This is a genomic window from Pseudomonas putida (genome assembly GCF_001976065.1).
GTDB classification, from domain to species: Bacteria; Pseudomonadota; Gammaproteobacteria; order Pseudomonadales; family Pseudomonadaceae; genus Aquipseudomonas; species Aquipseudomonas serbica.
In genome coordinates this window covers 735,887-791,833 of sequence record NZ_MNAH01000003.1, presented here as the reverse complement: position 1 = coordinate 791,833, position 55,947 = coordinate 735,887, and the positions used below count along the sequence as shown (strand labels likewise).

At 59.7% G+C, this 55,947-nt stretch carries 55 protein-coding genes (2 of these 55 only partly in view); 41 read left to right on the top strand and 14 right to left on the bottom strand.

Going from position 1 to position 55,947, the window contains the following annotated elements:
• From pyrH to ispD, 21 genes are all read left to right on the top strand, one after another.
• Window positions 1–320: the final stretch of a UMP kinase gene (gene pyrH, locus BKX96_RS14885; protein ID WP_003222124.1), read on the top strand. It extends 424 nt beyond the left edge of the window; only the last 320 of its 744 coding nucleotides appear in the window; its start codon lies beyond the left edge, outside the window; the stop codon is at window positions 318–320.
• Entirely contained in the window at window positions 317–874 is a 558-nt protein-coding gene (frr, locus tag BKX96_RS14880; RefSeq protein WP_008057309.1) for a ribosome recycling factor, read from the top strand. Before pyrH ends, frr begins: the two co-directional genes overlap by 4 nt.
• A 13-nt stretch (window positions 875–887) precedes the next feature.
• Entirely contained in the window at window positions 888–1,643 is a 756-nt protein-coding gene (gene uppS, locus BKX96_RS14875) for a polyprenyl diphosphate synthase (protein WP_046816513.1), read from the top strand.
• Window positions 1,643–2,449 carry a phosphatidate cytidylyltransferase gene (locus BKX96_RS14870; RefSeq protein ID WP_077184458.1) on the top strand — a complete coding sequence of 269 codons (807 nt, stop codon included), beginning with the start codon at window positions 1,643–1,645 and terminating at the stop codon, window positions 2,447–2,449. The genes uppS and BKX96_RS14870 overlap by 1 nt, the downstream gene beginning before the upstream one ends.
• Window positions 2,446–3,636 carry a 1-deoxy-D-xylulose-5-phosphate reductoisomerase gene (gene ispC / locus BKX96_RS14865; RefSeq protein WP_046816515.1) on the top strand — a complete coding sequence of 397 codons (1,191 nt, stop codon included), beginning with the start codon at window positions 2,446–2,448 and terminating at the stop codon, window positions 3,634–3,636. Before BKX96_RS14870 ends, ispC begins: the two co-directional genes overlap by 4 nt.
• A 77-nt stretch (window positions 3,637–3,713) precedes the next feature.
• Window positions 3,714–5,066: an RIP metalloprotease RseP gene (gene rseP, locus BKX96_RS14860; RefSeq protein ID WP_046816516.1), complete on the top strand. Its 1,353-nt coding sequence runs from the start codon at window positions 3,714–3,716 to the stop codon at window positions 5,064–5,066.
• A 72-nt stretch (window positions 5,067–5,138) separates the two neighbouring features.
• Window positions 5,139–7,514, top strand: coding sequence for an outer membrane protein assembly factor BamA (bamA, locus tag BKX96_RS14855; protein ID WP_077184456.1), 2,376 nt, complete (start codon window positions 5,139–5,141; stop codon window positions 7,512–7,514).
• A 45-nt stretch (window positions 7,515–7,559) separates the two neighbouring features.
• Window positions 7,560–8,063 (top strand): OmpH/Skp family outer membrane protein, encoded by a 504-nt coding sequence (locus BKX96_RS14850; RefSeq protein WP_008057318.1) that lies wholly within the window; start codon window positions 7,560–7,562, stop codon window positions 8,061–8,063.
• Window positions 8,064–8,066: 3 nt separating this feature from the next.
• Window positions 8,067–9,122: a UDP-3-O-(3-hydroxymyristoyl)glucosamine N-acyltransferase gene (lpxD, locus tag BKX96_RS14845; protein ID WP_046816518.1), complete on the top strand. Its 1,056-nt coding sequence runs from the start codon at window positions 8,067–8,069 to the stop codon at window positions 9,120–9,122.
• 108 nt (window positions 9,123–9,230) lie between these two features.
• Window positions 9,231–9,671: a 3-hydroxyacyl-ACP dehydratase FabZ gene (fabZ, locus tag BKX96_RS14840; protein ID WP_007978374.1), complete on the top strand. Its 441-nt coding sequence runs from the start codon at window positions 9,231–9,233 to the stop codon at window positions 9,669–9,671.
• Entirely contained in the window at window positions 9,668–10,444 is a 777-nt protein-coding gene (lpxA, locus tag BKX96_RS14835) for an acyl-ACP--UDP-N-acetylglucosamine O-acyltransferase (protein ID WP_077184454.1), read from the top strand. Before fabZ ends, lpxA begins: the two co-directional genes overlap by 4 nt.
• A gap of 2 nt (window positions 10,445–10,446) precedes the next feature.
• Entirely contained in the window at window positions 10,447–11,577 is a 1,131-nt protein-coding gene (gene lpxB / locus BKX96_RS14830; protein ID WP_046816520.1) for a lipid-A-disaccharide synthase, read from the top strand.
• Between the two features lie 11 nt (window positions 11,578–11,588).
• Window positions 11,589–12,215, top strand: coding sequence for a ribonuclease HII (gene rnhB, locus BKX96_RS14825; protein ID WP_046816521.1), 627 nt, complete (start codon window positions 11,589–11,591; stop codon window positions 12,213–12,215).
• Between the two features lie 77 nt (window positions 12,216–12,292).
• Window positions 12,293–15,814, top strand: a complete 3,522-nt coding sequence (gene dnaE, locus BKX96_RS14820; RefSeq protein ID WP_077184451.1) for a DNA polymerase III subunit alpha — start codon at window positions 12,293–12,295, stop codon at window positions 15,812–15,814.
• Between the two features lie 150 nt (window positions 15,815–15,964).
• On the top strand, window positions 15,965–16,912 hold the full coding sequence (locus BKX96_RS14815) for an acetyl-CoA carboxylase carboxyltransferase subunit alpha (protein WP_046816523.1): 948 nt from the start codon (window positions 15,965–15,967) through the stop codon (window positions 16,910–16,912).
• 159 nt (window positions 16,913–17,071) lie between these two features.
• The gene (tilS, locus tag BKX96_RS14810; protein WP_410454531.1) at window positions 17,072–18,388 is read left to right on the top strand and encodes a tRNA lysidine(34) synthetase TilS; all 1,317 of its coding nucleotides are present in this window, start codon (window positions 17,072–17,074) and stop codon (window positions 18,386–18,388) included.
• A gap of 274 nt (window positions 18,389–18,662) precedes the next feature.
• Entirely contained in the window at window positions 18,663–20,294 is a 1,632-nt protein-coding gene (pyrG, locus tag BKX96_RS14805) for a CTP synthase (protein WP_046816525.1), read from the top strand.
• Between the two features lie 5 nt (window positions 20,295–20,299).
• Complete coding sequence (kdsA, locus tag BKX96_RS14800) at window positions 20,300–21,145, top strand: 3-deoxy-8-phosphooctulonate synthase (RefSeq protein WP_077184445.1); 846 nt, start codon at window positions 20,300–20,302, stop codon at window positions 21,143–21,145.
• A gap of 226 nt (window positions 21,146–21,371) precedes the next feature.
• The gene (eno, locus tag BKX96_RS14795; RefSeq protein ID WP_077184442.1) at window positions 21,372–22,661 is read left to right on the top strand and encodes a phosphopyruvate hydratase; all 1,290 of its coding nucleotides are present in this window, start codon (window positions 21,372–21,374) and stop codon (window positions 22,659–22,661) included.
• A gap of 170 nt (window positions 22,662–22,831) precedes the next feature.
• A complete protein-coding gene (gene ftsB, locus BKX96_RS14790) occupies window positions 22,832–23,110 on the top strand; it encodes a cell division protein FtsB (protein WP_008057335.1) in 279 nt (92 codons plus the stop codon).
• Window positions 23,107–23,814 carry a 2-C-methyl-D-erythritol 4-phosphate cytidylyltransferase gene (gene ispD, locus BKX96_RS14785; RefSeq protein WP_046816528.1) on the top strand — a complete coding sequence of 236 codons (708 nt, stop codon included), beginning with the start codon at window positions 23,107–23,109 and terminating at the stop codon, window positions 23,812–23,814. Before ftsB ends, ispD begins: the two co-directional genes overlap by 4 nt.
• Window positions 23,815–23,869: 55 nt before the next feature.
• Here the strand turns inward: ispD and BKX96_RS14780 are convergent, their stop codons facing one another.
• Window positions 23,870–24,766, bottom strand: a complete 897-nt coding sequence (locus tag BKX96_RS14780) for a LysR family transcriptional regulator (RefSeq protein WP_046816529.1) — start codon at window positions 24,764–24,766, stop codon at window positions 23,870–23,872.
• Window positions 24,767–24,874: 108 nt separating this feature from the next.
• Between BKX96_RS14780 and BKX96_RS14775 the strand changes: the two genes are divergently transcribed.
• The 8 genes from BKX96_RS14775 to rpoS all read left to right on the top strand — a co-directional run bounded on the left by BKX96_RS14775 (window position 24,875) and on the right by rpoS (window position 32,010).
• Window positions 24,875–25,987: an S-(hydroxymethyl)glutathione dehydrogenase/class III alcohol dehydrogenase gene (locus tag BKX96_RS14775; RefSeq protein WP_077184439.1), complete on the top strand. Its 1,113-nt coding sequence runs from the start codon at window positions 24,875–24,877 to the stop codon at window positions 25,985–25,987.
• A gap of 8 nt (window positions 25,988–25,995) precedes the next feature.
• Window positions 25,996–26,844: an S-formylglutathione hydrolase gene (gene fghA / locus BKX96_RS14770; RefSeq protein ID WP_077184437.1), complete on the top strand. Its 849-nt coding sequence runs from the start codon at window positions 25,996–25,998 to the stop codon at window positions 26,842–26,844.
• Window positions 26,845–26,885: 41 nt separating this feature from the next.
• Window positions 26,886–27,359, top strand: a complete 474-nt coding sequence (ispF, locus tag BKX96_RS14765) for a 2-C-methyl-D-erythritol 2,4-cyclodiphosphate synthase (RefSeq protein WP_077184434.1) — start codon at window positions 26,886–26,888, stop codon at window positions 27,357–27,359.
• Window positions 27,356–28,414 carry a tRNA pseudouridine(13) synthase TruD gene (truD, locus tag BKX96_RS14760; protein WP_077184431.1) on the top strand — a complete coding sequence of 353 codons (1,059 nt, stop codon included), beginning with the start codon at window positions 27,356–27,358 and terminating at the stop codon, window positions 28,412–28,414. Before ispF ends, truD begins: the two co-directional genes overlap by 4 nt.
• Window positions 28,402–29,154: a 5'/3'-nucleotidase SurE gene (gene surE, locus BKX96_RS14755; protein ID WP_046816534.1), complete on the top strand. Its 753-nt coding sequence runs from the start codon at window positions 28,402–28,404 to the stop codon at window positions 29,152–29,154. Before truD ends, surE begins: the two co-directional genes overlap by 13 nt.
• Window positions 29,155–29,192: 38 nt before the next feature.
• Window positions 29,193–29,828 carry a protein-L-isoaspartate(D-aspartate) O-methyltransferase gene (locus BKX96_RS14750; RefSeq protein WP_166618534.1) on the top strand — a complete coding sequence of 212 codons (636 nt, stop codon included), beginning with the start codon at window positions 29,193–29,195 and terminating at the stop codon, window positions 29,826–29,828.
• A gap of 212 nt (window positions 29,829–30,040) precedes the next feature.
• Window positions 30,041–30,898, top strand: coding sequence for a peptidoglycan DD-metalloendopeptidase family protein (locus BKX96_RS14745; RefSeq protein WP_077184425.1), 858 nt, complete (start codon window positions 30,041–30,043; stop codon window positions 30,896–30,898).
• 104 nt (window positions 30,899–31,002) lie between these two features.
• A complete protein-coding gene (gene rpoS, locus BKX96_RS14740; RefSeq protein ID WP_046816537.1) occupies window positions 31,003–32,010 on the top strand; it encodes an RNA polymerase sigma factor RpoS in 1,008 nt (335 codons plus the stop codon).
• Between the two features lie 461 nt (window positions 32,011–32,471).
• Here the strand turns inward: rpoS and fdxA are convergent, their stop codons facing one another.
• Both fdxA and mutS read right to left on the bottom strand, forming a co-directional pair.
• Window positions 32,472–32,795 carry a ferredoxin FdxA gene (fdxA, locus tag BKX96_RS14735; RefSeq protein ID WP_046816538.1) on the bottom strand — a complete coding sequence of 108 codons (324 nt, stop codon included), beginning with the start codon at window positions 32,793–32,795 and terminating at the stop codon, window positions 32,472–32,474.
• 142 nt (window positions 32,796–32,937) lie between these two features.
• Entirely contained in the window at window positions 32,938–35,517 is a 2,580-nt protein-coding gene (gene mutS / locus BKX96_RS14730; protein ID WP_046816539.1) for a DNA mismatch repair protein MutS, read from the bottom strand.
• 203 nt (window positions 35,518–35,720) lie between these two features.
• On the opposite strand from mutS, the gene BKX96_RS14725 reads away from it, so the two are divergent.
• The 6 genes from BKX96_RS14725 to recX all read left to right on the top strand — a co-directional run bounded on the left by BKX96_RS14725 (window position 35,721) and on the right by recX (window position 39,924).
• Window positions 35,721–36,455 (top strand): LexA family transcriptional regulator, encoded by a 735-nt coding sequence (locus BKX96_RS14725; RefSeq protein WP_046816844.1) that lies wholly within the window; start codon window positions 35,721–35,723, stop codon window positions 36,453–36,455.
• Window positions 36,456–36,599: 144 nt separating this feature from the next.
• Window positions 36,600–36,950, top strand: a complete 351-nt coding sequence (locus BKX96_RS14720) for a phage holin family protein (RefSeq protein WP_077184422.1) — start codon at window positions 36,600–36,602, stop codon at window positions 36,948–36,950.
• 189 nt (window positions 36,951–37,139) lie between these two features.
• Window positions 37,140–37,697, top strand: a complete 558-nt coding sequence (locus tag BKX96_RS14715; RefSeq protein ID WP_046816541.1) for a glycoside hydrolase family 19 protein — start codon at window positions 37,140–37,142, stop codon at window positions 37,695–37,697.
• A 108-nt stretch (window positions 37,698–37,805) separates the two neighbouring features.
• Complete coding sequence (locus BKX96_RS14710; RefSeq protein ID WP_077184530.1) at window positions 37,806–38,306, top strand: CinA family protein; 501 nt, start codon at window positions 37,806–37,808, stop codon at window positions 38,304–38,306.
• A gap of 83 nt (window positions 38,307–38,389) precedes the next feature.
• Window positions 38,390–39,448, top strand: a complete 1,059-nt coding sequence (gene recA / locus BKX96_RS14705; RefSeq protein WP_008060630.1) for a recombinase RecA — start codon at window positions 38,390–38,392, stop codon at window positions 39,446–39,448.
• 8 nt (window positions 39,449–39,456) lie between these two features.
• A complete protein-coding gene (gene recX / locus BKX96_RS14700) occupies window positions 39,457–39,924 on the top strand; it encodes a recombination regulator RecX (RefSeq protein ID WP_046816542.1) in 468 nt (155 codons plus the stop codon).
• 40 nt (window positions 39,925–39,964) lie between these two features.
• Here the strand turns inward: recX and BKX96_RS14695 are convergent, their stop codons facing one another.
• A complete protein-coding gene (locus tag BKX96_RS14695) occupies window positions 39,965–41,083 on the bottom strand; it encodes an LOG family protein (RefSeq protein WP_077184419.1) in 1,119 nt (372 codons plus the stop codon).
• Between the two features lie 480 nt (window positions 41,084–41,563).
• Here BKX96_RS14695 and BKX96_RS14690 point away from each other — a divergent pair, with 480 nt between their 5' ends.
• Entirely contained in the window at window positions 41,564–41,758 is a 195-nt protein-coding gene (locus BKX96_RS14690; RefSeq protein WP_046816544.1) for a hypothetical protein, read from the top strand.
• Window position 41,759: 1 nt separating this feature from the next.
• Here BKX96_RS14690 and BKX96_RS14685 read toward each other — a convergent pair whose 3' ends face one another.
• On the bottom strand, window positions 41,760–42,182 hold the full coding sequence (locus BKX96_RS14685) for a PA3611 family quorum-sensing-regulated virulence factor (RefSeq protein ID WP_046816545.1): 423 nt from the start codon (window positions 42,180–42,182) through the stop codon (window positions 41,760–41,762).
• Window positions 42,183–42,368: 186 nt separating this feature from the next.
• On the opposite strand from BKX96_RS14685, the gene BKX96_RS14680 reads away from it, so the two are divergent.
• From BKX96_RS14680 to BKX96_RS14670, 3 genes are all read left to right on the top strand, one after another.
• Complete coding sequence (locus tag BKX96_RS14680; RefSeq protein ID WP_046816546.1) at window positions 42,369–43,112, top strand: tRNA-uridine aminocarboxypropyltransferase; 744 nt, start codon at window positions 42,369–42,371, stop codon at window positions 43,110–43,112.
• A gap of 219 nt (window positions 43,113–43,331) precedes the next feature.
• Window positions 43,332–43,982, top strand: a complete 651-nt coding sequence (erdR, locus tag BKX96_RS14675) for a response regulator transcription factor ErdR (RefSeq protein ID WP_034149864.1) — start codon at window positions 43,332–43,334, stop codon at window positions 43,980–43,982.
• 75 nt (window positions 43,983–44,057) lie between these two features.
• The gene (locus BKX96_RS14670) at window positions 44,058–44,420 is read left to right on the top strand and encodes a diacylglycerol kinase (RefSeq protein ID WP_034149863.1); all 363 of its coding nucleotides are present in this window, start codon (window positions 44,058–44,060) and stop codon (window positions 44,418–44,420) included.
• Here BKX96_RS14670 and BKX96_RS14665 read toward each other — a convergent pair.
• Window positions 44,417–45,343, bottom strand: a complete 927-nt coding sequence (locus BKX96_RS14665; protein ID WP_046816547.1) for a LysR family transcriptional regulator — start codon at window positions 45,341–45,343, stop codon at window positions 44,417–44,419. The two genes, BKX96_RS14670 and BKX96_RS14665, sit on opposite strands and share 4 nt — an antisense overlap.
• A gap of 139 nt (window positions 45,344–45,482) precedes the next feature.
• Between BKX96_RS14665 and fpr the strand changes: the two genes are divergently transcribed.
• The gene (fpr, locus tag BKX96_RS14660) at window positions 45,483–46,262 is read left to right on the top strand and encodes a ferredoxin-NADP reductase (RefSeq protein WP_008054100.1); all 780 of its coding nucleotides are present in this window, start codon (window positions 45,483–45,485) and stop codon (window positions 46,260–46,262) included.
• A gap of 130 nt (window positions 46,263–46,392) precedes the next feature.
• Here the strand turns inward: fpr and tsaA are convergent, their stop codons facing one another.
• From tsaA to rimO, 6 genes are all read right to left on the bottom strand, one after another.
• On the bottom strand, window positions 46,393–47,091 hold the full coding sequence (gene tsaA, locus BKX96_RS14655) for a tRNA (N6-threonylcarbamoyladenosine(37)-N6)-methyltransferase TrmO (RefSeq protein WP_077184528.1): 699 nt from the start codon (window positions 47,089–47,091) through the stop codon (window positions 46,393–46,395).
• Between the two features lie 168 nt (window positions 47,092–47,259).
• Window positions 47,260–48,030, bottom strand: coding sequence for an SDR family oxidoreductase (locus BKX96_RS14650; RefSeq protein ID WP_046816548.1), 771 nt, complete (start codon window positions 48,028–48,030; stop codon window positions 47,260–47,262).
• 209 nt (window positions 48,031–48,239) lie between these two features.
• Window positions 48,240–48,710 (bottom strand): YehS family protein, encoded by a 471-nt coding sequence (locus BKX96_RS14645; RefSeq protein ID WP_046816549.1) that lies wholly within the window; start codon window positions 48,708–48,710, stop codon window positions 48,240–48,242.
• A 74-nt stretch (window positions 48,711–48,784) separates the two neighbouring features.
• Complete coding sequence (locus BKX96_RS14640) at window positions 48,785–49,495, bottom strand: rRNA pseudouridine synthase (RefSeq protein WP_046816550.1); 711 nt, start codon at window positions 49,493–49,495, stop codon at window positions 48,785–48,787.
• Window positions 49,496–49,575: 80 nt separating this feature from the next.
• The gene (locus BKX96_RS14635) at window positions 49,576–50,049 is read right to left on the bottom strand and encodes a GNAT family N-acetyltransferase (RefSeq protein ID WP_077184416.1); all 474 of its coding nucleotides are present in this window, start codon (window positions 50,047–50,049) and stop codon (window positions 49,576–49,578) included.
• A gap of 112 nt (window positions 50,050–50,161) precedes the next feature.
• The gene (gene rimO, locus BKX96_RS14630) at window positions 50,162–51,499 is read right to left on the bottom strand and encodes a 30S ribosomal protein S12 methylthiotransferase RimO (RefSeq protein WP_008052161.1); all 1,338 of its coding nucleotides are present in this window, start codon (window positions 51,497–51,499) and stop codon (window positions 50,162–50,164) included.
• A 289-nt stretch (window positions 51,500–51,788) separates the two neighbouring features.
• Here rimO and BKX96_RS14620 point away from each other — a divergent pair, with 289 nt between their 5' ends.
• Window positions 51,789–53,690, top strand: a complete 1,902-nt coding sequence (locus BKX96_RS14620; protein ID WP_046816552.1) for a potassium transporter Kup — start codon at window positions 51,789–51,791, stop codon at window positions 53,688–53,690.
• 248 nt (window positions 53,691–53,938) lie between these two features.
• Here the strand turns inward: BKX96_RS14620 and BKX96_RS14615 are convergent, their stop codons facing one another.
• Entirely contained in the window at window positions 53,939–55,234 is a 1,296-nt protein-coding gene (locus BKX96_RS14615; protein WP_077184411.1) for a virulence factor family protein, read from the bottom strand.
• On the bottom strand, window positions 55,234–55,947 hold the 3' end of the coding sequence (mprF, locus tag BKX96_RS14610) for a bifunctional lysylphosphatidylglycerol flippase/synthetase MprF (protein ID WP_077184408.1). Its footprint extends 1,929 nt past the window's final position; 714 of the gene's 2,643 nt are visible here — the last part of the coding sequence; its start codon lies off the right edge, out of view — the gene reads right to left on this strand; it ends in the stop codon at window positions 55,234–55,236. The genes BKX96_RS14615 and mprF overlap by 1 nt, the downstream gene beginning before the upstream one ends.

The window sequence follows — 55,947 nt, the reverse complement described above, 5'->3', positions numbered from 1 at the left end:
GCAACCCGTTCTTCACTACGGATTCGGCTGCTTGCCTGCGTGCAATTGAAATCGACGCCGATGTCGTGCTCAAGGCAACCAAGGTCGATGGCGTCTACACCGCTGACCCATTCAAAGACCCGCATGCCGAGAAGTTCGATCATCTGACCTACGATGAAGTACTGGATCGCAAGCTGGGCGTGATGGATCTGACGGCTATTTGCCTGTGCCGCGACCACAAGATGCCGTTGCGCGTATTTAACATGAACAAGCCCGGCGCCCTGCTGAACATCGTGCATGGTGGCGCTGAAGGGACCCTGATCGAGGAAGGCCAACAATGATCAACGAAATCAAGAAAGACGCTCAAGAGCGCATGCAGAAGTCCGTCGAATCGCTGGCGCACAACTTCGGTCGTATCCGTACCGGCCAGGCTCACCCGAGCATCCTGGAAGGTGTGATGGTGCCGTACTACGGTGCCGATACCCCGATCAAGCAAGTAGCCAACATCACCGTCAAAGATGCTCGCACCCTGCAAGTCGTTGCCTTTGAGCGCAACATGCTGGGCGCCGTCGACAAGGCGATCGGTAGCGCTGGCCTGAACCTGAACCCGACCAACCTGGGCGAGCTGCTGCTGATCTCCATGCCGGCCTTGACCGAAGAAACCCGCAAGGGCTTCACCAAGCAGGCGCGTGACGTGGCTGAAGACGCGCGTGTTGCTGTGCGCAACATCCGTCGCGATGCCAACAGCCAGCTCAAGGATCTGGTCAAGGAAAAGGAAATCAGCGAAGACGAAGAGCGTCGCGCAACCGGCGAAATCGATGATCTGACCAAGAAGTACGTGGCTCAAATCGACGCGAACCTGGCGCAGAAAGAAAAAGACCTGATGGCCGTATAAGGGTCGCGTTTTCATGGAAAAGACCAAGCAGGTTGCACCTTCCGCGGTGCCGCGCCATGTCGCGATCATCATGGATGGTAATAATCGCTGGGCGAAAAAACGCTTTATGCCAGGTGTCGCCGGGCATAAAGCGGGTGTGGATGCGGTTCGGGCGGTCATCGAGGTGTGTGCCGAAGCCAAGGTGGAAGTGCTGACCCTGTTCGCGTTCTCCAGCGAGAACTGGCAGCGTCCTGCCGATGAAGTCAGTGCCTTGATGGATCTGTTCTTCAAGGCATTGCGTCGAGAGGCCAAGCGCCTCAACGACAACAACATCAGCTTGCGCATCATTGGCGACCGTTCGCGCTTTCATCCGGAGCTTCAGGCTGCCATGCGTGAAGCCGAGGCCATGACAGCCGGCGCCAATCGCTTCGTCCTGCAGATCGCCGCCAACTACGGCGGTCAGTGGGATATCGCACAAGCCGCACAGCGTCTGGCGCGTGAAGTTCAGGCAGGGCACCTGCGGCCGGAAGACATTACCCCGGAACTGCTGCAAACCTGTCTGGCCACCGGCGACCTGCCGTTGCCGGACTTGTGCATCCGTACCGGCGGCGAACATCGCATCAGTAACTTCCTGCTGTGGCAACTGGCCTACGCCGAGTTGTACTTCTCCGACCTGTTCTGGCCGGACTTCAAACACGATGCCATGCGCAATGCGCTGGCCGATTTCGCATCTCGCCAGCGCCGCTTCGGTAAAACGAGCGAGCAGGTCGAGGCTGGAGCCCGGGTTTAATGCTTAAACAACGAATCATCACCGCGCTGATCCTGCTGCCGATTGCCCTGTGTGGGTTTTTTCTGCTGGAGGGTTCCGCTTTTGCGCTGTTCATCGGCCTGGTCGTGACCCTGGGCGCCTGGGAATGGGCGCGCCTGGCCGGTTTCACTGCGCAAGCGTTTCGTGTCGGCTATGCCGCCGTCGTCGCAGTGATGCTGTTCGTCATGTGCATCCTGCCTGGCCTGGCGCCCTGGGTGCTGGGGGCTTCGGTGCTCTGGTGGGCGCTGGCGACCTATCTGGTGCTGACCTACCCGCGCTCCAGTGCGCATTGGGCGAGCGCCGCCTGCAAGCTGTTGATCGGCCTGCTGATCCTGTTGCCGGCCTGGCAAGGCCTGGTGCAGATCAAGCAGTATCCGCTGGGCAACTGGTTGATCATGGCGGTGATGGTGTTGGTCTGGGGGGCGGACATTGGCGCTTATTTCTCCGGGCGTGCTTTCGGCAAGCGCAAGTTGGCGCCTCAGGTCAGCCCAGGCAAAAGCTGGGAAGGCGTATATGGCGGCCTGGCCCTGAGCCTTGTGATCACCACCCTGGTTGCCCTGGTGCGCGACTGGACGGTGGCTGAATTGTTCAAGGGGCTGATCGGCGCTGCGCTGATCGTGTTCATCTCGGTGGTGGGTGATCTCACCGAAAGCATGTTCAAGCGCCAGTCCGGGATCAAGGACAGCAGCAACCTGCTACCTGGGCATGGTGGCGTGCTGGACCGCATCGACAGCCTGACCGCGGCGATCCCGCTGTTTGCCGTGCTGTTGTGGATGGCCGCACCGTGAGCCGCCCTCAGCAGATTACCGTCCTGGGGGCGACCGGTTCGATCGGTCTGAGCACCCTGGATGTCATCGCTCGTCACCCCGAGCGCTATCAAGTCTTCGCCTTGAGCGGTTTCAGTCGTCTGAGTGAACTGCTGGCGCTGTGCGTGCGTCACGCGCCACGGTACGCCGTGGTGCCTGAAGCCAGTGCTGCCCGCCGATTGCAGGATGATCTGCACGCCGCCGGCCTATCGACTCGCGTACTGGTAGGGGAAGAGGGGTTGTGCCAGGTGGCTGCCGACCCTGAGGTCGATGCGGTGATGGCGGCCATCGTCGGTGCGGCGGGCTTGCGCCCGACCTTGGCGGCCGTCGAGGCCGGCAAGAAGATCCTCCTGGCCAACAAGGAAGCGCTGGTCATGTCTGGCGCATTGTTCATGCAGGCCGTGCGCAAGAGCGGGTCGGTGTTGCTGCCGATCGACAGTGAGCACAACGCGATTTTCCAGTGCATGCCCCGGGATTTTGCCCGTGGCCTGGAGTCGGTCGGCGTGCGCCGGATCCTGCTGACCGCCTCTGGCGGTCCGTTCCGGCAGACGCCCATGGCTGAACTGGCGCATGTTTCGCCCGAGCAGGCCTGTGCCCACCCTAACTGGTCCATGGGGCGCAAGATCTCGGTCGATTCGGCCAGCATGATGAATAAAGGGCTTGAGTTGATCGAGGCCTGTTGGCTGTTCGATGCCAAGCCTTCCCAGGTTGAGGTGGTGATCCACCCGCAAAGCGTGATTCATTCGCTGGTCGACTACATCGACGGTTCGGTCTTGGCCCAGTTGGGTAACCCCGACATGCGCACGCCGATTGCCAACGCCCTGGCCTGGCCGGAGCGAATCGACTCCGGCGTGCCGCCGCTGGATCTGTTTGCCGTCGCGCGCCTGGACTTCCAGGCTCCGGATGAAGATCGGTTCCCGTGCCTGCGCCTGGCGCGTCAGGCAGCCGAGGCGGGCAACAGCGCTCCGGCGATGTTGAATGCGGCAAATGAAGTCGCTGTGGCAGCCTTTCTCGACGGACGGGTTCGTTACCTGGAAATCGCGAGTATCATCGAGGAAGTACTCAATCTCGAACCTGTGGTTGCAGTGAGTGATCTTGAGGCGGTGTTCACGGCGGACGCCAAGGCGCGTGTGCTGGCCGGGCAATGGTTAAGTCGCCACGGGCGTTAAGTATTGCAATGCGCTGGCCCATGCAGCACTGGATGCAGTACTGGATGCAGGGCTCGATAGAAATGCGGAGAAAATAGATGAGCGCGCTCTATATGATTGTCGGCACCCTGGTCGCTTTGGGCGTGCTGGTTACCTTCCACGAGTTCGGCCATTTCTGGGTCGCGCGTCGCTGTGGGGTCAAGGTGCTGCGTTTCTCCGTGGGCTTCGGCATGCCGCTGCTGCGCTGGCACGACAGGAAGGGTACTGAGTTCGTGGTAGCTGCCATTCCGTTGGGTGGCTACGTGAAAATGCTCGATGAGCGTGAGGGTGAAGTACCGGCCGATCAGCTCGATCAATCCTTCAACCGTAAAACCGTGCGCCAGCGTATTGCGATCGTGGCGGCGGGGCCGATTGCCAACTTCTTGTTGGCGATGGTGTTTTTCTGGGCATTGGCGATGCTCGGCACCGAACAGGTCCGTCCGGTCATTGGTGCTGTAGAGTCTGGAAGCCTGGCTGCCAAGGCGGGCCTGAATGCAGGCCAGGAAATCGTGGCCATCGACGGCGAGCCCACTTCGGGTTGGGCGGCGGTCAATCTGCAATTGGTCCGTCGCCTGGGTGAAAGCGGCTCACTGCAGCTGGTGGTTCGTGAGCAGGGCACCACAGTGGATTCGCCTCGTGAGCTGGTGCTGGACAAATGGCTCAAGGGCGCTGATGAGCCGGATCCAATTCGCTCCCTGGGCATTCGCCCCTGGCGCCCGGCATTGCCGCCCGTCCTCGCTGAACTGGACTCCAAAGGCCCGGCCCAGGCTGCCGGCCTGAAGACCGGTGACCGGCTGTTGGCGCTCGACGGCAAGGCGGTGGATGACTGGCAACAGGTCGTCGATACAGTCCGCATGCATCCTGATACCAAAATCATGCTGCGGGTCGAGCGTGATGGTGCTCAAATCGATGTCCCGGTGATGTTGGCTGCCCGTGGCGAAAAAAAGGCACCCAGTGGTTACCTGGGGGCAGGGGTAAAAGCTGTCGATTGGCCACCAGAGATGATTCGCGAAGTCAGTTACGGGCCGTTGGCAGCCGTGGGGGAGGGGGCTCGCCGCACTTGGACGATGAGCCTGCTGACCCTCGATTCGCTGAAGAAAATGTTGTTCGGTGAGCTCTCGGTAAAAAACTTGAGTGGACCGATAACCATTGCTAAAGTGGCGGGCGCTTCGGCCCAGTCGGGTGTCGCTGATTTCCTGAATTTCCTTGCTTATCTGAGTATTAGCCTGGGGGTTCTGAATTTGCTGCCCATTCCTGTGCTGGATGGGGGGCATTTGTTGTTTTATCTGATTGAGTGGGCGCGTGGTCGTCCCTTGTCGGATCGGGTGCAAGGTTGGGGGATACAGATCGGTATCAGTTTGGTGATCGGGGTGATGTTGCTTGCTCTGGTTAATGATCTGGGTCGACTGTAACGCTTCGCTGAATTGCGAATCTGCCGCATTTTGCGGCAGTTTTTATTGCCAGTTGGAATAAGAAAGGACTTCATGAAACGTCTGCTGCTAACTGCGGTTCTCACCGTATTGATGATCGCCGAAGTTCACGCCGAGTCCTTCACTATCTCTGATATTCGCGTCAATGGCCTCCAGCGGGTCTCCGCGGGTAGCGTCTTTGGTGCTTTGCCGTTGAACGTCGGTGAACAGGCGGATGATCGTCGCCTGGTGGAATCCACTCGTGCGCTGTTCAAAACCGGGTTCTTTCAAGATATCCAGCTGGGCCGCGATGGCAACGTCCTGGTCATCACGGTAGTCGAGCGTCCGTCGGTTGCCAGTATCGAGATCGAAGGCAACAAGGCGATCTCCACCGAAGACCTGATGAAGGGCCTCAAGCAATCCGGCCTGGCCGAAGGCGAGATCTTCCAGCGCGCCACCCTCGAAGGTGTACGTAACGAGCTGCAGCGCCAGTACGTGGCCCAGGGTCGCTACTCGGCTACCGTCGACACCGAAGTGATCCCGCAGCCACGCAACCGCGTCGGCTTGAAGGTCAACATCAACGAGGGCACCGTTGCGGCTATCCAGCACATCAACGTGGTGGGCAACACGGTGTTCGCGGACGAAGACCTGATCGACCTGTTCGAACTCAAGACCACCAACTGGCTGTCGTTCTTCAAGAACGATGACAAGTACGCCCGTGAAAAACTCTCCGGTGACCTGGAGCGCCTGCGTTCCTACTACCTGGACCGCGGCTACATCAACATGGATATCGCTTCGACCCAGGTGTCCATTACCCCGGACAAGAAGCACGTCTACATCACCGTCAACATCAACGAAGGTGACAAGTACACCGTTCGTGACGTGAAGCTGAGCGGCGACCTGAAAGTCCCTGAAGACCAGGTCAAGTCCCTGCTGCTGGTGCAGAAAGGCCAGGTGTTCTCGCGCAAGCTGATGACCACCACGTCCGAACTGATCACCCGTCGCCTGGGTAACGAGGGCTATACCTTCGCCAACGTCAACGGCGTGCCTCAGCCCCACGATGACGATCACACGGTAGACATCACTTTCGCCGTCGATCCAGGCAAGCGCGCCTACGTGAACCGCATCAACTTCCGTGGCAACACCAAGTCCGAAGACGAAGTGCTGCGTCGTGAAATGCGTCAGATGGAAGGTGGTTGGGCGTCGACCTACCTGATCGACCAGTCCAAGACCCGTCTGGAGCGTCTGGGCTTCTTCAAGGAAGTCAACGTTGAAACCCCGGCCGTACCGGGTGTCGATGACCAGGTTGACGTCAACTACAGCGTTGAAGAGCAGGCCTCCGGTTCGATTACCGCCAGTGTCGGTTTCGCCCAGAGCGCGGGCTTGATCCTCGGTGGTTCGATCACCCAGAACAACTTCCTCGGTACCGGTAACAAGGTCAGCATCGGCTTGACCCGCAGTGAATACCAGAGCCGCTATAACTTCGGTTACGTCGACCCCTACTGGACTGCCGATGGCGTGAGCCTGGGCTACAACGCCTTCTATCGTACAACTGACTACGACGACCTCGACGTCGACGTTGCCAGCTATGCCGTGGACAGCCTGGGTGCGGGCGTGAGCGTCGGCTACCCGATCAGTGAGACTTCGCGTCTGACCTTCGGCCTGACGGCCCAGCAGGACGAGATCAAGACGGGTGTGTATACCGTTGACGAGATCTTCGACTTCGTTAACAAGGAAGGCGACAAGTACCTGAACTTCAAGGCTTCGGCCGGTTGGTCCGAGTCCACCTTGAACAAAGGCGTACTGGCAACGCGTGGTCATTCCCAGAGCCTCGTGCTGGAAACCACGACGCCGGGCAGCGATCTGTCGTTCTTCAAGCTCGATTACCGTGGCCAGTTGTTCCAGCCTTTGAGCGACAACTACACCATGCGCCTGCATACCGAATTGGGTTATGGCGATGGCTACGGTTCGACCGATGGCTTGCCATTCTATGAAAACTACTATGCTGGTGGTTTCAACTCGGTTCGTGGCTTCAAGGACAGCACTCTGGGTCCTCGCAGTACGCCAAGTACCGGCAAGAACCCTGGCACTGCTTTCGACCCGGACCAGGATCCGCTGCCGTTCGGTGGTAACGTGCTGATCCAGGGTGGTGTGGAAGTACTGTTCCCGCTGCCGTTCGTCAAGGACCAGCGTTCCCTGCGCACTTCGGTATTCTGGGATGTGGGTAACGTATTCGACTCATCGTGCTCGGATACTGTGAACGCCGATGGTACGAAGTCCAATACCAAGTGTAACGATATCAGTCTGAGCAATATGGCCAGTTCCGTCGGTGTGGGTGTGACCTGGGTCACCGCACTGGGTCCTCTGAGTTTCGCGCTGGCCCTGCCAGTCAAGAAGCCGGATGACGCTGAAACTCAAGTGTTCCAATTCTCCCTCGGCCAGACGTTCTAAGCGTCTGACCCAAGATAACGACAATGGATTTTGTAGGAGTGCATCGTGCGTAAGTTGACTCAATTGGTTCTCCTGGCTTCCGTACTGGTCGCAGGTCCGGCATTTGCCGACATGAAAATCGCTGTCCTGAACTATCAGATGGCCCTGCTGGAGTCCGATGCGGCCAAGAAATACGCCGTGGATGCCGAGAAGAAATTCGGTCCTCAGCTGAGCAAGCTCAAGACCCTGGAAAGCAGCGCCAAGGGGATCCAGGATCGTCTGATGGCCGGTGGCGACAAAATGCAGCAAGGCGAGCGTGAGCGTCTGGAGCTTGAATTCAAGCAAAAGGCCCGCGACTTCCAGTTCCAGTCCAAGGAGCTGAACGAAGCCAAGGCCGTTGCCGACCGTGAAATGCTGAAGCAGCTCAAGCCGAAACTGGACAGCGCTGTGGAAGAAGTCATCAAGAAAGGTGCTTTTGACCTGGTCTTCGAGCGTGGTGCAGTGATTGATGTCAAACCTCAGTACGACATCACGCGCCAGGTTATCGAGCGCATGAATCAGCTGAAGTAATCCATGACAGTGACCATTAAGCTCGGCCAACTGGCCGAGTTCCTGGGCGCCACGCTACGTGGCGACCCGGAGAAAGCAATTACTGGGCTAGCCACCTTGCAGGAGGCTGGCCCAGCTCAGTTGAGCTTTCTCGCAAACCCCCAATACCGGAAATACCTGGCAGGCAGTCAGGCGGCAGCGTTGTTGCTCAAAGCCGCTGACGCCGAAGGTTTTGTCGGGGATTGCCTGGTGGTGCCCGATCCTTACGCTGCCTACGCGCGTGTTTCCCATTTGTTCGATCCCAAGCCCAAGGCGGCCGCCGGCGTTCACCCGACGGCAGTGATTGCCGCGGACGCGGTGGTCGATCCGGCTGCGAGTATCGGTGCATTTGCGGTCATCGAAAGCGGGGCGCATATTGCCGCCGGTACCACTATTGGCGCGCATTGCTTCATCGGCGCCCGTAGCGTTGTCGGCGAAGGTGGCTGGCTGGCACCGCGCGTCACGCTGTATCACGACGTGCGCGTGGGCAAGCGGGTGGTGATTCAGTCCGGTGCAGTGCTCGGTGGTGAAGGCTTCGGCTTTGCCAACGAGAAAGGCATCTGGCAGAAAATCGCCCAGATCGGCGGTGTCTTGGTCGGCGACGACGTGGAAATCGGCGTGAATACCGCCATTGACCGTGGCGCGCTGGCCGATACCGTCATTGGTAACGGCGTGAAGCTCGACAACCAGATTCAGATCGCCCACAACGTCCAGATTGGTGATCACACCGCCATGGCGGCGTGCGTGGGCATCTCCGGCAGCACCAAAATCGGCAAGCATTGCATGCTCGCCGGTGGCGTAGGGCTGGTGGGGCATATCGATATTTGCGACAACGTGTTCATCACCGGGATGACCATGGTGACCCACTCGATCACCGAGCCGGGTGCCTATTCGTCCGGTACGGCGATGCAGCCAGCCGCCGAGTGGCGCAAAAGCGCGGCACGTATCCGCCAGCTCGATGACATCGCGCGGCGTCTGCGACAGCTGGAAAAGCAAACAGGGGAAGTGACCCCTGGCGGTAATGCTTCATCAGATGGCTGATACCATTTCCATATCAAGCGTGCACAGCCGCTAGACTGCGACCTTGATTTGCTAGAGGAGTGTGCGTCAGTCGCGCACTCCCAATCTTTACATAGGCTTCCCCCCGAAATGATGGACATCAACGAGATTCGCGAATACCTGCCTCACCGTTACCCGTTCCTGCTGGTGGACCGGGTAGTGGAGCTGGATGTTGAAGGCAAGCGCATTCGCGCCTACAAGAATGTCAGCATCAACGAACCGTTCTTCAATGGTCACTTTCCTGCGCATCCAATCATGCCAGGCGTACTGATCATCGAAGCGATGGCTCAGGCTGCAGGGATCCTTGGTTTCAAGATGCTCGACGTGAAACCCGCCGACGGCACCCTTTATTACTTCGTCGGCTCCGACAAGCTGCGCTTCCGCCAGCCTGTACTGCCGGGCGATCAGCTGATCCTTGAAGCCAAGTTCATCAGCTGCAAGCGTCAGATCTGGAAGTTCGAGTGCCAGGCTTCGGTCGATGGCAAGCCGGTCTGCTCTGCTGAAATCATCTGCGCGGAACGCAAACTATGAGTTTGATCGACCCTCGCGCAATCATCGATCCGACGGCCATTCTGGCTGACGGCGTCGAGGTCGGCCCGTGGTCGATCATCGGCGCAGGTGTGGAAATCGGCGAGGGGACCGTGATCGGGCCGCATGTGATTCTCAAGGGCCCGACCCGAATCGGTAAGTACAACCGTATCTACCAGTTTTCCTCGGTAGGTGAGGACACGCCCGATCTGAAATACAAAGGCGAGGAAACCCGCCTGGTGATGGGCGACCACAACGTCATCCGCGAAGGCGTGACGATCCATCGTGGGACCATTCAGGACCGTTCGGAAACCACCCTGGGCGATCACAACCTGATCATGGCGTACGCCCACATCGGTCACGACAGTGTCATCGGCAACCACTGCATCCTGGTCAACAACACGGCGCTGGCCGGCCACGTGCACGTGGAAGACTGGGCGATCCTGTCCGGTTTTACCCTGGTTCATCAGTATTGCCACATCGGTGCCCACAGCTTTTCCGGCATGGGTACGGCGATCGGCAAGGACGTCCCGGCGTATGTCACGGTGTTCGGCAACCCGGCCGAAGCCCGCAGCATGAACTTTGAAGGCATGCGCCGTCGCGGTTTCAGCGAAGACGCGATCCACGCCCTGCGTCGTGCCTACAAGGTGGTCTATCGCCAGGGCCTGACGGTTGAGCAGGCGCTCGCCGAACTGGCCGAATCCTCTGCCCAGTTCCCGGAAGTGGCGGTGTTCCGCGACTCCATACAGTCCTCGACCCGCGGCATCACACGCTAACCATGGCCAATTTGCGTATTGCGCTGGTGGCAGGTGAGGCTTCCGGCGACATTCTGGGCGCGGGTCTGATGCGCGCGCTGAAGGCTCGCCATCCGGCGGTTGAGTTCATCGGTGTCGGCGGCCCGTTGATGCAGGCCGAAGGCCTGGCGTCCTACTTTCCCATGGAACGTCTGTCTGTGATGGGCCTGGTGGAAGTGTTGGGTCGGTTGCGTGAATTGCTGGCGCGCCGTAAGAAGCTGGTGGCCGACCTGATCGCCGCGAAACCAGACGTGTTCATCGGCATCGATGCCCCGGACTTCAATCTCAATATCGAACTCAAGCTGCGTCAGGCCGGGATCAAGACCGTGCATTACGTCAGCCCGTCGGTCTGGGCCTGGCGGCAGAAGCGGGTGCTGAAGATTCGCGAAGGTTGCGACCTGATGCTTACGCTGTTCCCGTTCGAAGCGAAATTCTACGAAGAGAAGGGTGTGCCGGTGCGGTTTGTCGGGCATACCCTGGCCGATGCCATTCCGCTCGAAGCCGACCGCGCTGCGGCGCGGGCCGAGTTGGGATTGCCTGAAGGGCCGTTGGTTGCACTGATGCCGGGCAGTCGTGGCGGCGAAGTGGGCCGGCTCGGTGCCTTGTTTCTCGATACGGCCCAACGCCTGCGGGCAATGCGACCCGGAGTGCGGTTTGTAGTGCCATGTGCCAACCCACAGCGCCGGGCCCAGCTTGAAGAGCTGCTGGTCGGTCGCGATTTGCCGCTGACCTTGCTCGACGGCAAGTCCCATCTGGCCTTGGCGGCATGCAATGCCGTGCTGATTGCCTCCGGTACAGCAACGCTTGAAGCCTTGTTGTACAAGCGGCCAATGGTCGTTGCCTATCGCCTGGCACCGCTGACATTCTGGATTCTCAAGCGTATGGTGAAAAGCCCCTACGTTTCCTTGCCGAACCTGCTGGCCCAACGCCTGTTGGTGCCCGAGTTGCTGCAGGATGACGCCACCGTCGAAGCCTTGGCCCAGACCTTGTCGCCGCTGATCGAAGGTGGCCAGGAGCAAACCCGCGGTTTTGATGAAATTCACCGGACCCTTCGTCTGGACGCTTCCAACCAGGCTGCGGATGCAGTGCTGAACCTGATCGGCCAAGTACAATGAGTAAAACAAGCATGCAGATGGGGCTGGATTTCACCTTGGTCGCTGAAGTGGAAGAATTGGTTGCCGGTGTCGACGAGGTCGGCCGCGGCCCACTCTGTGGCGCCGTGGTGACGGCGGCTGTGATTCTTGATCCGAACCGTCCGATCCTCGGCCTGAACGACTCGAAGAAGCTCACCGAGGCCCGGCGCGAAAAACTCTACGACGAAATCTGCGAAAAAGCCCTGAGCTGGTGCATTGCCCGCGCCGAAGTCGAAGAAATCGATGAGCTGAACATCCTCCACGCCACCATGCTGGCCATGCAGCGCGCCATCGCCGGGCTGCACATCCAGCCGAAACTGGCGATGATCGACGGCAACCGTTGCCCGAAACTGTCGATGCGTGCCGAAGCGGTGGTGCAGGGCGATGGCAAGGTTCCGGCGATCGCCGCGGCATCGATCCTGGCCAAGGTCAGTCGCGACCGTGAAATGGCTGCTTTCGAATTGATCTACCCGGGTTACGGGATCGGCGGGCACAAAGGCTACCCGACGCCCGTTCATCTGGAAGCGCTTGCACGCCTGGGGCCGACCCCGATTCACCGGCGCTCGTTTGCCCCGGTGCGTCTGGCGTACGAGGCCCGGGAGAGTCTCATCGAGACTTAGTTGCAAGGCTGATTTTTTTTACCAAGGCCCGGTACAATCCGGGCCTTGTTGTTTTCATGACTTAACGCAGGATCACTATGCCGGCTTCATTCGTTCACCTACGCCTGCACACTGAATACTCCCTGGTCGACGGTCTGGTGCGGATCAAGCCGCTGGTCAAGACGCTGGTCGGCATGAACATGCCTGCCGTAGCGGTCACTGACCAGAGCAACATGTGTTCCCTGGTCAAATTCTACAAGAACTCCATGGGTGCCGGGATCAAGCCGATCTGCGGCGCCGACCTGTGGCTGTCGAACAAGGATCCGGACAACCCCCTGAGCCGGATCAGCCTGCTGGTGATGAATGCCGCGGGTTATCGCAACCTCACCGAGTTGATTTCTCGCGGTTTCATCGAAGGGCAGCGCAATGGCTCGATCATCATCGAGCGTGAGTGGGTAGCCGAAGCCAGCGACGGCCTGATCATGCTGTCGGCGGCCAAGGAGGGCGAGATCGGCCAGGCCATGCTCAGCGGAAACCCCGACGAAGCGGAAAACCTGGCGCGTGAATGGATGGCGGTTTTCCCGGATCGCTTCTACCTGGAAATCCAGCGCACCAACCGCCCCAACGATGAAGAGCAATTGCACGGTGCCGTGGCGCTGGCAGAGAAGATCGGCGCACCGCTGGTCGCGACCAACGACGTGCGCTTCATCAAGCAGGAAGATTTCGCCGCCCACGAAACCCGTGTGTGCATCGGCGAGGGTCGGGCCCTCGACGACCCGCGACGTTCGAAGAATTACAGCGATCAGCAGTACCTCAAAAGTGCCGAGGAAATGGCCGAGCTGTTCAGCGACATTCCCGAGGCGCTGGAAAACACCGTCGAGATCGCCAAGCGCTGCAACATCGAAGTCAAGCTGGGCACGCACTTCCTGCCCAACTTCCCGATTCCCGATGGCATGACCATCGATGAGTACTTCCGCAAGGTGTCCTTCGATGGCCTGGAGGAGCGGCTGTCCGTCCTGTTGCCCAAGGACACCACCGAAGACTACGAAGCCAAGCGCCAGGTCTATGTCGACCGGCTGAATTTCGAACTGGATATCATCATCCAGATGGGGTTCCCCGGTTACTTCCTGATCGTGATGGACTTTATCCAGTGGGCCAAGAACAACGGCGTGCCGGTAGGTCCAGGCCGTGGATCGGGTGCCGGGTCGCTGGTGGCCTACGTGCAGAAAATCACCGACCTCGACCCGCTGGAATATGACCTGCTGTTCGAACGTTTCCTCAACCCGGAACGGGTTTCCATGCCCGACTTCGACGTCGACTTCTGCATGGACGGTCGCGACCGGGTGATCGACTACGTTGCCGAGAAATACGGCCGCAACGCGGTAAGCCAGATCATCACGTTTGGTTCCATGGCCGCCAAGGCTGTGGTCCGCGACGTGGCGCGGGTGCAGGGCAAGTCTTACGGCCTGGCGGATCGCCTGTCGAAGATGATCCCGTTCGAAGTCGGCATGACCCTGGAAAAGGCCTACGAACAGGAAGAAATCCTGCGCGACTTCATCAAGGTCGATGAGGAAGCCGCGGAAATCTGGGAGATGGCGCGCAAGCTTGAAGGCGTTGTACGTAACGTCGGCAAGCACGCCGGTGGCGTGGTGATCGCGCCGACCAAGCTGACTGACTTCTCGCCTATTTATTGCGACGAAGCAGGCGATGGCCTGGTAACCCAGTTCGACAAGGACGACGTTGAAGCCGCCGGCCTGGTGAAGTTCGACTTCCTGGGCCTGCGGACCCTGACGATCATCGACTGGGCGCTGAAGACCATCAACCGTGACCGCGCCAAGGTCAACGAGCCGCCGCTGGACATCGCGTTCATCCCGCTGGACGACAAACCGACCTACAGCCTGCTGCAAAAAGCCGAAACCACGGCGGTGTTCCAGCTTGAATCGCGCGGCATGAAGGAGCTGATCAAGAAGCTCAAGCCCGACTGCCTGGAAGACTTGATCGCACTGGTGGCACTGTTCCGCCCCGGCCCGCTGCAATCGGGCATGGTGGACGACTTCATCAACCGTAAGCACGGTCGCGCCGAACTGGCGTATCCGCACTCGGACTACCAGTACGAAGGCCTCAAGCCAGTATTGGCCCCGACCTACGGCATCATCCTGTACCAGGAACAGGTGATGCAGATTGCCCAGGTGATGGCGGGCTACACCCTCGGTGGTGCGGACATGCTGCGTCGGGCGATGGGTAAGAAAAAACCCGAGGAAATGGCCAAGCAGCGAGGCGGTTTCATCGAAGGTTGTGCGACCAACAACATCGATGCGGACCTCGCCGGTAACATTTTCGACCTGGTGGAAAAATTCGCCGGTTACGGCTTCAACAAGTCCCACTCCGCAGCCTATGGCCTGGTGTCGTACCAGACCGCGTGGCTGAAAGCGCACTACCCGGCGCCGTTCATGGCCGCGGTGCTTTCGGCGGACATGCACAACACCGACAAGGTCGTGACCTTGATCGAAGAAGTGCGCACGATGAAGCTGCGTCTCGACGCGCCGGACGTGAACACGTCCGAGTTCAAGTTCACGGTGAACGACGAAGGCCGGATCATTTATGGCCTTGGCGCGATCAAGGGCGTGGGTGAGGGCCCGGTGGAGGCGATCACCGAAGCGCGGCAGGACGGTCCGTTCAAGGACCTGTTCGACTTCTGTGCCCGGGTCGACCTCAAGCGCATCAACAAGCGCACCCTCGACGGCTTGATCCGTAGCGGTGCGCTGGATCGCCTGGGCCCGTATTTCCATGACGAAGCCAAAGCCTATCAGGCCAATATCGACCGCAACCGAGCGGTATTGCTGACCGCGATGGAAGAGGCGATCAAGGCCGCCGAACAAACCGCCCGTACCCACGACAGCGGGCATGCCGACCTGTTTGGCGGGCTGTTTGTCGAAGAGGATGCCGACGTCTACGCCAATCACCGCAAGGCCAAGGAACTGACCCTCAAGGAACGGCTCAAGGGTGAGAAAGACACCCTGGGCCTGTACCTGACCGGTCACCCGATCGACGAATATGAAGGCGAAATCCGCCGGTTCGCCCGTCAGCGCATCATCGACCTCAAGCCTGCGCGCGATACCCAGACCGTTGCCGGCATGATCATCGCCCTGCGGGTGATGAAGAACAAGAAAGGCGACAAGATGGGCTTCATCACCCTCGACGACCGTTCGGGGAGGATCGAAGCGTCGCTGTTCGCCGATGCGTTCCATTCCGCGCAATCGCTGTTGCAGACCGATGCGATGGTGGTGGTCGAAGGTGAAGTCAGCAACGACGACTTCTCCGGCGGCCTGCGCTTGCGGGTCAAGCGCGTGATGAGCATGGAAGATGCGCGCACCAACCTGGCCGAAAGCCTGCGCCTGAAGTTGCATGCCAAGGATCTCAAGGGCGATCAGCTACGCTGGCTGGGTGAGCTGTTGAAGCGTCACCGCGGTGCATGCCCGATCACCATGGACTACACCAGTCCCGATGCGAAAGCCTTGCTGCAGTTCGGCGAAGGCTGGCGAATTGACCCGGCGGATGCGTTGATTCAAGCCCTGCGTGACCAGTTCGGGCGAGACAACGTCTTCCTCCAATACCGTTAACGGTCAGGGTGTCGCTTTTGACTTTGAGCGGGACCCTGAGCTTGACCAGAATTTAATCTCGACCTGAACGCGCCTGTCCCTTATGGTAGGGCGCGAATAGACAACCGGCCGGCCCAAGCTCTCTTGGACGTCGACCCAAGACGGACGCCTATGAACCCGAATTTTCTAGATTTCGAACAGCCGATCGCCGACCTGCAAGCCAAGATCGAAGAGTTGCGCTTGGTCGGTAATGACAATTCGCTGAATATCGGCGATGAGATTTCCCGCCTGCAGGACAAGAGCAGTACGCTGACCGAGGACATCTTCGGCAAGCTGACCAGCTGGCAGATCGCGCGTCTGGCGCGTCACCCGAAGCGTCCATATACCCTGGACTACATCGAACACATCTTCACCGAGTTCGATGAGCTGCACGGCGACCGCCACTTCTCCGACGACGCTGCCATCGTGGGCGGCATTGCCCGCCTGGACGACCAGCCAGTCATGGTCATCGGTCACCAGAAGGGCCGCGAAGTGCGCGAAAAGGTTCGCCGCAACTTCGGTATGCCGCGTCCGGAAGGCTACCGCAAGGCCTGTCGCCTGATGGAAATGGCCGAGCGTTTCAAAATGCCGATCCTGACCTTCATCGACACCCCGGGTGCTTACCCTGGCATCGACGCTGAAGAGCGCAACCAGAGCGAAGCGATTGCCTGGAACCTGCGCGTGATGGCTCGCCTGAAAACCCCAATCATCGCCACTGTGATCGGTGAGGGTGGTTCCGGTGGTGCGTTGGCCATCGGCGTTTGCGATCAGCTGAACATGCTGCAGTACTCGACCTACGCGGTGATCTCGCCGGAAGGTTGCGCCTCGATCCTGTGGAAAACCGCCGAGAAAGCACCGGACGCCGCAGAGGCCATGGGCATCACTGCCGAGCGTCTCAAGGGCTTGGGCATCGTCGACAAGGTAATTGGCGAGCCATTGGGCGGCGCGCACCGTGATCCGGCAGCTGCGGCTGCCTCGATCCGTGCCGAGCTGAGCACGCAACTGGCGATGCTGAAGAAGCTCGACCACAAGGCGCTGCTGGACCGTCGTTACGAGCGTCTGATGAGCTACGGTCTCTGATCTGACCGCGCTTTACTCATGTGGGAGCGGGCTTGCTCGCGAACGCGGTATAACAATCGACAATTTTGTTGGATGTTAAGCCCCTTCGCGAGCAAGTCGAATCGTCGCACCGGCGCTCCCACATTTGATTTGCGCTAGGTGATCGATATGAGTCATCCCATGATGAATCTGCCTGGCAGGCTGTTGCTGAATCTTCAGCCCTGGCGCCACGCTACAACCTGGCATATCGCTTTCTCCGGTGGTCTCGATTCCACCGTGCTGCTTCATCTCCTCGCCGATCTGGCAAAAAACCAATCTCTGCCAGCGTTGAACGCCATCCATGTCCATCATGGCCTTCAGGCTGCGGCTGAGGCGTGGCCAGAGCATTGCCGTTCTATGTGCGAGTCGCTGGGAGTGCCGCTGCAAGTCATTCGCGTCCAGGTGCAACCCGGCGCCAGCCTTGAGCGTGCCGCCCGTGATGCGCGGTATGCGGCGTTCATCGAGGCCACTCAAGCCAATGAAGTGCTGCTGACGGCCCAGCACCGAGACGATCAGGCGGAAACCTTGCTGTTTCGCCTGCTACGTGGGGCTGGCGTAAGAGGATTGTCAGGGATGCCGCGCCAGCGCCCGCTGGGCAAGGGGCAACTGCTGAGGCCCTTGCTCGATGCAACCCGTGCCGAGCTTGAGGCCTATGCATCGCAACACAAGCTGCGCTGGATCGAGGATCCTTCAAACCAGGATCGGCAGTTCTCACGCAATTACCTGCGTCATCAGGTGTTCCCGGCCTTGACCCAACGCTGGCCGCAGGCCATGGCGAGCATGGCGCGCAGTGCTGCGCATTTGAGCGAGGCGCAGGAATTGCTAAATGAGCTGGCACGGATCGATTTGAGCGAAGCCAGCGCCGCCAGCGAATTCGATTGGTTGAAGTTGCCGTCGATCAAGTTGACGCCTCTGGAAAAACTCTCCGACGCCCGCCAGCGAAATGCGCTCAGCCACTGGCTCGAACCCCTGACTCGGCTGCCAGACAGTGACCATTGGTCGGGTTGGCTCGATTTGCGCGATGCCACCGGCGACGCCCGGCCGATCTGGCGCCTGGCCGAGGGTGAGCTGCATCGGGCGGGCGGGCGTATCTGGTGGTTATCCGGTCGCTGGTTGCGCGCAGCGCCAGTGCCTGGAGCATGGCTTGAGCCCGCGCAGCCGCTGGCGTTGCCCGACAATGGTGTGCTCACGCTGAATGGGCAAATCCCTGATGGCCCCTTGCAGATCCGCTATCGTGAAGGGGGCGAGGTGATGGAGTTAGCTGGCCGCGGCCATCGCGACCTGAAGCGATTGCTCAATGAGCGCGGGGTGCCGCCGTTCGTGCGCGGCAGATTGCCGCTGCTGTTCAAAGACGCGCAATTGCTGGCGGTGGCCAATCTGTCGGGGCTGGATGGCGAGGCGGCCGGAGGCTGGAATCTACATTGGCAACCACCAGGCGAAGATCAAGGTTTGAGCTGAAAGGGGCTTTCCGGTAGACTACGCTCCCTTCTTGATACAACTTCTGTGGATTCGCCTGAATTGCAGGAGTTGCCGATTACCAAGCAGTCTTTGCTGGGCGATTCCAAAAAATGTGTAGCGAGCAACGAACCGGTGTTTCATCTCCCGGTCTGTCCCAACGCGGCGGTTTTTTTGAAAGGTGCACTGTGATTAATGCAGGTGATCGGGGGCTTCGGCCTTCCTTCGCTTTCCCCGGCGGCTCGGACCGCTTTAACGCAGACTTCTAGGGTTTTTCATGACGCGCTACATATTCGTCACGGGCGGTGTTGTTTCTTCATTGGGGAAAGGCATTGCATCGGCATCATTGGCGGCCATCCTGGAGGCGCGGGGACTTAAGGTCACCATGCTGAAGCTGGACCCGTACATCAACGTCGACCCGGGCACCATGAGCCCGTTCCAGCACGGTGAGGTGTTCGTCACCCACGACGGCGCCGAGACCGACCTGGACCTGGGCCACTACGAGCGGTTCATCCGCACGACCATGACCCAGAACAACAACTTCACCACCGGCCGTGTCTACGAACACGTCCTGCGCAAAGAGCGCCGTGGTGACTACCTGGGTGCAACCATCCAGGTGATTCCGCACATCACCGACGAAATCAAGCGCCGCATCATCAAGGGCGCGGGCGATGCCGACGTGGCGATGGTCGAGATTGGTGGCACCGTGGGTGACATCGAGTCGCAACCGTTCCTCGAGGCCATCCGCCAGCTGCGTTTCGAAGTCGGCGCCAAGCGCGCGATGCTGATGCACCTGACACTGGTGCCGTACATCGCCACTGCCGGCGAAACCAAGACCAAGCCAACCCAGCACTCGGTGAAGGAACTGCGTTCCATCGGCCTGCAGCCGGACGTGCTGGTCTGCCGCTCCGACCACCCGATCGATGTGTCTTCGCGTCGCAAGATCGCGCAGTTCACCAACGTTGAAGAACGTGCGGTGATCGCGCTGGAAGACGCCGATACCATCTACAAGATCCCGGGCATCCTGCACTCCCAGGGCCTGGACGATTTCGTCGTCGAGCGTTTCGGCCTGCAATGCGGCGGTGCCGATCTGTCCGAATGGGAAGCCGTGGTCGACGCCAAGCTCAACCCTGAGCACGAAGTGACCATCGCCATGGTCGGCAAGTACATGGAGCTGCTGGACGCCTACAAGTCGCTGATCGAAGCGATGAGTCACGCCGGCATCAGCAACCGTACCAAGGTCAACCTGCGCTACATCGATTCCGAAGACATCGAGAACCAGGGCACCGCGCTGCTGGAAGGCGTCGACGCGATCCTGGTGCCTGGCGGCTTCGGTCTGCGTGGCGTGGAAGGCAAGATCACTGCCGTTCAGTACGCTCGCGAAAACAAGGTGCCATACCTGGGTATCTGCCTGGGCATGCAAGTGGCCGTGATCGAGTTCGCACGTAACGTGCTGGGCTGGAAAGACGCCAACTCCACCGAGTTCGATCGCGCCAGCGGTCACCCGGTCGTGGGCCTGATCACCGAGTGGGAAGATGCCACCGGCGCTGTCGAAATCCGTACCGAAGCGTCCGACCTGGGTGGCACCATGCGCCTCGGCGCGCAGGATTGCCTGCTGGAGCCGGGCTCCCTGGTTCACGATTGCTACGGCAAGGACGTGATCGTCGAGCGTCACCGTCATCGCTACGAAGTGAACAACAACCTGCTGCCGCAAATCATCGAAGCCGGCCTGAAAATCTCCGGTCGCTCCGGTGATGGCGCGCTGGTCGAAGTGGTTGAAGCCCCGGATCATCCATGGTTCGTCGCTTGCCAGTTCCACCCTGAGTTCACCTCGACGCCTCGCGACGGTCACCCGTTGTTCAGCGGTTTCGTCAAGGCAGCTTTGGCTCAACACCAGAAGAAGGCTTGAACCTCATGGCGCAGAAGATCATCCGCGTAGGCGATATCGAGATTGCCAACGACAAGCCCATGGTGCTGTTCGGTGGCATGAACGTGCTGGAAAGCCGCGACATGGCGATGCAGGTCTGCGAAGAGTACGTGAAGGTTACCCAGAAACTGGGTATCCCTTACGTGTTCAAGGCCAGCTTCGACAAGGCCAACCGTTCCTCCGTGACCTCTTACCGTGGCCCAGGCCTGGAAGAGGGCATGCGGATTTTCCAGGACATCAAGCAAGCCTTCGGCGTGCCGATCATCACCGACGTCCACGAGCCCGAGCAGGCCGCGGTCGTCGCTGAAGTCTGCGAGATCATCCAGCTGCCGGCCTTTTTGTCGCGCCAGACCGACCTCGTGGTCGCGATGGCCAAGACCGGCGCGGTGATCAACATCAAGAAAGCCCAGTTCCTCGCACCTCATGAAATGAAACACATCCTGAGCAAGTGCGTGGAAGCGGGTAATGATCAGTTGATCCTCTGCGAACGCGGTTCGAGCTTCGGCTACAACAACCTGGTGGTCGACATGCTCGGCTTCGGCATCATGAAGCAGTTCGAGTACCCGGTGTTCTTCGACGTCACCCACGCGCTGCAAATGCCCGGCGGTCGCTCCGATTCCGCCGGTGGTCGTCGTGCCCAGGTCACCGACCTGGCGAAGGCCGGCATGAGCCAGTCCCTGGCGGGCCTGTTCCTGGAAGCCCACCCGGATCCGGACAACGCCAAATGCGACGGTCCTTGCGCCTTGCGCCTGGACAAACTGGAGCCATTCCTGGCCCAGCTCAAGGCTTTGGACGAACTGGTGAAGAGTTTTCCTGCCATAGAAACCGCGTAATATCGGCAACCCCGATCCTGTGTAGGAGCTGGCTTGCCAGCGATGAGGCCCGAAAGGACGCCATCGCCAGCAAGCCGGCTCCCACAAATGTGACCTGTAGGAGCTGGCTTGCCAGCGAAGGGGCCCGAAAGGACGCCATCGCCAGCAAGCCGGCTCCCACAAAGTAATGCGAAAGTTATAAATCGAGCGGTACAGCGTTTTCGTCAACTTTGGAGTGTTTACAACAATGGCTAAAATCGTCGACATCAAAGGTCGTGAAGTTCTCGACTCCCGTGGCAATCCCACCGTGGAAGCGGATGTGCTTCTCGACAACGGCATCATCGGCAGTGCTTGCGCGCCGTCCGGTGCTTCCACTGGCTCGCGTGAAGCGCTCGAGCTGCGTGATGGCGACAAGAGCCGTTACTTGGGCAAGGGCGTCCTGAAGGCCGTCGCCAACATCAACGGTCCGATCCGCGACCTGTTGAAAGGCATGGACCCAAGCGACCAGAAAGCGCTGGATCACGCGATGATCAAGCTCGACGGTACCGAAAACAAGGCAACCCTGGGCGCCAACGCGATCCTCGCCGTTTCCCTGGCCGCGGCCAAGGCAGCAGCACAGGACCAGGACCTGCCGCTGTACGCTCACATCGCCAACCTGAACGGTACCCCGGGTGTCTACTCGATGCCGGTTCCGATGATGAACATCATCAACGGTGGCGAGCACGCCGATAACAACGTCGACATCCAGGAATTCATGGTGCAGCCGGTTGGCGCCAAGTCTTTCTCGGAAGGCCTGCGCATGGGCACCGAGATTTTCCATCACCTCAAGGCTGTCCTGAAGGCCCGTGGCCTGAGCACTGCCGTGGGTGACGAAGGTGGTTTCGCCCCTAACCTGGCTTCCAACGAAGACGCTTTGAAAGTGATCTCCGAGGCCGTGGCCAACGCCGGTTACAAGCTGGGCACCGACGTGACCCTGGCCCTGGACTGCGCAGCCAGCGAATTCTACGAAGACGGCAAGTACAACCTGTCCGGCGAAGGCCAGGTGTTCACCGCTGAAGGTTTCGCTGATTACCTGAAAGGCCTGACCGAGCGTTACCCGATCATCTCCATCGAAGATGGCCTGGACGAGTCCGACTGGGCTGGCTGGAAAATCCTCACCGACAAGATCGGCGAGAAGACCCAGCTGGTAGGCGACGACTTGTTCGTGACCAACACCAAGATCCTGAAAGAAGGCATCGACAAGAAGATCGCCAACTCGATCCTGATCAAGTTCAACCAGATCGGCACCCTGACCGAAACCCTGGAAGCCATCCAGATGGCCAAGGCCGCTGGTTACACCGCCGTGATCTCGCACCGTTCGGGCGAAACCGAAGATTCGACCATTGCCGACCTGGCCGTGGGCACTTCGGCTGGCCAGATCAAGACCGGCTCCCTGTGCCGTTCCGACCGCGTTTCCAAGTACAACCAACTGCTGCGTATCGAAGAGCAGTTGAATGGCAAGGCCAAGTACAACGGTCGCAGCGAATTTCGCGGTTGATCGATTGCTGATAAAAAGACAGCGGATTGTGTCGGAAAAATCGCTATAGCGACGTTTTTGCCACTAATCTGATGCCTTATAAGCACAAGCCTGGTTCTTCCAGGCTTCGTGCTATCAGTAGCTTCATGTTTTGATGTGGCTGTCTTTTTTCACTGGATACCTGATATTCGATGCGCAGTCCCAATTGGTTGTTCCTCGTCTTGCTCCTGCTGCTGGCTGGCCTGCAGTACCGCCTGTGGGTGGGAAACGGAAGTCTGGCGCAAGTGGCCGAGCTGACTCAGCAGATTGCCGATCAGCAAGCTGAGAACCAGACGCTGCTGGAGCGCAATCGGGTGATGGACGCGGAAGTCAGTGAGTTGAAAAAGGGCATGGAGACCGTTGAAGAGCGGGCTCGCCATGAATTGGGCATGGTCAAGGACGGTGAAACCCTTTACCAGTTGGCACAATGAACCTGTCTCTGCCGGCCTTCTGGGCCGTGATTCCTGCCGCGGGCGTCGGTGCCCGTATGGCCGCGGACCGTCCCAAGCAATATCTGCAACTGGGCGGGCGCACTATTCTCGAACACAGCCTCGGCTGTTTCCTCGATCATCCTGGCCTGAAGGGCCTGGTGGTCAGTCTTGCTGTTGATGATCCTTATTGGCCGAACCTGGCCTGTGCTGGCGACAAACGCATCCAACGCGTTGACGGCGGCGCCGAGCGTTCCGGGTCGGTGCTCAATGCCTTGCTGCACTTGCATGCGTTGGGTGCTGAGGATGAGGATTGGGTGCTGGTGCACGATGCGGCACGGCCCAACCTGAGTCGCGATGATCTGGACAAGTTGTTGGGCGAACTGGCGGATGACCCGGTGGGCGGACTGTTGGCGGTGCCTGCGCGGGATACGCTTAAGCGGGTCGATAAACAGGGTCGTGTGGTTGAGACCGTGGATCGCAGTGTGATCTGGCAGGCCTACACACCGCAGATGTTTCGCCTGGGTGCACTGCATCGCGCATTGGCGGACAGCCTGGTGGCGGATGCTGTCATCACCGATGAAGCGTCGGCCATGGAGTGGTCCGGGATGGCGCCTCGGCTGATCGAAGGGCGATCCGATAACCTTAAGGTCACTCGCCCTGAGGACCTTGAATGGTTGAGACAGCGTTGGACGAACCGCCGCTAAAAGATCGCGTACAACGTGCCCCTGCAGGGACTGCCGAAGGCGGAATCTTTTGCTCTTAACCCCGATACTCCGGCCGCTCGGCCAACCCTTCCTTCAAATAATCCACCAGCTTGCGCACCTTGGGCGACAAATGCCGTTGCTGCGGATACAGCGCCCACACCGCCGTATTGGGCGGTTGATGCGCTTCCAGCAGCGAAATCAATGCGCCGCTTTTCAGATGCTCCAGCACGTAATAATCCGGTAGCTGACACAACCCCACGCCCTGTAGCGCCGCATCCAGCACCGCTTGCCCACTGTTGCAGCGCCAGTTTCCCTGCACCCGTTGCGAAAATTCCCGCCCGTTTTGTTCCAGTTGCCAGAGGTCCGAACTGCCGATGAGACAATTGTGCCGGCTCAGTTCCGACAAGCTGTGTGGCCGACCATAACGTTCCACGTAGGAAGGCGACGCGCATAGATACATGCGCCGTGGCGCCAGGCGCGTGGCCACCAGTCTCGAGTCCTGCAGGCGCCCCAGGCGGATCGCCAGGTCCAGGCCCTCATGCACCAGGTCGAGTTGGCGGTTGCTCAATTCGATGTCGATCCGCAGTTGTGGATAAAGCCCCATGAAACGGGTCACCAGCGGCACGATGAACCGTTCGCCGTACGCCACGGCACAGGTCATGCGCAGCATGCCCTTGGGTTCGCTGGTCAAGTCGCCGACCGCCCGCAGCGCTTCTTCGCGACCATCCTGCAAACGCTGGCAATGTTGCAGGAACGTTTGCCCGGCCTCGGTCAGTGTGACCCGGCGCGTGCTGCGATAGAGCAGACGGGTTTGCAGGCGCTCTTCGAGGCGTACGATTTGTCGACTGATATGCGAGGACGAAACGCCCAGGCGTTCCGCGGCAGCGGTGAACTGGCTGCATTCGGCGACGGCAACGAATTCGTCGATACCTTCCCAGCGACTGTCAGGCATTCAATGATTATCCCTGTATGGCAATAATGTTTTGCTTTTGTCCTGATTATTCACCGTAAGGCGCTGTATTACACTCCTTGTCTCGTTTTTATTCACTGGAGAACCACTATGATCAAGTCGCGCGCTGCCGTTGCCTTTGAGGCCAAGAAACCCCTCGAGATCGTTGAAGTCGATGTCGCCATGCCCAAGGCCGGTGAAGTGTTGCTGCGGGTGGTGGCTTCCGGTGTTTGCCATACCGATGCCTACACCCTCTCGGGGGCTGACCCGGAAGGCATCTTTCCGTCGATCCTCGGTCACGAAGGTGGGGCGATCGTCGAGGCGATCGGCGAAGGCGTTACCTCGGTGGCGGTGGGCGACCATGTGATCCCGCTGTACACCCCGGAATGCCGTCAGTGCAAATTCTGCCTGTCGGGCAAAACCAACCTCTGCCAGGCCATTCGAGCGACCCAGGGCAAAGGCCTGATGCCAGATGGCACTTCGCGTTTTTCCTACAACGGTGAAACGATTTTCCATTACATGGGCACTTCGACGTTCTCCGAGTACACCGTGTTGCCGGAAATTTCCGTGGCCAAGATCGCTAAAGAAGCGCCACTGGAAAAAGTCTGCCTGCTCGGTTGCGGTGTCACCACCGGCATCGGCGCAGTCCTCAACACCGCCAAGGTGAAACCCGGTGATACCGTGGCCATTTTCGGCCTCGGCGGCATCGGTCTGTCGGCCGTCATCGGCGCGGTCAAAGCCAAGGCCGGTCGTATCATTGCCATCGATGTCAACCCGGCCAAATTCGAGATCGCCAAGCAGCTGGGTGCAACCGATTGCGTGAACCCGAAAGATTTCGACCGTCCGATCCAGGAAGTCATCGTCGACATGACCGATGGCGGCGTCGATTTCTCCTTCGAGTGCATCGGCAACGTGCAATTGATGCGTGCCGCCCTTGAGTGCTGCCACAAAGGTTGGGGCGAATCGGTGATCATCGGCGTCGCCGGTGCCGGCCAGGAAATATCCACCCGTCCGTTCCAGCTGGTCACCGGTCGCGTCTGGCGCGGTTCGGCGTTCGGCGGAGTGCGTGGCCGTACCGAATTGCCAAGCTACGTGGAAATGGCCGAAACCGGTGAGATCCCGCTGGATACCTTCATCACCCACACCATGGGTCTGGAAGATATCAACAAGGCTTTCGACCTGATGCATGAAGGAAAAAGCATCCGCTCCGTCATCCATTTCTGAGGTCCGCCATGAGCCTGGAAAATATCTCCTGCCAGAAAAGCTTCGGCGGCTGGCACAAGCGTTATCGCCATCGCTCGGAAGCGCTCGGCTGCGACATGGTTTTCGCGGTGTACCTGCCACCGCAAGCGGAGCAGGGCGGCAAATTGCCGGTGCTGTACTGGCTGTCCGGCCTGACCTGCACCGACGAGAACTTCATGCAGAAGGCCGGCGCCATGCGCATGGCCGCCGAGCTCGGGCTGATCATCGTCGCGCCGGACACCAGTCCCCGTGGCCCCGACGTACCGGGCGATCCGGACGGCGCCTGGGACTTTGGTCTCGGGGCCGGGTTCTACCTGAACGCCACCCAGGAACCCTGGTCGCGGCACTATCGGATGCATGACTATGTCGTGCAGGAATTGCCTGCATTGGTCGAGGCGCATTTCCCGGCGTCGGACAAGCGCGGCATCAGCGGCCACTCCATGGGTGGCCACGGTGCGCTGGTCTGTGCCTTGCGCAATCCGGGGCGTTATCGGTCGGTGTCGGCGTTCTCGCCAATCAACAATCCGATGGACTGCCCTTGGGGTCAAAAGGCTTTCTCCCGTTACCTGGGTGAAGACCGTTCGAAATGGCGCGAGTGGGATGCCTGCGCATTGATTGCCGAGGCCGATGAAAAGCTGCCGCTGCTGGTCGACCAAGGTGATCGCGACGATTTCCTGGCCACCCAGCTCAAGCCTGAAGCCTTGCAACAGGCGGCCAGACTGGCCGGCCATCCGCTGACGTTGCGTCTGCAACCGGGCTACGACCACAGCTATTTCTTCATCGCCAGTTTCATCGAAGATCACTTGCGGCATCACGCGCATGCTCTAGCAGGCCAATAGCAGGTAGAATCACGCCCTGACAAAATTCGGGGCGTTTTTTTATGCGTATTGGCCACGGCTATGATGTGCACCGTTTCGCTGAAGGCGATTTCATCACTCTGGGCGGCGTGCGCATTGCACACGGCTTCGGGCTGCTCGCTCACTCCGATGGTGACGTCCTGCTGCATGCTTTGAGCGATGCATTGCTTGGCGCTGCTGCGCTGGGTGACATCGGCAAGCATTTCCCGGACACCGATCCGCAATTCAAGGGCGCCGACAGCCGCGTGCTGTTGCGTCATGTCGTCGAATTGATCCACGCCAAAGGCTGGAAAGTCGGTAACGTCGACAACACCATCGTTGCCCAGGCGCCGAAAATGGCCCCCCATATCGAATCGATGCGCGCGCTGATTGCCGCGGATCTTCAAGTTGAATTGGATCAAGTGAACGTGAAAGCCACCACCACCGAAAAGCTCGGCTTTGTCGGTCGCGAAGAAGGCATTGCCGTGCATTCCGTTGCCTTGTTGCTGCGCGCATGAACGAACTGCAATTACTCGGCCCGCGGGCCTACGGTGAAGCACTCGGTACCGCCGTACTGAAAGCCATCGCGGAAGATTTCCAAGTCGACGAAGTCCTTGATATTCCCTTGAGCGGCGACGGCGAACACCTGTGGATCTGGGTGGAAAAGCGCGGTCTGAATACCGAAGAGGCGGCACGCCGAATCGCCAAGGCGGCGGGCGTGTCATTGCGTACTGTCAGCTATGCCGGGCTCAAGGATCGCCAGGCGCTGACGCGCCAGTGGTTCAGCGTGCAATTGCCGGGCAAGGCTGATCCGGATCTGTCGGCGGCAGAAAACGATACGCTGAAAATCCTCAAGACCAGCCGCCACAAGCGCAAGCTGCAACGCGGTGCCCATTCGGCCAACGGCTTCACATTGCGCCTGACGCAATTCGCTGGCGACAATGCGGCGATCGAAGAACGCCTGCAACTGATCGCCAGGCAAGGCATCCCCAATTATTTCGGCGCCCAGCGTTTCGGGCACGACGGTGGCAACGTCGTCGACGCCCGCACCTGGGCCGCGCGCAAGGCCTTGCCGGAGCAACGCAACGTGCGTTCGCGCCTGCTGTCGACCGCCCGCAGTTTCCTGTTCAACCAGGTGTTGGCCGCGCGTGTCGCTGACGGCACCTGGCAGCGTGCTCAGATAGGCGATCTGCTGGCGTTCACCGACAGCCGCAGCTTTTTCCCGGCCGGCGAAGCCGAGTGCAGCGACCCGCGACTGGCGATTCTCGATCTGCACCCGACGGGTCCGCAGTGGGGCGAAGGTGACTCGCCGGCCACGGGCGCTGTCCATGAACTGGAGCAGGCGATCGCCGCTCGCGAAGCAGACCTTCGCGATTGGTTGATCAACGCCGGAATGAGCCACGAACGTCGCATCCTGCGGCTGCCCATTGCCGGGTTGACGTGGCATTATCCCGAGCCTGACATTCTGCAACTGGAATTCGTCCTGCCGGCCGGATGCTTCGCCACCGTATTGGTGCGCGAGCTTGTTGATCTGGTGCCGGTGGGGCAGACGGACAGCCCATGCGTATTCTGATTTCTAATGACGACGGGGTAACCGCACCCGGACTCGCCGCGCTTTATGCTGCGCTGGCGGATTACACCGAGTGCGTGGTCATTGCCCCGGACCAGGACAAAAGCGGCGCGAGCAGTTCGCTTACGCTCGACCGTCCGTTACACCCTCATACGCTGGCCAACGGCTTTATCAGCGTGAATGGCACGCCAACCGACTGCGTGCACCTGGGCCTCAATGGCCTGCTGGAGCGTGAAGCGGACATGGTCGTGTCCGGCATCAACCTGGGCGCCAACCTGGGGGACGACGTGCTGTATTCGGGTACCGTGGCGGCGGCGCTCGAAGGTCGGTTCCTGGCGCGTCCTGCGTTTGCCTTTTCGCTGGTCTCGCGACAAGTCGACAACCTGGCCACGGCGGCCTACTTTGCGCGCAAACTGGTCGAGGCCCATGCGGATCTCGAGCTGCCACCGCGTACGGTACTGAACGTGAACATTCCCAATTTGCCGCTGGAGCACATCCGCGGCATCCAGTTGACCCGCCTCGGCCATCGCGCCCGCGCGGCGGCCCCTGTGCAGGTGGTCGACCCGCGTGGCAAGTCCGGGTACTGGATTGCGGCGGCGGGCGATGCTGAGGATGGCGGGCCCGGCACGGATTTCCATGCCGTGATGCAGGGCTATGTTTCCATCACTCCGTTGCAACTGGATCGCACCTTCAATGATGCCTTCAGGAGCCTCGACGGTTGGTTGGAGGGATTGCATCCATGACCCGTGGACAAGACGACATGTTGCACCGCGGCATCGGCATGACCTCGCAGCGTACCCGCGAGCGCCTGATTCAGCGCCTCTACGAGGAGGGGATTTCCAACGCCAAGGTGCTGGAAGTCATCCGTCGTACACCGCGTCACCTGTTCGTAGACGAGGCACTGGCGCACCGGGCCTACGAAGACACCGCGCTCCCCATCGGCAACAACCAGACCATCTCCCAGCCTTACATGGTGGCTCGCATGAGTGAGTTGCTGCTCGAAGCCGGGCCGCTGGACAAGGTCATGGAAATCGGCACCGGGTCGGGTTATCAGACCGCAGTGCTGTCGCAACTGGTCGAGCGGGTTTTTTCCGTGGAGCGTATCAAGGTGCTGCAGGACCGGGCCAAGGAACGCCTGGTCGAGCTGAATCTGCGTAACGTGGTATTTCGCTGGGGCGATGGTTGGGAGGGCTGGCCTGCACTGGCGCCCTACAACGGTATTATCGTGACGGCGGTGGCAACCGATGTACCGCAAGCGCTGCTGGATCAACTCGCGCCAGGGGGGCGCCTGGTGATCCCGGTCGGCGCCGGCGAGGTGCAACAATTAATGCTGATCATTCGGGAAGAACATGGATTCTCCAGGCGCGTCCTGGGGTCGGTGCGCTTCGTCCCGTTACTCAATGGTCCACTGGCCTGAGCATTTATTTAAACGTGCTGAATTCTCTTCGATTGCCTCTGTCTTACAGCGGCGGCGATTGATTAAACGGGTTGTTTTGTCTGGCAGCAAACGTGTGCGCCAAGCCATTTCGCTTCATTAAGGGTAAAACCGGTACGGCCCGTTATACTTGCGACACTTCGTGCTGTAACACGGCAAAATCACATTTTCAGCCACCACAAAGGGAGCGGCGGGTGAGTCTCACAGTCATAGCGCAGCGTATGGGTACAACGAGCTTTCAGCGCCTGGTGACTGGCCTTGTCATGAGCACCTTGCTGGTTGGTTGCTCCAGTAACAAATCCAGCGACGTCCGCGTTGTCGATCGCAATAATGCTGCCGCCCAGCGGCCGGCCGTGACCACGGGGCAGTACGTCGTTCGACCCAAGGACACCCTGTTTTCCATCGCCTTTCGTTATGGCTGGGACTACAAGGCGTTGGCGGCACGCAACAACATTGCGCCGCCGTACACCATCCATCCAGGTCAGACGATTCGCTTCGATGGGCGCAGCGGTTCAACGCCGACCACAGTGGTCAGCTCGTCCAGTTCCTCGCCTTCATCCTCGAGTAAAACCACGGTCATTCGCCGCTCTGCAGACGGTACGACCACGACCACACCGGTGGTTGTACCGTCCGTCGCCAACAAGCCGGCACCCGCTCCACTCCCTCCAGCGGGCCCAGCCCCGACCGGCTGGGGATGGCCTTCTAATGGCATTTTAATTGGTAAATTCTCTTCAAACGGTAGTTTGAATAAAGGAATTGATATCGCAGGGGATTTGGGACAGCCTGTTTTAGCTGCGTCTGATGGGACGGTGGTATACGCCGGGAGTGGCTTAAGGGGCTACGGCGAATTAGTCATCATCAAACACAGTGAAACCTACGTCAGTGCCTACGGACATAACCGCAGGCTGTTGGTTCGGGAGGGGCAGCAGGTCAAGGTCGGACAGACAATTGCCGAAATGGGGTCAACGGGTACAGACCGGGTGAAGCTGCATTTTGAGATTCGCCGCCAAGGTAAACCTGTAGATCCGCTGCAATTCCTGCCACGTCGTTGATCGCTTCCAGCCTGTTCCGTCACGTAGAGGGGACAGGCTCCAGCGTTGCCAAGGATAAAGGCGCCGCTTGAGCTTGAGGTCGAACTCACCAAAGGACTATAACAATGGCTCTCAGTAAAGAAGTGCCGGAGTTTGACATCGACGATGAGGTTCTCCTAATGGAGACCGGCATCGGCACGGATTCGATGTCGAATGATGAAGGGGCGGCTCCACCTTCCGTTCGTGCCAAATCCAAACACTCCGCGACATTGAAGCAACATAAGTACATCGATTACACGCGTGCACTTGATGCCACGCAGCTGTACCTCAATGAAATCGGCTTTTCCCCTCTACTGTCCCCCGAAGAAGAAGTTCATTTTGCGCGCCTGTCGCAAAGTGGTGATCCGGCCGGGCGCAAACGCATGATCGAAAGTAACCTGCGGCTGGTGGTGAAAATCGCCCGACGTTACGTCAATCGGGGGCTGTCGCTACTCGACCTGATCGAAGAGGGCAACCTCGGCTTGATTCGGGCGGTGGAGAAGTTCGACCCTGAACGCGGCTTCCGCTTCTCGACCTACGCAACCTGGTGGATTCGTCAGACCATCGAGCGCGCGATCATGAATCAGACCCGGACCATCCGGTTGCCGATCCATGTGGTCAAGGAGCTCAACGTGTACCTGCGGGCTGCACGGGAACTGACGCAAAAACTCGATCATGAACCCTCACCCGAAGAGATCGCCAACCTGCTGGAAAAACCGGTAGCAGAGGTCAAGCGCATGCTCGGCCTCAACGAGCGGGTTTCTTCGGTCGACGTCTCGCTGGGTCCGGATTCGGATAAAACCCTGCTGGACACCCTGACCGACGATCGCCCAACCGATCCATGCGAGCTGCTGCAGGATGACGACCTGTCTCAAAGCATCGATCAGTGGCTCTCGGAGTTGACCGACAAGCAACGCGAGGTGGTTGTACGCCGCTTCGGCCTGCGCGGTCACGAGAGCAGCACCCTTGAAGATGTAGGCCTGGAGATTGGCCTGACCCGGGAACGGGTCAGACAGATTCAGGTAGAAGGTCTGAAGCGCCTGCGTGAGATCCTGGAGAAAAACGGGCTGTCGAGCGAGTCGCTGTTTCAATAAGCCATTCGTTAGTGCTCAGTGAAAAGCCCCGACTGGTTCGGGGCTTTTTGTTGTTGGGCGATAGCGCAGCTTTGTAGCTTCACGGTGTAAGTCATCGCTTACTCTTTTCGTAAGTGTTCACTATTTTTACAGGTTGGCAGTCGACCATATTGTTTAGAGGTCAGTCCTATCTATTTGAAAAGCCAGTAAGTTTTTTAATATGAAGGGGATGTGACAAGCCATCCTGGCCGAGGCGGGCGATTGCTCCTGACGCTAAACACTCTAGTATCGGTGATGTGTCTACGGACAGACACACTCCTCATGGACGAGGGGGAAAGGACATCGCAGGAAGCGATTCATCAGGATGATGAAAAAGGAATACAGGGAATAGGGAAAAAGTGGGCGGGTCGAACCGCCCCTTTTTTTGCCTGCAGAAAAGCAAAAAGGCCCTTGTGAGGCCTTTTTCGGGAACGCGGGGATAATCAGCGTTCGAGGTGTTCGATCTTGCCTGGCTTGCCATCCCACTCGGCAGAGTCGGGCAATGGCTCTTTGCGTTCGGTAATGTTCGGCCAGATTTCAGCCAGCTCAACGTTCAGCTGGATGAAGTTTTCCATGCCTGCAGGTATTTCATCTTCGGAGAAGATGGCCACAGCCGGGCATTCAGGTTCGCACAGTGCGCAGTCGATGCACTCATCCGGGTGAATCACCAGGAAATTCGGGCCTTCGTAAAAGCAGTCCACCGGACAGACTTCTACGCAGTCGGTGTACTTGCACTTGATGCAGTTGTCGGTGACGACGAAGGTCATTTCTAATTTTCTCCTCAGGCGCGGCTTGCTGCGCCCCTTCACATAGGGGTCGCAAGGTTTGGGAGCGATAGTCTGCAAGCCAGGCTAATAGCCAGCAGCATCCCAAACCGCGCGAGATTCTAACAGCTTGCAAGCCAGTGCGTTAGACCCGTGTCTTTAGTGTATAGAGCATTTCGAGTGCGCGCCGTGGCGTCATGTTATCCAGATCGAGTCTGGCCAGTTCATCCAGCACCGGGTGTGGCAGGCTGGCGAACAGGTCGCTTTGCTGCGGCGCGGCTGGTTTGCCTTTGGTCGGCGCAGGCGCTTCGTGGGGCAGGGCAGTGTCTTCCAGCCGGCTCAAATGCTCACGGGCACGCGTGATCACTTCGTTCGGCACGCCGGCCAACTGCGCAACCGCCAGGCCATAACTCTGGCTGGCTGGCCCTGGCAGTACATGGTGCAGGAACACGATGCGTTCGTTGTGCTCGGTGGCATTGAGATGCACGTTGGCCACCAACGGCTGGGCTTCCGGTAGCACCGTCAGCTCAAAATAGTGGGTGGCGAACAGCGTGTACGCCCGCAGGTGCGCCAGGCGCTCCGCCGCTGCCCAGGCCAGGGACAAGCCGTCGAAGGTGCTGGTGCCGCGCCCGACCTCGTCCATCAGCACCAGGCTGCGTTCGGTGGCGTTGTGCAGGATGTTGGCGGTTTCGCTCATCTCGACCATGAAGGTCGAGCGCCCACCGGCCAAGTCGTCGCTGGAGCCGATCCGGGTGAAAATCCGGTCGACCAGGGACAGCTCGCAGCTGGCGGCCGGGACGAAGCTGCCGATGTGCGCCAGCAGCACGATCAACGCCGTCTGCCGCATGTAGGTGGATTTACCGCCCATGTTCGGACCGGTGATCACCAGCATGCGGGTATTGTCGTCGAGGCTCAGGTCGTTGGCCACGAACGGGGTGGTCAATACCTGTTCAACCACCGGGTGGCGACCCTGGCTGATGCGCATGCACGGCTCGCTGACAAAGCGCGGGCAGTTCAGGTCGAGGTTCAGCGCCCGTTCGGCCAGGTTGCTCAGCACATCAAGCTCGGCCAGCGCGGCCGCCGTGTCCTGCAGCGGTGGCAACTGGGCGATCAGGTCTTCGAGAAGTGCTTCGTACAGCATCTTCTCGCGCGCCAGGGCACGGCTTTTGGCGGACAGTGCCTTGTCTTCAAAGGCCTTCAGTTCCGGCGTAATGAAGCGCTCGGCACCTTTGAGGGTCTGGCGACGAATGTAATCGGCGGGTGCGGATTCGGCCTGCTTGCTCGGCAGTTCGATGAAGTAGCCGTGGATGCGGTTATAGCCGACTTTCAGGTGAGACAGGCCAGTGCGGGCTTTTTCCCGGGCTTCGAGGTCGATCAGGAATTGCCCCGCGTTCTCGCTTAGCGATTGCAGCTCATCGAGCTCGCTGTCGTAACCGGTTTTCAACACGCCGCCGTCACGGATCACCGCAGGCGGGTTGTCGATGATGGCTTTTTCCAGCAATGCCGCCAGCTCCGGATAGGTGCTGGTGGTGGTTGCCAGTTGGTTGAGGTGTGGCGCTTCCAGCTCGGTCATTGCCGCTTGCAGTTGCGGCAGCGCGCCGAGGGCATCCCGCAGGCGAGCGAGGTCTCGTGGGCGGGCGTTACGCAGGCCGATCCGGGCGAGAATGCGCTCGATGTCGCCGATTTCCTTGAGCTGCGGTTGCAGCTTTTCGAAACGGTAGCCGTCCAGCAGGCAAGTGATTGAGGTCTGGCGCGCCAGCAACACGCTCAAGTCACGCAGCGGACGGTTCAGCCAACGGGTCAGCAGGCGGCTGCCCATGGCGGTCTGGCAGCGATCGACCACCGATTGCAAGGTGTTGTCGCGGCCACCGGCCAGGTTGGTGTCCAGTTCCAGGTTGCGGCGGCTCGCACCGTCCAGCACTACCGTATCGTCCAGGCGTTCATGGCGCAGGCTGCGCAAGTGCGGCAGGGCGGTGCGCTGGGTTTCCTTCGCATAGGCCAGCAGGCAGCCGGCTGCGCCGATGGCCAGGGTCAGGTTTTCGCAACCGAACCCTTTCAGGTCCTGGGTAGAGAATTGCTGGCACAGACTCTTCAGCGCCGAATCGCGCTCGAAGTCCCAGGGTGCCCGACGACGAACGCCACGACGCTTCTCGGCCGGCAGATCCTTGGGCCAGTCATCCGGGATCAACAATTCCACCGGATTGACGCGCTCCAGTTCCGCCAGCAGGTTTTCCCAGCCCTTGATCTCCAGCACGCTGAAGTTGCCGCTGGTGATGTCCAGCACCGCCAGGCCGAACAGGCGCTCATCCCCCAGCACGGCAGCGATAAGGTTGTCCCGGCGCTCATCGAGCAGGGCCTCATCGCTCACCGTGCCCGGGGTGATGATCCGCACCACCTGACGATCCACCGGACCTTTGCTGGTGGCGGGATCGCCGACCTGCTCGCAGATCACCACGGATTCGCCCAGTTTCACCAACTTCGCCAGGTATCCTTCCGCCGCATGGTAGGGAATACCGCACATCGGGATAGCCTGGCCAGCCGACTGCCCGCGAGCGGTCAGGGTGATGTCGAGGAGCTTGGCGGCCTTCTTCGCGTCTTCATAGAAGATCTCGTAGAAGTCGCCCATGCGGTAGAACATCAATTGGTCAGGGTGCTGGTTCTTCAGGCGCCAGTACTGCTGCATCATCGGCGTGTGCGAGGACAGGTCGGAGAGGGCTTTATTCATCGGATTGCCAGGAAAACTCGTTCAAAAGGTGTGGGGCAAAAGCGGGCATTGGCACGGCTTTTCCGCGATGGGCGCAAGGTTACCATGGGCAGTCTTGTCGACGCAGGCATCCACGGCCGGGTGACGCCTTAATTGATGACTCATGCATGGGCTATGCAAATAAGCATTTGTCGCGGCAAAAAACTTCGAGCAATATGCGCATTATGCAAAAACGCAATGTTTCGACCGTTTTACGAGCGCTGCTCGATCAGCACGGTATCTCCCCCACGGAGCTACACCGTCGTACCGGCGTGCCTCAATCCACGCTCTCGCGCATCCTCGGCGGGAAGATCGTCGATCCTTCGGATAAACACATTTCGAAGATCGCCGATTACTTCGCGGTAAGTACCGATCAACTGCGCGGCCGTGCGGTTATCGCGCCGACGATCAGTGCCCGGCGTGAAGCCGCGCATTCTCAGCTCACCGACATCAGTCTGTGGGACGATGACACCCCCATCGATGACGACGAGGTTTCGGTACCTTTTCTTCGTGAGGTTGAATTGGCTGCAGGATCAGGAAGATTCGTCATCGAAGAGAGCGAGCGCGCCAGCCTGCGCTTTGGCAAGCGCAGCCTGCGTCATAACGGTGTGCAATTCGACCAGGCCAAATGCGTGACGGTACGCGGCAACAGCATGCTGCCCGTGTTGCGCGACGGCGCCACGGTGGGGGTCAACGCCGGCAAACGGGGGATTGGCGATATCGTCGATGGCGACCTGTATGCCATCAACCATAACGGCCAGTTGCGGGTGAAACAGCTGTATCGACTGCCGACAGGGATTCGCCTGCGCAGCTTCAACCGCGAAGAGCACCCCGACGAAGACTATTCCTTCCTGGAGATGCAGGAGGAGCAGATCCTTATCCTCGGCCATGTGTTCTGGTGGGGCATGTACGCTCGTTGATCTTTCGTGTACTTGCCTCGCACCTGCCTGGACTGCATTTCTTGCGTGTTAAAAAATGCATTAGTGCATTGACTGTATATGCATCCATGCATAATCTTGGGCCTGCCCGTTAACATCGCACCCCAAACATCCTGGAGGCCCGGCATGACAAACGAGCAACAATTGTTGTTGGACCTGCCGATCTGGCTTGTCGTCACGCTTGCAGTGGTCAGCGGGGTGTCCGGGGAAATGTGGCGCGCCGACAAGGAGGGCGCCCGTGGCTGGTCGCTGCTGCGACGAGTGGCCCTGCGCTCCGGGGCCTGCATGGTCTGCGGTGTCTCGGCAATGATGCTGCTGTACGCCGCCGGGATGTCGATCTGGGCCGCTGGCGCCTTCGGGTGCCTCACGGCGATAGCCGGGGCCGACATGGCCGTTGGTTTGTACGGGCGCTGGGTGGCCAGGCGCATCGGTATAGAGGACGGGCCGCAGCGCGATTCTCGCTCCGACCAACAGTGAATCGGTGTCGCTCTGCTCGCTGGCATGAGCGCGGCGCAGCGCGACACAACACGGCGCAACAATTGCTGGCGAGGCTTGCGCGGGGCAGATCTGTAATCTTGCGATCGGGGCACGGTGTCCAACACGCTGAAGACGGAATTCCACCAACCTCACCTTGCCAGTCTCATGCATCAATCAAAGGAGCGAGCGATGCGCCTCACCGAGCAACAGTTACTCATGATTTTTCCAGTCGCCCGCACTCGGGCGGGCGTGTTCATCCTGGCCCTCAATGACGCCATGGCACGTCGTAATATCAATACTCCGGTGCGCACTGCCGCCTTCCTGGCGCAAATCGGCCACGAGTCGGGGCAGTTGCAGCATGTGCGGGAGTTGGGCAGCGAGAAGTATTTCGAGAAATACGATGCCGGGGTCCTGGCCAGGCGCTTGGGCAATTCCCCTGGCGACGGTCAACGCTACCGGGGCCGTGGTCTGATCCAGGTCACCGGCCGTAGTAATTATCTGCAATGCAGTCGGGCACTGTTTAGTGATGAGCGCTTGTTGCAACATCCCGAACTGTTGGAGCTACCACAGTGGGCCGCTGAGTCCGCCGCCTGGTTCTGGGAGCGAAACGGCCTTAATGAACTGGCCGACGGCGATGAGTTCAACAGTATTACCCGACGGATCAATGGGGGCTTGAACGGGCTGCAGGATCGGTTGCTGCTTTGGGAACGGGCAAAGGCGGTGTTATGCCCGCCTGCAAGTCTGTGAGGCCTGCGTCAGAGCGGTTGCCCGCTCACATTTTGATCGGTCCTGTCACTTGCAAGCGCTACTCGCTCGTGTACGTTAGGCCCCATTCCGCTCGATCAGGAGATGACCGTGAAAGAAATCACTCAGCTGGCCGCTGAACTCGGCAGGCGCCTACAGGTTCTCAATGCCCACGTCACCGCCGCAGAGTCCTGTACGGGCGGCGGTATCAGCGAGGCGATTACCCGGATACCGGGTAGCTCGGCATGGTTCGAGGCCGGTTATGTCACCTATTCCAACCGACAGAAGACGCTTCAGCTGAATGTCCCGACCGAATTGTTTTCAACGGTGGGGGCGGTCAGTCGGGAAGTGGTCGAGGCCATGGTCCGTGGAGCACAGGAAAAGAGCAGTGCACGTTTTGCCGTGGCGGTCAGCGGAGTGGCAGGGCCGGACGGCGGTTCGCCAAACAAGCCGGTGGGCACCGTCTGGTTGGCGTGGGGTGTCGACGAGCAGGTGTTCAGCGAGGTGCAGCACTTTGCCGGTAACCGCGACGAGGTTCGCCGACAAACGGTGAAGGCCGCGCTAGAGGGGCTGCTGCGTCATGCCGCGGGAGAAATCTCAAATCAGGGGTAGGCGATCCGCAAACGCTGTGGAATAATACTGTCTACTTATACAGGTGTTGGCCGTCAGGCCTTATTGATTACGTGAGGACTTTAATGGACGACAACAAGAAGAAAGCCTTGGCTGCGGCCCTGGGTCAGATCGAACGTCAATTCGGCAAGGGTGCCGTAATGCGTATGGGCGATCAGGACCGTCAGGCGATCCCGGCCATCTCCACTGGCTCTCTGGGTCTGGACATCGCTTTGGGCATTGGCGGTCTGCCAAAAGGCCGCATTGTTGAAATCTACGGTCCTGAATCCTCCGGTAAAACCACACTGACATTGTCCGTGATCGCCCAGGCTCAGAAAGCCGGCGCGACCTGCGCATTCGTCGATGCCGAGCACGCCCTGGATCCTGAGTACGCCGGCAAGCTGGGCGTCAACGTCGACGACCTGCTGGTGTCCCAGCCGGACACCGGTGAGCAAGCCCTGGAAATCACCGACATGCTGGTGCGTTCCAATGCGGTTGACGTGATCATCGTCGACTCCGTGGCGGCGCTGGTGCCGAAGGCTGAAATCGAAGGCGAAATGGGTGACATGCACGTGGGCCTGCAAGCCCGCCTGATGTCCCAGGCGCTGCGTAAAATCACCGGCAACATCAAGAACGCCAACTGCCTGGTGATCTTCATCAACCAGATCCGCATGAAGATCGGCGTGATGTTCGGCAGCCCGGAAACCACCACCGGTGGTAACGCGCTGAAGTTCTACGCCTCGGTGCGTCTGGACATCCGTCGTACTGGCGCGGTGAAAGAAGGTGATGAAGTCGTCGGTAGCGAAACCCGCGTCAAGGTTGTCAAGAACAAGGTGGCTTCGCCGTTCCGCCAGGCCGAGTTCCAGATTCTTTACGGCAAGGGCATCTATCTCAATGGCGAGATGATCGACCTGGGTGTTCTTCACGGGTTCGTTGAAAAATCCGGTGCCTGGTATGCCTATAACGGCACCAAGATCGGCCAGGGTAAAGCCAACTCGGCCAAGTACCTGGCGGATAACCCGGATATTGCCGCAACGCTCGAGAAGCAACTGCGTGACAAGTTGTTGTCTCCAGCTTCGGTAGCAGACGCCAAGGCTTCTGCGGTCAAAGAGACTGAAGACGATCTGGCTGACGCTGATATCTGATTGATCCGATGACCGCCGTACTCGATACCCTCGTCGCGGTGCGGCGAACCGCAATGGACCTGCTCGCACGACGCGAGCATGGTCGAGTCGAGCTGACGCGTAAACTGCGTCAGCGCGGCGCTCTCCCCGAAATGATCGAAACAGCACTCGACCGATTGACGGAAGAGGGTTTGTTGTCCGAATCCCGCTATCTTGAAAGTTTTGTTTCCTACCGCGCCCGTTCTGGCTATGGGCCGTTACGCATTCGTGAAGAATTGAGCCAGCGCGGCCTGCAACGTAGCGACATCGAACTCGCCTTGCGTGAGAGCGGCATCGACTGGCAGGAGCAATTGCAAGACACCTGGCGGCGCAAATTTTCCGGGCAATTGCCGATAGACGCCCGTGAGCGTGCCAAGCAAGGCAGGTTCCTGGCGTATCGGGGATACTCCATGGAAATGATCAGCCGCTTGTTCAGCGGTCGAGGGATGGACGATTGACTAAAACGGCTCGCTATTTCAATAGCGGGCCGTTTTTGCCTCACGAAACCTTTAATGACTCTCGAGTATGCTGCTGCACAGTTGACTGGTTTTGCGCCCAGTTTTCCGCCAGGTTGATGTAATCCACCAATTCGCGCAGCCGCCCATGATTACGGGCCGTGAAGGTGAAGGCCAGTCGCGCCAGGTGACTGAACTGTGCTTCGTTGTGCTCCTCGCCGTTGTAGGCATGTTGATGGAATTGATCGCTCAGGCACAGGTCGGCGAATGCCTCCTGCATGTGCTCGAGAGCCTGGTCACTGAGCTTGTGGTTCATGCGAATCACGAACTGATGCTTGAGCCAGCGGCTGGAGTGGTAATTGCTGTAGAACTGGTTGATCTGCTCCACCGCTTCTTCGGCACTGTAGACCAGCTTCACCAGCTTCATGTCGGCGGGCAGGATGTAGCGATTTTCCTCCAGTTGATGGTGGATGAAGTCCAGCGCCCCTTGCCAGAATTTGCCGCCCGGCGCATCCAGCAGCACCACGGGCACCAATGGGCTTTTACCCGTCTGGATCAGCGTCAGTACTTCCAGCGCTTCGTCCAGGGTGCCGAACCCGCCCGGACACAACACCAGTGCGTCCGCTTCCTTGACGAAGAACAGCTTGCGGGTGAAGAAAAAATGGAAGGGCAGCAGGTTGGTCGTGCCCTGGACGGTCGGGTTGGCATGTTGCTCGAAGGGCAGGGTGATGTTGAATCCCAGACTATTAGCAAGTCCTGCGCCTTCGTGGGCCGCGGCCATGATGCCGCCTCCCGCACCCGTGATGACCATCATGTCCGAGCGCGCCAGGGCGGCGCCCAGTTCTCGGGCGAGGCCATACAAGGGGTGTTCCACTGGCGTGCGAGCGGAGCCGAAAACAGTGACCTTGCGTCGCCCCTTGAATTGCTCCAATACACGGAACGCATGCTCGAGTTCGCGCAGGGTTTGCAGGGTTATCTTGGCATTCCAGCGGTTGTGGTCTTCCTGGGCCATGCGCAGCACGGTCAGGATCATGTCGCGGTAGATCGGAGTGTTCGGGCTATTGGGTGAAACCAGGTTAAGTTGTTCTTCGACCTTGCTGATGAGGTCGTGGCCGCTTTCTTCAAAATGACGGCTCAGGAGGTCATTCGGTTGGTAAGGCATTCAACTTCTCCTTCTGCACAGAGCCATCGGCTTCGACAATTCACCGTCAACGCCACGACACGTCATGTGTCGCTGTCTGCCCAGGCCCATGCCTGGGCGATCCACTTGACCCGATCGGCGATCGAGTCATCCATACCGGCTCTGTCTTTCCCTTGGATGAAAGAAACGTTCGCATAGCGCAAGACCTAACGGGCGGCCCTTTTTCCTGCTCTGACAAATGAACGTGGATACCTGAAATCTAGACCCTCGCGGTTATTCGTGCCTTGATCATTGCGCCGCAAAGTCTTTCCTGGCAACCGTTTATTGACGATTTGCAAGGTGGTTTCACCGCTCGTCAGAACCCGCCCCGGGCACTCTGCACTCTGATTTACTTAGATACAGGTATTACACGACAACTTCGCGTCAAGGGCAGGGCGCAGGTACAAGCGGTTCAAGGATTTTTTCGCTCATCACGAGTGAAGTGCAGGGAGCTGGCAAGCCATGGCCAGGGTCATTCTGGAGATCGATACGCAACTGTATCGATTGCTGAAGTCATCAGCCGAGATCCATCATCTGAGTCTCGAGGAGGAGTGTTGCCGGCGTCTTATGGACGCGGAGCGGCGCTCACGCTATTTGCAGGCGTTGGTGGCGGAACTGCGCGCCGAGGATGAACAGCGGCGCGCCAAATCTCACTGACTCACTTTTTCTTCTGGGTTGCTTTCGGGCAATCCGATTCCTTATAGCTGGCAGAGCCGACCGCACGGTTGGTCTTTACTTCGGTGAAGTCGTAACGCATGACCGCGCCCTTGGCCATCAGCTTGCGGTAGGACGGGTTGTTGCATACCGACGCGCCAAGCTGGAAGTACACGGCCTTGGGATCGGCGCGCATCTTGTTGGCGTGACTGCTTTGCACGCTCAGATGATTGATCAGCACATTGCCTTCGACCGTGTAGCCCTGATCGAGAATGTCTTCATTGATCGCCCGTGGAGTGCCGACGCTGCTTTGCGCGGCGACGTTTCGCAGCTCTCTGTTCAGATTCTGCTCACTCAAGGACGCAGCCTGGGCGTTGAAGGACGACGCCAGCAGAATGGCAGCGGTGGGAACGATAAAGCGCAGCATGAAACTCTCCTGGGGCAGTGATGGGGGTTTGACCCACCACATGACTGTGCGTTCAGTGGCGGCGAATTATAGGGGAGCAGGCCTGGACGGTACAGGTTTGCACGGGTAGGTCTGGTAAACTGCCTGCTCTTTCTCCCTGCGAGTGTTTTTCGTGTCGATCTCTTTTTCCTGCCGGCGTGGCTTGCAATGAACCATGCCCCCAACGCCGTTGCCCGTCTGCGCGACCAGCGCGAAGAGGAAGGCATCAAGCCGATCCAGGCCCGTGGCTGGCGGGCGACCCGCTGCCGCGCGTGCCGCGTGATCGAGAGTCACTGCCTGTGCGCCTGGCGCCCGCAGGTCGAGACTCGCTCCGGGGTATGCTTGATCATGACCGGCAAGGAAGTGTTCAAGCCCAGCAACACCGGCTGGCTGATTGCTGATGTGGTGCGTGACAACCATGCCTTCATCTGGTCGCGTACCGAGGTCGATCAACAACTGCTGGCGTTGCTCTGCGACCCGCAATGGCAGCCTTATCTGGTCTTCCCGGGTGAATATGTCGCGCCCGAGCGGGTGACTCACTGCGTGGCAGTCGATCACACCCGACGCCCGCTATTCATTTTACTGGACGCGACCTGGACAGAAGCCCGGAAGATTTTCCGCAAAAGCCCCTATTTCGACGCGCTTCCGATTCTCAGCCTGTTGCCCGAGAAGCTCTCCCGTTATCAGCTGCGCCGCTCTACTCGCAGCGAACACCTGTGCACCGCGGAAGTCGCGGCGTTGTGTCTTGATCTGGCGGGCGATGTAGAGGCGGCGTCGGCACTCGACGCTTATTTCGATGTGTTCAGCCAGCATTACCTCGATGCCAAGCGTCAGCTGGAAATGAATGTTTCGACGCCGGCGCACACCGAGTTGCTGGCCTATGTTCAGCCAGCCGGGGTATTGATGGACTGATTGTCGCCAATGCTGCAATAAAGTGTGCCGGCCATGTCGCTTGACCACCCCGGTTTCGCTGGGCATGCTTGGCGCCGATTAGGGTGCGGCCAGAGTTTGAAACGCCGTTTTTTGCGTTGAACGTGCCCTGTTGGTGCAGCTCCGTGGCTGTTACCTTGAGTTGTTTTGGTGAGTCCCGAATGCATCGGGCATCCCATGAAAAACAGGATCATTTGAAAAATGGCCACATACGAAATCCTGATTGCCGATGACCATCCGCTTTTTCGTTCCGCCCTGCATCAAGCGCTGACCCTGGGCCTGGGCCCGGATGTGCGCCTGGTAGAAGTGGCGAGCATTGCCGAACTGGAGACCCGCCTGACCGAAAAGGCAGACTGGGACCTGGTGCTGCTGGATCTGAACATGCCGGGTGCGTACGGTTTTTCCGGGTTGGTGCTGTTGCGCGGCCAGTATCCGCAAATTCCTGTGGTCATGGTTTCGGCCCAGGAAGAAGCGACGATCATGGTGAAATCCCGCGAATTTGGTGCAAGCGGTTTCATACCCAAGTCCAGCGACCTGAGCGTTATCCAGAAAGCGGTGCGCGCGGTGCTCGATGGCGATGTGTTCTGGCCACCGCAGGCGTTCGAAGCCGTCAGCGTTTCCGATGAAGCCAAGGCGGCCAGTGAAGGCCTTGCCAGCTTGACTCCGCAACAGTTCCGGGTGCTGACCATGGTCTGCGAAGGGTTACTGAACAAGCAGATTGCCTACGAGCTGAGCGTTTCCGAAGCGACCATCAAGGCTCACGTAACCGCGATTTTTCGTAAGCTGAATGTGCGCACCCGCACCCAGGCGGCGCTGCTGCTGCAACAACTTGAGTCAATTTCAAGCCATTAAGCGCTGGCATCTTCACGCTTTTTTGACTTTGGTTGATCTAGCTTTCTCACTCCTTTTTTGGTCAGTTCCTACTCTATGTCACCTTTCAAAGGCCAGACCGGCCTGAAACGTATCCTCAATGCCTCCGGTTACTCGCTGGACGGCCTGCGTGCAGCTTTCACCGGTGAAGCCGCTTTTCGGCAACTGGTGTTGCTCAACGTCATTTTGATCCCGCTGTCGTTCTTCTTGAACGTGAGTCGTGTCGAGCAGGCGTTGCTGATTGCGGTCTGCCTGCTGGCGCTGATCGTCGAGTTGCTCAATTCTGCCGTGGAAGCGGCCATCGATCGCATTTCCCTGGAATTGCACCCGTTGTCGAAAAACGCCAAGGACATGGGCAGCGCCGCCCAATTTGTGGCCTTGACCATGATCGCGCTGGTTTGGGCGGTGATCCTGCTTTAAGCGATCGCTGGCAGGACGATCTCGTCGCTGCGTTGCACCCCGGCGGTGAACGCGCGGCACAGGTCGAGGAATTCACGCATCGCCGAGGTCTGGTACTTCTGCTTGTGCCAGATGAAATAGAACTGTCGCGCCAGGTCCAGGTCCGGAGTTTCCACCGCGACCAGGCTGCCGCGACGGAAAGCATCCCGCAATGCCAGTCGCGAAATGCAGCCTATCCCCAGGCCGGATTCCACGGCGCGCTTGATGGCTTCGGTGTGTTCCAGTTCGAGGCGGATATTGAGCGCACTACGGTGATGGCGCATAGCCTGGTCGAACGTCAGGCGCGTGCCTGAGCCTTGTTCGCGCAAGATCCAGGCTTCGTGGCTCAACTCCTCCATGCTCGCGGTACCGCGTTTGGCCAGCGGGTGCTGCGGCGCGCAAAAGACCACCAGCTCATCTTCGACCCAGCTTTGCACTTCGATGTCCGGGTGGCTGCAATCGCCTTCGATCAGACCCAGGTCAATTTCGTAGTGGGCAACCTGTTGCACAATATTGGCGGTGTTCTGCACGTGCAGCTTTACCTGGCTTTCCGGGTGGCGCTGCATGAAGCCGCCGATCAACAGGGTCGCGAGGTAATTGCCGATGGTCAGGGTTGCGCCCACCGCCAATGAGCCGAAACCGGATTTGCCATTGAGCAGGTCTTCGATCTCCTTGGCCTGGTCGAGCAAGGCCACCGCCTGGGGCAGTAGCTGTTTACCCAGGGCGTTGAGGCTCAGCCGCTTGCCAGCGCGATCGAACAGCTGGCAGCTGCACTGGCGCTCCAGTTCGGTGATTGATGTGCTCGCCGCCGACTGCGAGAGGTTAAGCAGGCCCGCAGCACGGGAAACGCTTTCCTGCTGGGCGACGGCAACGAACACTTGAAGCTGACGGAGAGTAAATCGCATATCGATATAACCGATAACCCTTATCTTAATAATCCAGTTAACAGATATTGTCGGCGCTATTAGAATGCGATGCAATTGCGCACCGCCGGTCTCTTCCAGAAAGAGCAAGCGCAGACCCAATCTCCAGGAGTCCCCGTACATGAGCAACATGAACCACGAGCGTGTCCTCAGTGTTCATCACTGGAACGACACTCTGTTCAGCTTCAAGTGCACCCGTGATCCGGGCCTGCGCTTCGAGAACGGTCAGTTCGTGATGATCGGCCTGCAACAGCCCAACGGCCGCCCGCTTATGCGCGCTTACTCGATTGCCAGCCCGAACTGGGAAGAGCATCTCGAGTTCTTCAGCATCAAGGTGCCTGATGGTCCGCTGACTTCCCAGCTGCAGCATCTGAAGGAAGGCGACGAGATCATCATCAGCAAGAAGCCTACCGGCACGCTGGTGCTGGATGACTTGAAGCCTGGCAAACATCTGTACCTGCTCAGTACCGGTACCGGCCTGGCGCCGTTCATGAGCGTCATCCAGGACCCGGAAACCTACGAGCGTTTCGAAAAAGTGATCCTGTGCCACGGCGTGCGTTACGTCAATGAAGTCGCCTACCGCGAGTTCATCACCGAGCACTTGCCGCAGAACGAGTTCTTCGGCGACGCCCTGCGTGACAAGTTGATCTACTACCCGACCGTGACCCGCGAGCCGTTTGAGAACGAAGGTCGCCTGACCGACCTGATGCGCAGCGGCAAGCTGTTCAGCGACATCGGCCTGCCACCGATCAACCCGCAGGACGACCGCGCCATGCTGTGCGGTAGCCCGAGCATGCTCGACGAGACCAGCGAAGTGCTGAACAGCTTCGGCCTGAAGGTTTCGCCGCGGATGCGCGAACCGGGTGATTACCTGATCGAGCGTGCGTTCGTCGAGAAATAAGCACCAGTAACTGCTTTTGTTTTACCTGTGGGAGCGAGCCTGCTCGCGATGGGGGAGTGTCAGTCGACATCAATGTTGGCTGTCACACCGCAATCGCGAGCAGGCTCGCTCCCACAGTCGTTTCTGGTGTTCAGCCCTTTGCGGGAATGACTTCGAGCACGCGGATCTGCTCGGGGCACGGATAATGCCAGCGCACATCCACATCCCAGAATTGCGCACCGTATTCCCGTTCCGGCACAGGCGTCTGGTACGCCGGGCGCGGATCTTGCGCCAGGCATTGCTCGATCAGTTCAACCAATGGCTCTTCAAGGCGCTGGGCATGCCCGTGAGCCTGTTGCAGGGCCGACTTCGTCCACTGTACGGGAATCAGTTGTGGCGCGGCGCTGGCGATGCTGTTGGTGGCTGTGTCGATGATGTCGGCGTAGGGCACGTAGGGTTTGATATCGAGGATCGGTGTACCGTCCAGCAGGTCGATCCCGGATATCCACAGGCGATCGGCTTCGACCTTGTCCAGTTTGACCACTGACTGGCCAATGCCGTTAGGTCGGTGGGTGGCGCGGGTGGCGAACACGCCCATGGATTTGTTGCCGCCAAGGCGCGGAGGGCGGACTTTGAGCCGTGGTTTTTCCTCCAGGGCCTGGTGGAACAGGAACAGCAGCCACACGTGGCTGACCTGCTCCAGGCCCTGCACTGCATCCCCTTGATCGAACGGTGCCACCAGTTCCAGTACGCCACGGGCGGCCGGGGCCAGTTGCGGTTGGCGCGGAATGGCGAACTTCTCCTTGAAGCAGGAGTGTACGAAGCCGATGGGGGAAACGCTGTAGGTCATGGTTTGGGGTCGAGGCAGAATTAAGGCGCGCATGATAACCCGTTCGACCAGCATTCAGTTGTGCCTGTGCCGGCCCCTTCGCGAGCAAGCCCGCTCCCACATTTGATATAGGGTACACAGGAGATCAGTGTGGGAGCGGGCTTGCTCGCGAAGGCCGTAACGCCGATTTCAGAGGCTAAACCCACCGTCCAGCGGAATGATGTTCCCGGTCATGTACGCCCCAGCCGTACTCGCCAGGCTGATCGCCAGCGCCGCCATTTCTTCCTCGCGTCCCCAGCGCTTCATCGGGATCAACGCGGTGTCCTGCGCCAATGCCTGCTCGTCATGGCCGATGTGCTGGGTCATCTTGCTCGGAAAGCGCCCCGGGGCGATCACGTTGACGTTGATGTGCTGGCTCACCAGTTCCCGCGCCAGAATCCGCGACAGTTGATGCAAGGCTGCTTTGCTCGGTCCGTAGGCATACGCCTGTTCGCCGAAGGATGAAATCCCGGCGACTGAACCGATATTGATGATACGTGCCGGGTTCGCGGGCGAACCGGCCTTGCGTAACAGCGGCAGAAATTGCTGGATGCAGTTGAATACGGAAGTCACATTCAGCTGCATGACCTTTTCCCAGCCCTTGATCGGGTAGCTTTCCAATGGCGCCCCCCACGTGGTGCCGGCGTTGTTCACCAGAATATCGAGGTGGGTCATCTGCTCGCCCAGGCGCGTGGCCAGTTGCTGCACGCCTTCTTCAGTCGCCAGGTTGGCGGCCACGGCGTGACAGCGTCCGAGCGCGCCGAGCTCATCGGCGGTTTGCCGGCAGGCTTCGACATCGCGGGCACAGACGTAAACGGTGGCGCCAGCCTCGACATAGGCCTTGGCGATCATTTTGCCGATGCCGCGGGTTCCGCCGGTCACCAATGCGGTGCGGCCTTGCAGGGAAAAGTAGGAATGCATGGCGAATCCTGAAGACAGAAGGTCATTACACCCTAGTCGTCAGTCGCAGGAAGCGGAGCCATTATTTTTGCGCGGAATGGGAAGCCATACGGCCGGACGTCGACCCCTGTAGGAGCTGGCTTGCCAGCGAAGGGCCCGAGAGCCTTGCGGCGATCAACCAGCCGCCTTCGCTGGCAAGCCAGCTCCTACATGGGCGATCAGCGTCGAGGTTATTGCGGGCGCACACGCAGGGTCAGGCCCTTGAGGAAGTTGCGCAGCAGCTGGTCGCCACACGGGCGGTAGTTGGTATGGCCAAACTTGCGGAACAGCGCGCTCAACTCAGGTTTGGAGACAGGGAACTCGGCGGCCTTGAGGATCGCGTGCATGTCGTCTTCTTTCAGCTCGAAGGCCACGCGCAGCTTTTTCAGGATGATGTTGTTGGTCACCGGCACTTCGATTGGCTGCGGTGGGCGGCTTTCGTCCTTGCCGCGCTTGAAGATCACCAGGCCGTCGAGGAAATGCGCCATGACTTCGTCCGGGCAGCGTACGAAGCCTTCTTCGTCTTCCTCTTTCTTGTCGAGGTAGGTCAGCAGGTCCGGCAAGGTCACGTCCATGCCGCCGAGCTTGATGATCTCGATGACTTTCTTGTCACTGATGTCGAGCATGTAGCGCACGCTGCGCAGTACGTCGTTATGAATCATGGTGTGCAATCCTGATATTCAGCAGTGGGCGCCGCATAGCCGTGGCGCCAGAATGTGTGGCGGCGTGAGAAGCCTTAGAACTTCTCTTTGCCGGACAGGTAGCGCCATTGCCCAAGAGGCACCTTGCCAATGGACACGCCGCCGATACGGATGCGACGTATGCCCACGACCTTCAGGCCGACGGCCTGGCAGAACAGGGCGATCACGCCCGGTTGCGGGTTCTTCATGGCGAAGCGCAGACGGTTTTCGTTCTGCCAGCTGGCCTTGACCGGCGGCAGTTCCTTACCCTTGTAGGTCAGGCCGTGCTGCAGGCGATTGAGGCCATGCTCAACCATGTTGCCTTCGACTTCGACCACGTATTCCTGCTCGATCTTGCTGGAGTCGGCGGTGAGCTTGCGCAGGATCTTCCAGTCCTGGGTGAACACCAGCAAACCGCTGGCATTGGCCTGCAGGTCGGTGCTGGCGGTCAGGCGCTGGAAATGGCCCTTGAGCGGGCGCTTGCCGTAACGGTGCTCCTCGCTCAGGGTTTCGGCGCTGATGGTCGCCATGGCGCTTTCCACGTCCATGCCCGCGGGCACGTTGAGCAGGATGGTCACTGGCTCCGGCGCGGTGGCCTTGGCGTCCTTGTCCAGCTCGACTTTCTGGTCGGCGACTTTGAACTGCGGCTCGTCGACGACTTCGCCGTCGACGGTGACCCAGCCGCCCTCGATGAACAGCTCAGCCTCCCGACGGGAACAGCCGACGAGTTCGATGAGGCGTTTGGAGAGACGAATCGGGTCAGTCATGACAGGGCCGTAACAAAAAAGGGGTGGGCATTGTACCTGCCTGGCGCCGGTTAAGCCCGGTTCCATTTGTGGGAGTTGTGTCAGCCGTGGTGTGAGCGCTGCTGATTCTGCCGCAACCGCATGTGCAACAGCGGATACGGCTGCCCCATGCCATCGACCTCCGAACGCCCGATCACCTCGAAGCCCTGCTTGAAGTAAAACCCCAGGGCTTGCGGGTTCTGTTCGTTGACGTCCAGTTCATCGGCATTGAGATTTTCCAGGGCGTAGCGCAGTAAGCGCTTGCCAAGGCCCTGGCCGCGGTGCGCCGGGTCGATGAAGAGCATCTCGATCTTGCCCGCCGCGACGCCGGCGAACCCGGTGATTCGCTGCTGCGGGTCTTTGGTGCAGATCAGCATTACCGCGTCGAGGTAGCGGGTCAGCACCAGGTTCTTCAACAGTTCGATGTAGCTGTCCGGCAGAAAATCGTGGGTAGCACGGACCGAGGCCTCCCAGACCCGGGTCAGTTCTTCGTAGTCGCTTTGTTTCGGTGTATGAATGACCGAATGTTGGTGCATGCCAGCCTGCCCCTTGGGTTGTTGGAGATGAGAATCCGTTCCTCTCCAAACGATAGCCGTAAAAAAGCCCCGCATCTCGTCAAGAGAGCAGGGCTTTTCGTATTTTTTGCGTTTAGATCTGTTCAGCCCACAGGTCGTATTCGTCGGCGTCGGTCACTTTGCACCAGACTTTGTCGCCCGGCTTCAAGTTGCTGCCGTTGTCGATGAACACGTTGCCGTCGATTTCCGGGGCATCGAAGAAGCAGCGGCCGACCGCGCCTTGCTCGTCGACTTCATCGACCAGCACTTCGATTTCACGGCCGATGCGCATTTGCAGGCGCGCCGAGCTGATGGCCTGCTGGTGCGCCATGAAGCGCTCCCAACGGTCCTGCTTGACGTCGTCCGGGACGACTTCCAGGTCCAGGTCATTGGCCGGGGCGCCTTCTACCGGCGAGTACTGGAAGCAGCCGACGCGGTCGAGCTGGGCTTCGGTCAGCCAGTTCAGCAGGTACTGGAAGTCTTCTTCGGTCTCGCCGGGGAAGCCGACGATGAAGGTCGAGCGGATGATCAGGTCCGGGCAGATTTCGCGCCAGTTCTTGATCCGCGCCAGGGTCTTGTCTTCGAACGCCGGGCGTTTCATCGACTTGAGCACTTTCGGGCTGGCGTGCTGGAACGGGATGTCCAGGTACGGCAGGATCTTGCCGGCGGCCATCAGCGGGATCAGTTCGTCGACGTGCGGGTACGGGTAAACGTAGTGCAGGCGCACCCAGACACCGAGGGTGCTGAGGGCTTCGCAGAGTTCGGTCATGCGGGTTTTCACCGGCGCGCCGTTCCAGAAGCCGGTGCGGTACTTCACATCGACGCCGTAGGCGCTGGTGTCCTGGGAGATCACCAGCAACTCCTTGACGCCGGACTTGACCAGGCGCTGGGCCTCGTCGAGTACGTCACCGACCGGACGGCTGACCAGCTTGCCGCGCATCGATGGGATGATGCAGAAGCTGCAGCTGTGGTTGCAGCCTTCGGAAATCTTCAGGTAGGCATAGTGGCGCGGGGTCAGCTTGATGCCTTGTGGCGGCACCAGGTCGATCAGCGGGTTGTGATCCTGGCGCGGCGGCACGACTTCGTGCACGGCGTTGACCACTTGCTCGTACTGCTGCGGGCCGGTCACGGCCAGCACGCTCGGGTGCACGTTGCGGATGTTGCCTTCTTCGACGCCCATGCAGCCGGTGACGATGACCTTGCCGTTTTCCTTGATGGCTTCGCCGATCACTTCCAGGGACTCGGCCTTGGCCGAATCGATGAAGCCGCAGGTGTTGACCACCACGACGTCAGCGTCCTGATAGGTGGACACGACGTCATAGCCTTCCATGCGCAGCTGGGTCAGGATGCGCTCGGAGTCGACCAGTGCTTTGGGGCAACCCAGGGATACGAAGCCAACTTTAGGATTGGCAGGCGCAGGAGTGGTGGACATGTCTAACCTCGGTATTTGTGACGCCTCCAGCCGAAGACGGCAAGGCGACAGACGGGCGCCATGTTGCGCCTCTGGTCAAAAAGTGCGCAATTCTATCGATGGCGGACGCAGTTGACCAGCTTTATGCAGGGAAATACGACGAGTGCTGCGCTATGCTTCGCGCCGTTGGGCTTTACCGATTTTTTACAGTCAACGAAACGTCTGTAACAGCAAGTAAAACAGCGCATGCTGCATGACAAAGCATAGTGCTTCTTCATAGAAGCCCAGGTCTGGGTAGTAGGAGTGGTGGATGGGTCAGGCAAGTAGTCAGGCTGAGGGTGCCGGTCACTCGGCGGCCAAGCCTATTGGCATGCTGGTCGCGGCGGTCGGGGTGGTTTATGGCGATATCGGCACGAGCCCGCTGTACACCCTCAAGGAAGTGTTTTCGGGGGGCTATGGCGTACCGGTCAACCATGATGGCGTGCTGGGCATTCTGGCACTGATCTTCTGGTCGCTGATCTGGGTCGTGTCGATCAAGTACATGATGTTTGTCCTGCGCGCCGACAACCAGGGCGAAGGCGGGATCATGGCCTTGACCGCGCTCGCCCGGCGGGCGGCGGCAGGGCATGCGAAATTGCGCACGCTGCTGGTGGTCTGCGGGCTGATCGGTGCGGCGTTGTTTTATGGCGACAGCATGATCACCCCGGCGATTTCCGTACTCTCGGCCATTGAGGGCCTGGGGCTGGCCTTCGACGGCATCGACCACTGGGTGGTGCCGCTGTCGCTGGTGGTGCTGGTAGGGCTGTTCCTGATCCAGCGTCACGGCACCGCGCGCATCGGCATCCTGTTCGGGCCGATCATGGTCACCTGGTTCGTGGTGCTCGGGGCATTGGGTGTCCATGGGATCATCCAGCACCCAGAAGTGCTGCAGGCGATGAACCCGGCGTGGGGCGTGCGCTTCTTCGTCGTGCACCCGGGCATGGGCGTTGCGATCCTTGGCGCGGTAGTGCTGGCATTGACCGGTGCCGAGGCGCTGTATGCCGACATGGGCCACTTCGGCCGCAAGCCGATTGCCCGTGCCTGGTTCATCCTGGTGCTGCCGGCGCTGGTGCTCAATTATTTCGGCCAGGGGGCGCTGCTACTGGGCGATCCGGAAGCCGCACGTAACCCGTTTTACCTGCTGGCGCCAAGCTGGGCGCTGATTCCGCTGGTGGCGCTGTCGACCCTGGCCACGGTGATCGCTTCCCAGGCGGTGATTTCCGGGGCGTTCTCCCTGACCCGCCAGGCGATCCAGCTCGGCTACATACCGCGCATGCACATCCAGCACACCTCCAGCGCCGAGCAGGGCCAGATCTACATCGGCGCGGTGAACTGGGCGCTGATGGTCGGCGTGGTGCTCCTGGTGCTGGGTTTCGAATCCTCCGGTGCCCTGGCCTCGGCCTACGGCGTGGCGGTGACCGGGACCATGCTGATGACCAGTATCCTGGTGTCGGCGGTGATACTGCTGTTGTGGAAGTGGCCACCGGTGCTGGCGGTGCCTGTCCTGTTGGGCTTCCTGCTGGTGGACGGAGTGTACTTCGCCGCCAACGTGCCGAAGATCGTCCAGGGCGGTGCGTTCCCGGTGATTGCCGGTATCGCGCTGTTCGTGTTGATGACCACCTGGAAGCGCGGCAAGCAGCTGCTTGTGGAGCGAATCGACGAGGGTGGCCTGCCGCTGGAGATTTTCATCAGCAGCATCGCCGTGCAGCCGCCGCACCGTGTGCAGGGCACGGCGGTGTTCCTCACCGCGCGCCCGGACGCCGTGCCCCACGCGCTGTTGCACAACCTGCTGCATAACCAGGTGCTGCACGAACAGGTGGTGCTGCTGACGGTGGTCTACGAAGATATCCCGCGCGTGCCGGCGAGCCGACGCTTCGAGGTTGAATCCTACGGCGAAGGCTTCTTCCGGGTGATCCTGCATTTCGGTTTCACCGACGAGCCGGACGTGCCGAAAGCGCTGAAACTGTGTCATCTCGATGAGCTGGACTTCAGCCCGATGCGCACCACGTACTTCCTCAGCCGCGAGACGGTCATCGCCTCCAAGCTCGAAGGCATGGCCCGCTGGCGCGAGGGGTTGTTCGCGTTCATGCTGCAGAACGCCAACGGCAATTTGCGCTTCTTCAATTTGCCGCTGAACCGGGTGATTGAACTGGGGACGCAGGTAGAAATGTAAGCCGATAAAAAAGCCCCCGTTGCCTTGCGGCAGCGGGGGCTTTTTTGTGTACATTGCCTGAAGGCGACAACGATCCAGAATGTGGGAGCGGGCTTGCTCGCGAAGACGGACTGACAATCGACAGTGATGTCGCCTGACCCACCGCTTTCGCGAGCAAGCCCGCTCCCACATTTGGATTTCTGTTGCTTGCAGGAATGAAAAAGCCCCCGCAACCGAACGGCAGCGGGGGCTTTTTTGTGCGGCTCAGATCACTCTTGAGCTTCTGTTTGCTGCGCTTGCCGCTTCTCGATCACATCCACCAACCGCTGGGCCAGGGCCGGGTAGTTTTCATCGAAGTGGTGACCACCGGGCAACTTGATCGCTTCGCCCACCGCGCTCTTGTCGGTGCAGCCGCTTTCGTCGACTTCTTCCTCACCGTAGATGCACACCACTTTGGCGGCGGGCAACTTGGCCATTTCCGGGCCGGTGGCGGCTTCCTTGCCGGCGTTGCCGAGCCAACCCTCGACTTCGATTTCGAAGCTGCCGGTGCGGGCGAAGGCCAACAGGATAATGGCGTCGACGCGCTGCTGCTCGGACTCTGCCAGGCGGTTGTAGATCGCCGGCAGCACATCGGCGCCGAACGAGTAACCGGTCAGGATGAAGCGCTTGGTGCCCCATTTCTGCCGGTAGTGCTGCATCAGCTCGGCGAGGTCCAGGGCGCTTTGCTCGGGGCTCTTGTGCTGCCAGTAGTAGCGCAGGGTGTCGATGCCGACCACGGGGTAGCCGATCTTGGCCATCTCGCCCGCGACGTCGCGGTCGAGGTCGCGCCAGCCGCCATCGCCCGACAGGAACAGGGTAACCGTATCCTTGGCCTGGCCGGCGGGCACTTCCACCACCGGGATCTGCAGGCCACCGGCGTCCTTGTCGCCACCGACCAGCAGTTTGCGCAGTTCGTTGTTCAACACTTGCGGCAGGTTGATGTCGTAGTCGCTGATGCTGGTTTCGGCGTTGGGCTGGTCTCGCACGAAACCGGCGCTGGTGTCGTCCGGGTTGTCGTTCCACGCCACCAGCCAGTGGCCATGAGCAGCGCTCTTTGGCAGCAGGTGGGTGCAGCCGGGTTTTTCCAGCGCCAGGTCCACCGACACGGCCTGGGCGTTGTCGTTCTTCTGCTCGGACAGCCAGCGCCAGGCCAGCACCGCGCCTGGGCCTATGCCGCTGACCAGCGTGGCCGGGCCCTTCAGTTCCCGCAGGCCCGACTGCAGGGCACGGCTTTGCAGCAGGCAGTCCTTGGGCAGGATCACCTGGACAATCTGCGCCGAACCGCTGCGACTCAGGGTCAGCAATTGCTTGTCGCTGAGCTTCTGGTCTTCGTTGACCGCCACCAGTACCTGGGCTTTTGCCGTGGTGCCGGGGATGACCCGGGTCATGGCCGCGCCGCCGGCAGCGGGTAATTGTTCGAGGGTCGGTTCCGGGGCCGGGCGTTTGAGGTACCAGTAGCCACCACCGAGAATCAGGGCCACCACTACCAGGGTGCCCAGTACATAGCGCAGGGAGCGTTGAATCATCAGCGTTTCACCAATCCAGTCAAGCCACCCGCGATCAGGGCGGCAGTGTCGGCCAAGGCAACCAGCGGATCGAGTCCGGCGGGCACGGCCATATAACGGGGTTCCCAGTCAGGCTGGAACTTGTCTTTGAAGCGGCGCAAGCCTTGGAAGTTGTAGAGCTGCTCACCACGGCGGAATACCATCGAGCCCAGGCGCTGGGTCAAGGGTGCACCGCGACGGGGCTGCAGCCCCGACAATGGCACCATGCCCAGACTGAAACGCGCGTATCCGTGACTCTTATAGTGTTGGATCAGGCCGACCATCATGAACTCCATGGTCAGCTTGGGGGCGTCCGGGTGTGCGCGCATCAGGTCGAGGCTGGCCAGGTCATGGCCGTAGGTCTCGAGCAGGTTGGCGAACGCCACCGGGCGTCCTTCGAAACGGATCACTGCAATGCGGAAGTGCTTAAGGTAATCGTCGCTGAAACGGCCGAGGGAGAAGCCTTTCTCGCGCACGTTCTTGCCGGTCAGCCAGGCATCGGAGATGACCTTGAGCTCATCCATTGGCGCTTGTCCTGGTTCATGGATTTCCAGCGACAAGCCATCGCGGGTTCCACGGTTCCAAGTGTAACGCAGGTCCTTCATCTCTTTGCCCTTGGCCTCAAGGTCAAAGCGCACGAGATCGACCCTGGCTTCTTCGCCCAGTTTGATCGCGGTCAGGCCGATGTCCATGTA

Excerpts from the sequence above, each read along its gene's own strand:
- frr (WP_008057309.1), top strand. The coding sequence starts at position 317 with ATGATCAACGAAATCAAGAAAGACGCTCAAGAGCGCATGCAGAAGTCC.
- uppS (WP_046816513.1), top strand. The coding sequence starts at position 888 with ATGGAAAAGACCAAGCAGGTTGCACCTTCCGCGGTGCCGCGCCATGTC.
- BKX96_RS14870 (WP_077184458.1), top strand. The coding sequence starts at position 1,643 with ATGCTTAAACAACGAATCATCACCGCGCTGATCCTGCTGCCGATTGCC.
- rseP (WP_046816516.1), top strand. The coding sequence starts at position 3,714 with ATGAGCGCGCTCTATATGATTGTCGGCACCCTGGTCGCTTTGGGCGTG.
- bamA (WP_077184456.1), top strand. The coding sequence starts at position 5,139 with ATGAAACGTCTGCTGCTAACTGCGGTTCTCACCGTATTGATGATCGCC.
- lpxD (WP_046816518.1), top strand. The coding sequence starts at position 8,067 with ATGACAGTGACCATTAAGCTCGGCCAACTGGCCGAGTTCCTGGGCGCC.
- fabZ (WP_007978374.1), top strand. The coding sequence starts at position 9,231 with ATGATGGACATCAACGAGATTCGCGAATACCTGCCTCACCGTTACCCG.
- lpxA (WP_077184454.1), top strand. The coding sequence starts at position 9,668 with ATGAGTTTGATCGACCCTCGCGCAATCATCGATCCGACGGCCATTCTG.
- lpxB (WP_046816520.1), top strand. The coding sequence starts at position 10,447 with ATGGCCAATTTGCGTATTGCGCTGGTGGCAGGTGAGGCTTCCGGCGAC.
- rnhB (WP_046816521.1), top strand. The coding sequence starts at position 11,589 with ATGCAGATGGGGCTGGATTTCACCTTGGTCGCTGAAGTGGAAGAATTG.
- dnaE (WP_077184451.1), top strand. The coding sequence starts at position 12,293 with ATGCCGGCTTCATTCGTTCACCTACGCCTGCACACTGAATACTCCCTG.
- BKX96_RS14815 (WP_046816523.1), top strand. The coding sequence starts at position 15,965 with ATGAACCCGAATTTTCTAGATTTCGAACAGCCGATCGCCGACCTGCAA.
- tilS (WP_410454531.1), top strand. The coding sequence starts at position 17,072 with ATGATGAATCTGCCTGGCAGGCTGTTGCTGAATCTTCAGCCCTGGCGC.
- pyrG (WP_046816525.1), top strand. The coding sequence starts at position 18,663 with ATGACGCGCTACATATTCGTCACGGGCGGTGTTGTTTCTTCATTGGGG.
- kdsA (WP_077184445.1), top strand. The coding sequence starts at position 20,300 with ATGGCGCAGAAGATCATCCGCGTAGGCGATATCGAGATTGCCAACGAC.
- eno (WP_077184442.1), top strand. The coding sequence starts at position 21,372 with ATGGCTAAAATCGTCGACATCAAAGGTCGTGAAGTTCTCGACTCCCGT.
- ftsB (WP_008057335.1), top strand. The coding sequence starts at position 22,832 with ATGCGCAGTCCCAATTGGTTGTTCCTCGTCTTGCTCCTGCTGCTGGCT.
- ispD (WP_046816528.1), top strand. The coding sequence starts at position 23,107 with ATGAACCTGTCTCTGCCGGCCTTCTGGGCCGTGATTCCTGCCGCGGGC.
- BKX96_RS14780 (WP_046816529.1), bottom strand. The coding sequence starts at position 24,766 with ATGCCTGACAGTCGCTGGGAAGGTATCGACGAATTCGTTGCCGTCGCC.
- BKX96_RS14775 (WP_077184439.1), top strand. The coding sequence starts at position 24,875 with ATGATCAAGTCGCGCGCTGCCGTTGCCTTTGAGGCCAAGAAACCCCTC.
- fghA (WP_077184437.1), top strand. The coding sequence starts at position 25,996 with ATGAGCCTGGAAAATATCTCCTGCCAGAAAAGCTTCGGCGGCTGGCAC.
- ispF (WP_077184434.1), top strand. The coding sequence starts at position 26,886 with ATGCGTATTGGCCACGGCTATGATGTGCACCGTTTCGCTGAAGGCGAT.
- truD (WP_077184431.1), top strand. The coding sequence starts at position 27,356 with ATGAACGAACTGCAATTACTCGGCCCGCGGGCCTACGGTGAAGCACTC.
- surE (WP_046816534.1), top strand. The coding sequence starts at position 28,402 with ATGCGTATTCTGATTTCTAATGACGACGGGGTAACCGCACCCGGACTC.
- BKX96_RS14750 (WP_166618534.1), top strand. The coding sequence starts at position 29,193 with ATGACCTCGCAGCGTACCCGCGAGCGCCTGATTCAGCGCCTCTACGAG.
- rpoS (WP_046816537.1), top strand. The coding sequence starts at position 31,003 with ATGGCTCTCAGTAAAGAAGTGCCGGAGTTTGACATCGACGATGAGGTT.
- fdxA (WP_046816538.1), bottom strand. The coding sequence starts at position 32,795 with ATGACCTTCGTCGTCACCGACAACTGCATCAAGTGCAAGTACACCGAC.
- mutS (WP_046816539.1), bottom strand. The coding sequence starts at position 35,517 with ATGAATAAAGCCCTCTCCGACCTGTCCTCGCACACGCCGATGATGCAG.
- BKX96_RS14725 (WP_046816844.1), top strand. The coding sequence starts at position 35,721 with ATGCAAAAACGCAATGTTTCGACCGTTTTACGAGCGCTGCTCGATCAG.
- BKX96_RS14720 (WP_077184422.1), top strand. The coding sequence starts at position 36,600 with ATGACAAACGAGCAACAATTGTTGTTGGACCTGCCGATCTGGCTTGTC.
- BKX96_RS14715 (WP_046816541.1), top strand. The coding sequence starts at position 37,140 with ATGCGCCTCACCGAGCAACAGTTACTCATGATTTTTCCAGTCGCCCGC.
- recA (WP_008060630.1), top strand. The coding sequence starts at position 38,390 with ATGGACGACAACAAGAAGAAAGCCTTGGCTGCGGCCCTGGGTCAGATC.
- recX (WP_046816542.1), top strand. The coding sequence starts at position 39,457 with ATGACCGCCGTACTCGATACCCTCGTCGCGGTGCGGCGAACCGCAATG.
- BKX96_RS14695 (WP_077184419.1), bottom strand. The coding sequence starts at position 41,083 with ATGCCTTACCAACCGAATGACCTCCTGAGCCGTCATTTTGAAGAAAGC.
- BKX96_RS14690 (WP_046816544.1), top strand. The coding sequence starts at position 41,564 with ATGGCCAGGGTCATTCTGGAGATCGATACGCAACTGTATCGATTGCTG.
- BKX96_RS14685 (WP_046816545.1), bottom strand. The coding sequence starts at position 42,182 with ATGCTGCGCTTTATCGTTCCCACCGCTGCCATTCTGCTGGCGTCGTCC.
- BKX96_RS14680 (WP_046816546.1), top strand. The coding sequence starts at position 42,369 with ATGAACCATGCCCCCAACGCCGTTGCCCGTCTGCGCGACCAGCGCGAA.
- erdR (WP_034149864.1), top strand. The coding sequence starts at position 43,332 with ATGGCCACATACGAAATCCTGATTGCCGATGACCATCCGCTTTTTCGT.
- BKX96_RS14670 (WP_034149863.1), top strand. The coding sequence starts at position 44,058 with ATGTCACCTTTCAAAGGCCAGACCGGCCTGAAACGTATCCTCAATGCC.
- BKX96_RS14665 (WP_046816547.1), bottom strand. The coding sequence starts at position 45,343 with ATGCGATTTACTCTCCGTCAGCTTCAAGTGTTCGTTGCCGTCGCCCAG.
- fpr (WP_008054100.1), top strand. The coding sequence starts at position 45,483 with ATGAGCAACATGAACCACGAGCGTGTCCTCAGTGTTCATCACTGGAAC.
- tsaA (WP_077184528.1), bottom strand. The coding sequence starts at position 47,091 with ATGACCTACAGCGTTTCCCCCATCGGCTTCGTACACTCCTGCTTCAAG.
- BKX96_RS14650 (WP_046816548.1), bottom strand. The coding sequence starts at position 48,030 with ATGCATTCCTACTTTTCCCTGCAAGGCCGCACCGCATTGGTGACCGGC.
- BKX96_RS14645 (WP_046816549.1), bottom strand. The coding sequence starts at position 48,710 with ATGATTCATAACGACGTACTGCGCAGCGTGCGCTACATGCTCGACATC.
- BKX96_RS14640 (WP_046816550.1), bottom strand. The coding sequence starts at position 49,495 with ATGACTGACCCGATTCGTCTCTCCAAACGCCTCATCGAACTCGTCGGC.
- BKX96_RS14635 (WP_077184416.1), bottom strand. The coding sequence starts at position 50,049 with ATGCACCAACATTCGGTCATTCATACACCGAAACAAAGCGACTACGAA.
- rimO (WP_008052161.1), bottom strand. The coding sequence starts at position 51,499 with ATGTCCACCACTCCTGCGCCTGCCAATCCTAAAGTTGGCTTCGTATCC.
- BKX96_RS14620 (WP_046816552.1), top strand. The coding sequence starts at position 51,789 with ATGGGTCAGGCAAGTAGTCAGGCTGAGGGTGCCGGTCACTCGGCGGCC.
- BKX96_RS14615 (WP_077184411.1), bottom strand. The coding sequence starts at position 55,234 with ATGATTCAACGCTCCCTGCGCTATGTACTGGGCACCCTGGTAGTGGTG.